The sequence below is a fragment of the Bacillus sp. FJAT-26390 genome (genome assembly GCF_001682865.1).
Lineage (GTDB): Bacteria > Bacillota > Bacilli > Paenibacillales > Paenibacillaceae > Pristimantibacillus.
Map to the genome: position 1 here is coordinate 1 of NZ_MAQX01000004.1, position 57,671 is coordinate 57,671.

Annotated in this window: 55 protein-coding genes, 2 tRNA genes, 3 pseudogenes and 1 riboswitch (1 of these 61 running past the window's edge); of the genes and pseudogenes, 31 read left to right on the plus strand and 29 right to left on the minus strand. The window is 48.6% G+C overall.

The annotated features are described in order from the left end of the window. Positions 1–76: 76 nt before the first annotated feature. From A7975_RS09765 to A7975_RS09810, 11 genes are all read left to right on the plus strand, one after another. On the plus strand, positions 77–1,270 hold the full coding sequence (locus A7975_RS09765; RefSeq protein WP_176707706.1) for a GNAT family N-acetyltransferase: 1,194 nt from the start codon (positions 77–79) through the stop codon (positions 1,268–1,270). Between the two features lie 145 nt (positions 1,271–1,415). Next, a complete protein-coding gene (gene guaB / locus A7975_RS09770) occupies positions 1,416–2,873 on the plus strand; it encodes an IMP dehydrogenase (protein WP_053373328.1) in 1,458 nt (485 codons plus the stop codon). 188 nt (positions 2,874–3,061) lie between these two features. Beyond that, positions 3,062–4,351, plus strand: a complete 1,290-nt coding sequence (locus A7975_RS09775) for a D-alanyl-D-alanine carboxypeptidase family protein (RefSeq protein WP_065385108.1) — start codon at positions 3,062–3,064, stop codon at positions 4,349–4,351. Between the two features lie 129 nt (positions 4,352–4,480). After that, positions 4,481–5,362: a pyridoxal 5'-phosphate synthase lyase subunit PdxS gene (gene pdxS / locus A7975_RS09780; RefSeq protein ID WP_053373327.1), complete on the plus strand. Its 882-nt coding sequence runs from the start codon at positions 4,481–4,483 to the stop codon at positions 5,360–5,362. A gap of 77 nt (positions 5,363–5,439) precedes the next feature. After that, positions 5,440–6,024 (plus strand): pyridoxal 5'-phosphate synthase glutaminase subunit PdxT, encoded by a 585-nt coding sequence (gene pdxT / locus A7975_RS09785; RefSeq protein ID WP_065385075.1) that lies wholly within the window; start codon positions 5,440–5,442, stop codon positions 6,022–6,024. A gap of 49 nt (positions 6,025–6,073) precedes the next feature. Further along, entirely contained in the window at positions 6,074–7,360 is a 1,287-nt protein-coding gene (gene serS, locus A7975_RS09790) for a serine--tRNA ligase (protein ID WP_065385076.1), read from the plus strand. Between the two features lie 83 nt (positions 7,361–7,443). Continuing rightward, positions 7,444–7,532, plus strand: a tRNA-Ser gene (locus A7975_RS09795). A 125-nt stretch (positions 7,533–7,657) separates the two neighbouring features. Further along, positions 7,658–8,005, plus strand: a complete 348-nt coding sequence (locus A7975_RS09800) for a hypothetical protein (protein WP_053373324.1) — start codon at positions 7,658–7,660, stop codon at positions 8,003–8,005. Between the two features lie 15 nt (positions 8,006–8,020). After that, on the plus strand, positions 8,021–8,194 hold the full coding sequence (locus A7975_RS34105; RefSeq protein ID WP_176707707.1) for a hypothetical protein: 174 nt from the start codon (positions 8,021–8,023) through the stop codon (positions 8,192–8,194). A gap of 27 nt (positions 8,195–8,221) precedes the next feature. Continuing rightward, on the plus strand, positions 8,222–8,371 hold the full coding sequence (locus tag A7975_RS09805; protein ID WP_053373323.1) for a small acid-soluble spore protein P: 150 nt from the start codon (positions 8,222–8,224) through the stop codon (positions 8,369–8,371). Between the two features lie 146 nt (positions 8,372–8,517). After that, positions 8,518–9,579 carry a hypothetical protein gene (locus tag A7975_RS09810; RefSeq protein ID WP_065385077.1) on the plus strand — a complete coding sequence of 354 codons (1,062 nt, stop codon included), beginning with the start codon at positions 8,518–8,520 and terminating at the stop codon, positions 9,577–9,579. A gap of 169 nt (positions 9,580–9,748) precedes the next feature. On the opposite strand, the gene A7975_RS09815 is transcribed toward A7975_RS09810, so the two are convergent. Genes A7975_RS09815 through A7975_RS09830 form a run of 4 tightly spaced genes read right to left on the minus strand, consistent with a single transcriptional unit; the run spans position 9,749 to position 14,066 of the window. Beyond that, positions 9,749–10,507 (minus strand): PHP domain-containing protein, encoded by a 759-nt coding sequence (locus tag A7975_RS09815; RefSeq protein WP_255314253.1) that lies wholly within the window; start codon positions 10,505–10,507, stop codon positions 9,749–9,751. 31 nt (positions 10,508–10,538) lie between these two features. Next, positions 10,539–11,366, minus strand: a complete 828-nt coding sequence (locus A7975_RS09820) for an energy-coupling factor transporter transmembrane component T family protein (RefSeq protein ID WP_231637341.1) — start codon at positions 11,364–11,366, stop codon at positions 10,539–10,541. Then, a complete protein-coding gene (locus A7975_RS09825; RefSeq protein WP_369688916.1) occupies positions 11,353–13,188 on the minus strand; it encodes an ABC transporter ATP-binding protein in 1,836 nt (611 codons plus the stop codon). The genes A7975_RS09820 and A7975_RS09825 overlap by 14 nt, the downstream gene beginning before the upstream one ends. Further along, the gene (locus A7975_RS09830; protein ID WP_065385078.1) at positions 13,185–14,066 is read right to left on the minus strand and encodes a DUF8171 family membrane protein; all 882 of its coding nucleotides are present in this window, start codon (positions 14,064–14,066) and stop codon (positions 13,185–13,187) included. The genes A7975_RS09825 and A7975_RS09830 overlap by 4 nt, the downstream gene beginning before the upstream one ends. Positions 14,067–14,317: 251 nt before the next feature. Between A7975_RS09830 and A7975_RS09835 the strand changes: the two genes are divergently transcribed. Continuing rightward, entirely contained in the window at positions 14,318–15,163 is an 846-nt protein-coding gene (locus tag A7975_RS09835) for a MurR/RpiR family transcriptional regulator (protein WP_065385079.1), read from the plus strand. A gap of 41 nt (positions 15,164–15,204) precedes the next feature. On the opposite strand, the gene A7975_RS09840 is transcribed toward A7975_RS09835, so the two are convergent. Beyond that, complete coding sequence (locus A7975_RS09840; protein WP_053373319.1) at positions 15,205–15,561, minus strand: DUF4870 domain-containing protein; 357 nt, start codon at positions 15,559–15,561, stop codon at positions 15,205–15,207. A gap of 212 nt (positions 15,562–15,773) precedes the next feature. Here A7975_RS09840 and A7975_RS09845 point away from each other — a divergent pair, with 212 nt between their 5' ends. Then, positions 15,774–16,106, plus strand: coding sequence for a PadR family transcriptional regulator (locus tag A7975_RS09845; protein WP_053373318.1), 333 nt, complete (start codon positions 15,774–15,776; stop codon positions 16,104–16,106). Next, positions 16,103–17,464 carry an FtsW/RodA/SpoVE family cell cycle protein gene (locus A7975_RS09850; protein ID WP_065385080.1) on the plus strand — a complete coding sequence of 454 codons (1,362 nt, stop codon included), beginning with the start codon at positions 16,103–16,105 and terminating at the stop codon, positions 17,462–17,464. The genes A7975_RS09845 and A7975_RS09850 overlap by 4 nt, the downstream gene beginning before the upstream one ends. A gap of 60 nt (positions 17,465–17,524) precedes the next feature. Here A7975_RS09850 and A7975_RS09855 read toward each other — a convergent pair whose 3' ends face one another. From A7975_RS09855 to A7975_RS09875, 5 genes and pseudogenes are all read right to left on the minus strand, one after another. Next, on the minus strand, positions 17,525–17,854 hold the full coding sequence (locus A7975_RS09855) for a hypothetical protein (protein ID WP_053373316.1): 330 nt from the start codon (positions 17,852–17,854) through the stop codon (positions 17,525–17,527). Positions 17,855–18,061: 207 nt separating this feature from the next. Continuing rightward, positions 18,062–18,877: an AIM24 family protein gene (locus tag A7975_RS09860; protein WP_053373315.1), complete on the minus strand. Its 816-nt coding sequence runs from the start codon at positions 18,875–18,877 to the stop codon at positions 18,062–18,064. A 57-nt stretch (positions 18,878–18,934) separates the two neighbouring features. After that, a pseudogene (locus tag A7975_RS33000) lies at positions 18,935–19,495 on the minus strand (TerD family protein); the annotation flags it as partial. Between the two features lie 510 nt (positions 19,496–20,005). Then, positions 20,006–20,440 carry a YhjD family protein gene (locus A7975_RS09870; RefSeq protein ID WP_065385081.1) on the minus strand — a complete coding sequence of 145 codons (435 nt, stop codon included), beginning with the start codon at positions 20,438–20,440 and terminating at the stop codon, positions 20,006–20,008. A 125-nt stretch (positions 20,441–20,565) separates the two neighbouring features. Continuing rightward, positions 20,566–20,642: transfer RNA gene (locus A7975_RS09875), tRNA-Arg, on the minus strand. 178 nt (positions 20,643–20,820) lie between these two features. On the opposite strand from A7975_RS09875, the gene A7975_RS09880 reads away from it, so the two are divergent. The 5 genes and pseudogenes from A7975_RS09880 to A7975_RS09905 all read left to right on the plus strand — a co-directional run bounded on the left by A7975_RS09880 (position 20,821) and on the right by A7975_RS09905 (position 28,051). Next, positions 20,821–21,972: an HD domain-containing phosphohydrolase gene (locus tag A7975_RS09880; RefSeq protein ID WP_065385082.1), complete on the plus strand. Its 1,152-nt coding sequence runs from the start codon at positions 20,821–20,823 to the stop codon at positions 21,970–21,972. Positions 21,973–22,844: 872 nt separating this feature from the next. After that, positions 22,845–25,657, plus strand: a pseudogene (locus A7975_RS35635) (collagen-like protein); the annotation flags it as partial. A 1-nt stretch (position 25,658) separates the two neighbouring features. Continuing rightward, positions 25,659–26,151 (plus strand): annotated as a pseudogene (locus A7975_RS34845) (BclA C-terminal domain-containing protein); the annotation flags it as partial. 72 nt (positions 26,152–26,223) lie between these two features. Next, positions 26,224–27,303 (plus strand): tetratricopeptide repeat-containing glycosyltransferase family 2 protein, encoded by a 1,080-nt coding sequence (locus tag A7975_RS09900; protein WP_065385086.1) that lies wholly within the window; start codon positions 26,224–26,226, stop codon positions 27,301–27,303. A 334-nt stretch (positions 27,304–27,637) separates the two neighbouring features. Further along, positions 27,638–28,051, plus strand: a complete 414-nt coding sequence (locus A7975_RS09905; protein ID WP_053373309.1) for an organic hydroperoxide resistance protein — start codon at positions 27,638–27,640, stop codon at positions 28,049–28,051. Positions 28,052–28,133: 82 nt separating this feature from the next. Here the strand turns inward: A7975_RS09905 and A7975_RS09910 are convergent, their stop codons facing one another. The 7 genes from A7975_RS09910 to A7975_RS09940 form a co-directional block, all read right to left on the minus strand. Next, positions 28,134–28,334, minus strand: a complete 201-nt coding sequence (locus A7975_RS09910; RefSeq protein WP_053373308.1) for a hypothetical protein — start codon at positions 28,332–28,334, stop codon at positions 28,134–28,136. 26 nt (positions 28,335–28,360) lie between these two features. Further along, positions 28,361–29,074, minus strand: coding sequence for an aspartate/glutamate racemase family protein (locus A7975_RS09915; protein WP_053373307.1), 714 nt, complete (start codon positions 29,072–29,074; stop codon positions 28,361–28,363). A gap of 41 nt (positions 29,075–29,115) precedes the next feature. Continuing rightward, the gene (locus A7975_RS09920) at positions 29,116–30,183 is read right to left on the minus strand and encodes a C39 family peptidase (protein WP_065385087.1); all 1,068 of its coding nucleotides are present in this window, start codon (positions 30,181–30,183) and stop codon (positions 29,116–29,118) included. A gap of 78 nt (positions 30,184–30,261) precedes the next feature. Further along, positions 30,262–32,109, minus strand: a complete 1,848-nt coding sequence (gene asnB, locus A7975_RS09925; protein WP_065385088.1) for an asparagine synthase (glutamine-hydrolyzing) — start codon at positions 32,107–32,109, stop codon at positions 30,262–30,264. Positions 32,110–32,147: 38 nt separating this feature from the next. Further along, on the minus strand, positions 32,148–33,617 hold the full coding sequence (locus A7975_RS09930; protein ID WP_065385089.1) for a UDP-N-acetylmuramoyl-L-alanyl-D-glutamate--2,6-diaminopimelate ligase: 1,470 nt from the start codon (positions 33,615–33,617) through the stop codon (positions 32,148–32,150). Positions 33,618–33,659: 42 nt separating this feature from the next. After that, positions 33,660–34,847, minus strand: a complete 1,188-nt coding sequence (locus tag A7975_RS09935) for a carboxylate--amine ligase (protein WP_065385090.1) — start codon at positions 34,845–34,847, stop codon at positions 33,660–33,662. Between the two features lie 321 nt (positions 34,848–35,168). Continuing rightward, positions 35,169–36,050, minus strand: a complete 882-nt coding sequence (locus A7975_RS09940) for a LysR family transcriptional regulator (protein ID WP_065385091.1) — start codon at positions 36,048–36,050, stop codon at positions 35,169–35,171. 313 nt (positions 36,051–36,363) lie between these two features. Here A7975_RS09940 and A7975_RS09945 point away from each other — a divergent pair, with 313 nt between their 5' ends. Then, positions 36,364–36,555: an aspartyl-phosphate phosphatase Spo0E family protein gene (locus A7975_RS09945; RefSeq protein ID WP_053373301.1), complete on the plus strand. Its 192-nt coding sequence runs from the start codon at positions 36,364–36,366 to the stop codon at positions 36,553–36,555. A 9-nt stretch (positions 36,556–36,564) separates the two neighbouring features. Here A7975_RS09945 and tadA read toward each other — a convergent pair whose 3' ends face one another. Continuing rightward, on the minus strand, positions 36,565–37,029 hold the full coding sequence (tadA, locus tag A7975_RS09950) for a tRNA adenosine(34) deaminase TadA (RefSeq protein WP_053373300.1): 465 nt from the start codon (positions 37,027–37,029) through the stop codon (positions 36,565–36,567). A gap of 199 nt (positions 37,030–37,228) precedes the next feature. Between tadA and A7975_RS09955 the strand changes: the two genes are divergently transcribed. From A7975_RS09955 to rluF, 3 genes are read left to right on the plus strand one after another with little or no spacing between them, the layout of a single operon-like run. Further along, on the plus strand, positions 37,229–39,052 hold the full coding sequence (locus A7975_RS09955) for an ATP-binding protein (RefSeq protein ID WP_065385092.1): 1,824 nt from the start codon (positions 37,229–37,231) through the stop codon (positions 39,050–39,052). A 44-nt stretch (positions 39,053–39,096) separates the two neighbouring features. Next, complete coding sequence (locus A7975_RS09960) at positions 39,097–39,882, plus strand: NAD(P)H-binding protein (protein WP_255314254.1); 786 nt, start codon at positions 39,097–39,099, stop codon at positions 39,880–39,882. A gap of 7 nt (positions 39,883–39,889) precedes the next feature. Then, positions 39,890–40,591, plus strand: a complete 702-nt coding sequence (rluF, locus tag A7975_RS09965) for a 23S rRNA pseudouridine(2604) synthase RluF (RefSeq protein ID WP_053373298.1) — start codon at positions 39,890–39,892, stop codon at positions 40,589–40,591. Between the two features lie 76 nt (positions 40,592–40,667). On the opposite strand, the gene A7975_RS09970 is transcribed toward rluF, so the two are convergent. Then, entirely contained in the window at positions 40,668–41,495 is an 828-nt protein-coding gene (locus A7975_RS09970; protein WP_053373297.1) for a flagellar motor protein MotB, read from the minus strand. Beyond that, a complete protein-coding gene (motA, locus tag A7975_RS09975; protein WP_053377534.1) occupies positions 41,479–42,279 on the minus strand; it encodes a flagellar motor stator protein MotA in 801 nt (266 codons plus the stop codon). Before motA ends, A7975_RS09970 begins: the two co-directional genes overlap by 17 nt. A gap of 182 nt (positions 42,280–42,461) precedes the next feature. On the opposite strand from motA, the gene A7975_RS09980 reads away from it, so the two are divergent. Then, entirely contained in the window at positions 42,462–42,755 is a 294-nt protein-coding gene (locus tag A7975_RS09980; RefSeq protein ID WP_053373296.1) for a hypothetical protein, read from the plus strand. 128 nt (positions 42,756–42,883) lie between these two features. After that, positions 42,884–44,125, plus strand: coding sequence for an EAL domain-containing protein (locus A7975_RS09985; protein ID WP_082198125.1), 1,242 nt, complete (start codon positions 42,884–42,886; stop codon positions 44,123–44,125). Here A7975_RS09985 and A7975_RS09990 read toward each other — a convergent pair. After that, positions 44,122–44,646, minus strand: a complete 525-nt coding sequence (locus A7975_RS09990; protein ID WP_053373294.1) for a GNAT family N-acetyltransferase — start codon at positions 44,644–44,646, stop codon at positions 44,122–44,124. The genes A7975_RS09985 and A7975_RS09990 overlap by 4 nt on opposite strands. Before the next feature lie 112 nt (positions 44,647–44,758). On the opposite strand from A7975_RS09990, the gene A7975_RS09995 reads away from it, so the two are divergent. Then, the gene (locus A7975_RS09995; RefSeq protein WP_065385093.1) at positions 44,759–45,991 is read left to right on the plus strand and encodes an MFS transporter; all 1,233 of its coding nucleotides are present in this window, start codon (positions 44,759–44,761) and stop codon (positions 45,989–45,991) included. 140 nt (positions 45,992–46,131) lie between these two features. Here the strand turns inward: A7975_RS09995 and A7975_RS10000 are convergent, their stop codons facing one another. The 5 genes from A7975_RS10000 to A7975_RS10020 all read right to left on the minus strand — a co-directional run bounded on the left by A7975_RS10000 (position 46,132) and on the right by A7975_RS10020 (position 52,209). Then, the gene (locus A7975_RS10000) at positions 46,132–47,478 is read right to left on the minus strand and encodes a cryptochrome/photolyase family protein (protein WP_065385094.1); all 1,347 of its coding nucleotides are present in this window, start codon (positions 47,476–47,478) and stop codon (positions 46,132–46,134) included. A 135-nt stretch (positions 47,479–47,613) separates the two neighbouring features. Next, positions 47,614–48,090 (minus strand): C40 family peptidase, encoded by a 477-nt coding sequence (locus tag A7975_RS10005; protein WP_053373291.1) that lies wholly within the window; start codon positions 48,088–48,090, stop codon positions 47,614–47,616. Positions 48,091–48,093: 3 nt separating this feature from the next. Then, positions 48,094–48,246, minus strand: a riboswitch (cyclic di-AMP (ydaO/yuaA leader). Between the two features lie 387 nt (positions 48,247–48,633). Continuing rightward, positions 48,634–49,218 carry a hypothetical protein gene (locus A7975_RS10010; protein ID WP_053373290.1) on the minus strand — a complete coding sequence of 195 codons (585 nt, stop codon included), beginning with the start codon at positions 49,216–49,218 and terminating at the stop codon, positions 48,634–48,636. 132 nt (positions 49,219–49,350) lie between these two features. Then, positions 49,351–50,166: a hypothetical protein gene (locus A7975_RS10015; RefSeq protein WP_065385095.1), complete on the minus strand. Its 816-nt coding sequence runs from the start codon at positions 50,164–50,166 to the stop codon at positions 49,351–49,353. 27 nt (positions 50,167–50,193) lie between these two features. Further along, the gene (locus tag A7975_RS10020) at positions 50,194–52,209 is read right to left on the minus strand and encodes a M1 family metallopeptidase (protein ID WP_053373288.1); all 2,016 of its coding nucleotides are present in this window, start codon (positions 52,207–52,209) and stop codon (positions 50,194–50,196) included. A gap of 106 nt (positions 52,210–52,315) precedes the next feature. Between A7975_RS10020 and A7975_RS10025 the strand changes: the two genes are divergently transcribed. The 5 genes from A7975_RS10025 to A7975_RS10045 all read left to right on the plus strand — a co-directional run bounded on the left by A7975_RS10025 (position 52,316) and on the right by A7975_RS10045 (position 56,033). Continuing rightward, complete coding sequence (locus A7975_RS10025) at positions 52,316–52,840, plus strand: YwhD family protein (protein WP_065385096.1); 525 nt, start codon at positions 52,316–52,318, stop codon at positions 52,838–52,840. A 169-nt stretch (positions 52,841–53,009) separates the two neighbouring features. Continuing rightward, on the plus strand, positions 53,010–53,591 hold the full coding sequence (locus A7975_RS10030; RefSeq protein ID WP_255314255.1) for an RNA polymerase sigma factor: 582 nt from the start codon (positions 53,010–53,012) through the stop codon (positions 53,589–53,591). Continuing rightward, positions 53,588–54,142, plus strand: a complete 555-nt coding sequence (locus A7975_RS10035) for a zf-HC2 domain-containing protein (protein ID WP_065385097.1) — start codon at positions 53,588–53,590, stop codon at positions 54,140–54,142. The genes A7975_RS10030 and A7975_RS10035 overlap by 4 nt, the downstream gene beginning before the upstream one ends. A gap of 35 nt (positions 54,143–54,177) precedes the next feature. Beyond that, positions 54,178–55,353 (plus strand): hypothetical protein, encoded by a 1,176-nt coding sequence (locus A7975_RS10040; RefSeq protein WP_053373285.1) that lies wholly within the window; start codon positions 54,178–54,180, stop codon positions 55,351–55,353. Continuing rightward, positions 55,350–56,033: a hypothetical protein gene (locus tag A7975_RS10045; protein WP_053373284.1), complete on the plus strand. Its 684-nt coding sequence runs from the start codon at positions 55,350–55,352 to the stop codon at positions 56,031–56,033. Before A7975_RS10040 ends, A7975_RS10045 begins: the two co-directional genes overlap by 4 nt. A gap of 69 nt (positions 56,034–56,102) precedes the next feature. Here A7975_RS10045 and A7975_RS10050 read toward each other — a convergent pair whose 3' ends face one another. From A7975_RS10050 to cyoC, 3 genes are all read right to left on the minus strand, one after another. Beyond that, positions 56,103–57,110, minus strand: a complete 1,008-nt coding sequence (locus A7975_RS10050; RefSeq protein ID WP_065385098.1) for a GNAT family N-acetyltransferase — start codon at positions 57,108–57,110, stop codon at positions 56,103–56,105. A gap of 166 nt (positions 57,111–57,276) precedes the next feature. Beyond that, positions 57,277–57,606 (minus strand): cytochrome o ubiquinol oxidase subunit IV, encoded by a 330-nt coding sequence (gene cyoD, locus A7975_RS10055; protein WP_053373282.1) that lies wholly within the window; start codon positions 57,604–57,606, stop codon positions 57,277–57,279. A gap of 1 nt (position 57,607) precedes the next feature. Further along, positions 57,608–57,671, minus strand: partial view of a cytochrome o ubiquinol oxidase subunit III gene (gene cyoC, locus A7975_RS10060; RefSeq protein WP_053373281.1) — the final stretch only. It continues 578 nt past the right edge of the window; 64 of the gene's 642 nt are visible here — the last part of the coding sequence; the start codon falls outside the window, past its right edge — the gene reads right to left on this strand; its stop codon occupies positions 57,608–57,610.

A 57,671-nucleotide genomic window follows, 5' to 3' on the forward strand; every position in this document is an offset into this window, starting at 1 on the left:
TCGCATGTAATGCGATAGGTTTTTTTGTTGTTTTTACGGTATGATAAGGAGATCAAGCAAAAGGAGGGTTTTGAAAGTGGAAAAAGCAATTGAAATTAAGCGTATGGGTGCAGAGCAATTTAACGATTGCATGGCATTGGTGCAATTTGCTTTCCAATATGAGTATTCTGCTGAAGCGCTTGAGCAGTCAAGAATGAGCTTTATGGATGAGCCAGCCGCTTATTATGCCGCTTTTGTTGATCAGAAATTTGCTGCGCAGACTATGGTCCTTGATTTGCAAACCTATATCGGAGGAAAAGCATTTCCAATGGGCGGCGTTGCCGGAGTTGCGACTTGGCCGGAGTATAGAAGGCAGGGCTTAGTTTCAAAGTTGCTAGTGTTATCTTTAAAGGATATGAAGGATAAGGGGCAGCTTATTTCCATGCTCAGCCCATTCGCTTTTGGCTTTTACCGGAAATTCGGCTGGGAGATCTATACGGAACATAAAGCCTATACCATAAAGACGGAGCTGCTGCCGGCAAGAATAGCGTATGAAGGCCAAATGGAGCGCTTTAGCGGGGATTACAATCGACTTAGTGAAGTTTATGAAGCCTATGCATCAAAATATAACGGTACATTGAAGCGTACGGAGCTATGGTGGAAGGGTCGAATTAGCAAGAGAAAGCCAGGCCAAATCGCTCTCTATCACGATAAGAGCGGTGCGCCGAAGGGTTATGTCATCTATGAAGTGAAGAACAAACGGCTAACCGTTCATGAGTTTATCTATTTAAATGAGGAATCGAGGGCAGCCTTGTGGTCATTTATTGCCCAGCATGATTCGATGATAAATGAAGTTACGATAACGGTACCGTCGGATGATATGCTTCCATATCTACTGAATAATCCAAGAATCCAACAGGAAGTTATCCCTTATTTCATGGCCCGTATAGTAGATGCAGAGGGGTTCGTTAGCCGCTATGATTTTGAAACCGCTGCGAGTCAAGATGCCATCCCTATTGAGATTACCGATGAGCATGCGCCATGGAATAAAGGGTACTATTTACTTGAAATAGATCAATCTGGAACGGCAAATCTTCGTCGAATAGAAGATAATCAAAGAATAGATGGTGCAATTAAAGTCGATATTGGCACTTTTACCTCCTTGCTGTTAGGGTACCTCAAACCACTGCAATTGTCCGAATTAGGACGTATTGAAGGAGATATAGCTTGGATTAAACGCTTACACGATCGTATTCCCGAACGAATAACGTATTTACCTGATTTTTTCTAAAGAAATAGCATGCTTTGCATGTCCCAAATACAGTATAAAGTGGTTATAACAAAGCTATTTATCAGCCTTGACAGCCTATACCCCCTCTGCTAATATTGCAATAATATATGTGAGACGTACTTAAAATTAAGGGAGGAACATACTCGTGTGGGAAACGAAATTCGCCAAAGAAGGGCTAACGTTTGACGACGTCCTGCTTATTCCGCGCAAATCAGAAGTGCTGCCTAGAGAAGTTGACATCTCGATTCGATTAAGCGAGAACATTAAGCTAAACATTCCGCTCATTAGCGCAGGTATGGACACCGTTACAGAAGCCGCATTGGCGATTGCAATAGCGCGTGAGGGTGGTATTGGCATTATCCATAAGAACATGTCGATTGCACAGCAAGCGGAGGAAGTAGACCGTGTAAAACGTTCGGAGAGCGGTGTTATTACGAATCCGTTTTCGCTTACCCCTGATCACCATGTTTATGACGCAGAAGAGCTAATGGGCAAATACCGCATTTCCGGTGTACCGATTGTGGACCAAGACAAGAAGCTTGTTGGTATTTTGACAAACCGTGATTTGCGTTTCGTACATGATTATTCGATTAAAATAAATGAAGTCATGACTCGCGACAATCTCGTAACGGCACCTGTAGGCACGACGCTGCAGGAAGCGGAAGTGCTTCTACAGAAGCATAAGATTGAGAAGCTGCCGCTTATCGATGAGTCTAATACGCTTAAAGGCCTAATTACGATTAAAGATATCGAGAAAGCCATTCAGTTCCCGAATGCAGCGAAAGACCAACACGGACGTTTGCTTTGCGGAGCAGCAGTTGGTATTTCGAAGGACACGATGGACCGTGCAGAAGCACTTGTACAATCGGGTATTGACGTTCTTGTTGTCGATTCGGCACACGGACATCACATTAACATTTTGGATGCGGTTCGTAAGCTTCGTGCTACTTACCCGGATCTAACGATTATTGCAGGAAACGTTGCTACTGGCGACGCTACACGCGATCTCATTGAAGCAGGCGCATCTGTTGTTAAAGTAGGTATCGGACCTGGCTCAATCTGTACGACTCGTGTTATCGCGGGTATCGGCGTTCCACAAATTACTGCGATCTACGATTGCGCGACGGTTGCTCGCGAATACAATATTCCGGTTATTGCAGACGGCGGCATTAAGTATTCCGGTGACATTACGAAGGCAATCGCATCTGGCGCAAGCGCGATTATGATCGGCAGCTTGTTCGCAGGTACGGCTGAGAGCCCGGGCGAAACGGAAATTTTCCAAGGGCGCAGCTTTAAAGTATACCGCGGTATGGGCTCGCTTGGCGCGATGAAGGAAGGAAGCAAGGATCGTTACTTCCAAGAGAACGAGAACAAGCTTGTTCCGGAAGGCATCGAAGGCCGTGTTCCTTACAAAGGACCGCTTGCTGACACCGTTCATCAACTGCTTGGCGGCTTGCGTTCAGGTATGGGCTATTGCGGCACTTCTTCACTGGACGAGCTTAAGAACGATACACAATTTGTTCGTATTACGGGATCAGGACTTCGTGAAAGCCATCCGCATGATGTGCAAATCACGAAAGAAGCTCCTAACTACTCTCTATAAGATTAGATGAAATAAACTTTTCCAAACCAGACAGGAAGCGGCGATTTATCCGCTAATCTTGTCTGGTTTTTTTATGAAGGATTACTCATTCTTTGAGCGCCTGCAAGAGGTTTAATTGTTGGGGTTTGATATGTTACAATTAACAACGGACAAACCAAGTGGGAAAAGGGGAGACGACGTTGAAGGAAATGGTAAGACCGGTTCGATTAAAGTCGGTCATCGCTGCAAGTTTGGCGGTTTGGTTGGTAATGCTGTCGCTTGGTTCTGCGGTGGCTATGGCAAAGGGATACGAAGGAAGACCCAGCACGGAAAACTCTTTAGGTTTACAGGTTAAAGCGGCTATTTTAATTGATGCAGATTCAGGTCAAGTCTTGTATGAGGTTAACGCAGAGGAACCGCTTCCTGCAGCAAGCATGACCAAGTTAATGACGGAATTTATCGTTCTTGAAGAAATATCGAATAATCGTCTATCATGGGATGATGTTATTACGACTAGCGCAGAAGCAGCTTCTACTCCCCCGGATGGATCATCCGTATTTCTAGCTCAAGGCGATCAACATACGGTTAGAGATTTATATAAAGCTATGGCAGTAGGTTCAGCTAATGATGCTACGATCGCGCTTGCCTCAAAGATTGCGGGAAGCGAAGCAGGCTTTGTTACGAAAATGAATGAAGTAGCCGACCAGCTCGGCCTTAAGACAGCTATTTTTACAAGCGCAACAGGCCTATCGGAGACAACAGTCATTTCTGCATCCGATATGGGCAAGCTGGCACAAATTATTTTGAGCAGGCATCCTGAGTTTTTGGAATACTCCAAGCTGCAGGAATACAAATTCCGTGAGCGTGACAAGGATCCGATCGTCAACATCAACTGGATGCTTGGAACGAACACGAATCAGACTGGCCTTAAGCATTTAGCTTATCCAGGCGTTGACGGCATGAAAACAGGCTTTATTAACGCGGCAGGCTACAACTTCACAGGCACTGTGAAGCAAGGCGAGCAACGTTTTATTAGCGTCGTTATGGATACCGCGACTAAGTCCGCTCGTTTTAACGAAACGGCAAAGATGTACAACTATGGTTTTAGCACGTTTGAGAAAAAGACGGTGCTTCCGCCAAAATCCGTGGTAGAAACGGTCAAAACGGTTAAGATTAAGAAGGGTAAGAAGAAAACCCTGCCTGTTGTAACGGAAAAAGATATAACGTTTATGGTTAAGAAGGGCGTAGAGCCTAAGATTGAGGTTGTAGCGAATACGGTGAAACCAGAGGCTGAGCTTGTAGCTCCTATTCCGGTAGGTACGATCGTGGGTACGGTAACGTACAAGTACACGGATGCAGAGACGAAGCAAGAGCTTAAGAAAACCGTTAACCTCGTTACGACAGAAGATGGGCAGAAGGCCGGCTGGTTCCGCTTGATGTTCCGCGCAATCGGCGATTTTTTCGCAGGTTTATTTAATGGAATCGTCAATTTGTTCTAATCCGAGCAGGAAACAAGGAAATAAAGTAAATCAAGGCTTGTCGATTAATCTTGGTTCCTGTAAAATCAATGGTTAGAACAACTTCGGTAATATACATTTATAATGGATGACAATAGGAGGATTTGTAACATGGAAACAGGTACATCGCGCGTAAAACGCGGCATGGCAGAAATGCAAAAGGGCGGCGTCATTATGGACGTTATGAGCGCCGAGCAAGCGAAGGTAGCAGAAGCAGCAGGAGCAACAGCGGTAATGGCGCTTGAGCGCGTTCCTTCTGAAATTCGTGCAGCAGGCGGAGTAGCTCGTATGGCTGATCCGACTATTGTAGAAGAAGTAATGAAAGTTGTTTCGATCCCAGTAATGGCAAAGGCTCGTATCGGCCACTATGTAGAAGCAAAAGTACTCGAATCAATGGGTGTTGATTATATCGACGAGAGCGAAGTACTTACGCCAGCTGATGAAGTGTTCCATATTAGCAAGCAAGAATTTACAATTCCGTTCGTTTGCGGAGCAAAAGATCTTGGCGAAGCGTTGCGTCGTATTCAAGAGGGAGCAGCAATGCTTCGTACGAAGGGTGAGCCCGGAACAGGCAACATCGTTGAAGCGGTACGTCACCTTCGCTTGATTAACGGACAAATTCGCAAAATCCAAGGCTTGTCGAAGGACGAGCTTTACCACGAGGCTAAGATCCTTGGCGTAGCTTACGATTTGCTTCTTGGCGTTCATGAGACAGGCAAGCTTCCGGTCGTTAACTTCGCAGCAGGCGGAGTAGCAACACCTTCCGATGCAGCTTTGATGATGCATCTTGGCGCAGACGGCGTGTTCGTTGGTTCGGGTATTTTCACATCGGAGAACCCTGAGAAATTCGCCCGCGCAATCGTTGAAGCAACTACACACTACCAGGATTACAAGCTTATTGCAGAAGTATCGAAAAACTTGGGAGCACCGATGAAAGGTATCGAAATTTCCAAGCTTAACTCTGCTGAGCGTATGCAGGACCGCGGTATCTAATAGATGTAATATGCAGGTGCCGGCTTAGCGCGTATAGCGCTGCCGGCCCTTGCCCGTAAAGGAAGGCGAGTAGAACGATGAAGATAGGTGTTCTTGCGCTTCAAGGCGCAGTGGCAGAGCATTTACGAAGCTTAGAAGCGGCGGGCGCAGAGGCGGTCGCCGTTAAGCGGGTTGAGCAGCTTGATGAGCTGCAAGGGCTTGTTATCCCTGGCGGCGAGAGCACGACAATCGGCAAGCTTATGCGGAAATACGGTTTTATGGAAGCAATCGCAGATTTCTCTGCGCAAGGCAAGCCATTGTTCGGCACTTGTGCGGGCCTTATCGTGCTGGCAGATGAAATCGAAGGCCAAGAGGACGCGCATTTGCGCCTTATGGACATGACGGTTGCGCGCAATGCGTTCGGCCGCCAGCAGGAAAGCTTCGAGACGGATTTATCGGTAAAGGGTATTGATGAGCCCGTTCGGGCTGTCTTTATTCGTGCGCCTTTAATTAAGAAGGTCGGTTCGGACGTAGACGTACTGTCTACTTACAGGGATGAGATCGTAACGGCAAGACAAGGACATCTTCTTGCGGTTTCTTATCACCCGGAGCTAACGGATGACTTCAGGCTGCATGCTTACTTCGTCGATATGGTGAAGGAAGCAGCCGCAGGCAAGGAATAGAGCTTTTACAATAATAAAATTACTCCCTTCAGAGAGGGGCTTTTGAAACGTGCTGGATGTGAAGTTGTTAAGAAACGAGTTTGAGAAGGTTGAGACAGCGCTGACTAACCGCGGAGCTTCGCTTGACCTTATTGCCAAATTTCCTGAGCTCGATACGAGGCGCCGTGATCTTATTCAAGAGACGGAAAACCTGAAAAGCCGCCGCAATACGGTTTCGCAGGAAGTAGCTAAGCTCAAGAGAACAGGCGAGGACGCAGAATCGCTCATCATCGAGATGAGAGAAGTAGGCGACCGCATTAAAGAGCTCGACGATGAGCTTCGTGAACTAGATGTTCAAGTAATTGAGCTAACGCAAGCGATTCCGAACATTCCTAGCGATAGCGTGCCAATCGGCAAGTCGGAGGAAGATAATGTAGAGCTTCGCAAACACGGCGAGGTGCCAAGCTTTGCATTTGAGCCTAAGCCGCATTGGGAGCTTGCTCAGTCGCTTGGCATTTTGGACTTCGAACGCGCCGCGAAGGTGACGGGCTCGCGCTTTACCTTCTATCGCGGCTTGGGTGCGCGTCTTGAGCGTGCGCTCATTAGCTTTATGATGGACTTGCATAGCGATAAGCACGGCTACGAAGAAATTTTGCCGCCGTATATCGTTAATCGCGATAGCTTGGTTGGTACGGGACAGCTTCCGAAGTTCGAAGAGGATTTGTTCAAAATCTCTGATTCGGATTACTTCCTTATTCCAACGGCAGAGGTTCCGGTTACGAACCTGCATCGCGAAGAGATTTTGCCGGCGGACGAGCTTCCTAAGTACTTTGTGGCTTACAGCTCATGCTTCCGTTCGGAGGCGGGCTCCGCTGGACGCGATACGCGCGGCTTGATTCGTCAGCATCAATTCAACAAGGTTGAGCTGATCAAATTGACGAAGCCAGAGGATTCCTACGATGAGCTTGAGAAAATGACCGCTAACGCCGAGAAGGTTTTGCAGCTGTTAGGCTTGCCTTACCGTGTTCTGACGCTTTGTACGGGCGATATGGGCTTTACAGCGGCTAAAACGTATGACCTTGAGGTGTGGCTGCCAAGCGCAGGCACGTACCGCGAAATCTCGTCATGCTCGAATGTAGAGGATTTCCAAGCGCGCCGTGCGGGCATTCGTTTCCGCAGAGACTTGAAGAGCAAGCCGGAGTTTGTGCATACGCTAAACGGATCTGGACTTGCGGTGGGCCGTACTTTTGCGGCAATTATCGAAAATTTCCAGCAAGCTGACGGCTCGGTAACGATTCCGGAAGTATTGCGTCCGTATATGGGTGGAATCAGCTCGATCGAAGCGGTTAAGCTTTAAAAATTATTTTGCCATATGGCCAAAATAGGGTTGCATCTTTATTTTGGCCTGTGGTACAATATTTCTTGTGACAATTGAATGATGGAGAGATACCGAAGCGGTCATAACGGGGCAGTCTTGAAAACTGTTAGAGCGCAAGCTCACGTGGGTTCGAGTCCCACTCTCTCCTCCATATTTTTACCAGATGCATATGAACAAGCCCGGACGCCTAGCGTTTGGGCTTTTTTTGTTATTTCTCATCTCGTATAAAATGATGTCGTGCTTCGCATGTTATACGGTGTGGAGGTGCTTTAACTAATGGGCAAATCAGATGAGCTGCAAATGAATCAGGAAAACTTAGCAGATGCTTGGCGTCAAACCTTGCCGGAGACGCTGAATAGCGCTGATCGATGCAAGGTGCTGCCGGATGAGGCCGATTCGAAATCGTTGCGCGTGACGATTGATACGGCTGGCCATCAGATGTATTCGTTTGATTTTAAAGTTACTTATGTAGACAGCCGCGAAGTGAAGGTCGAGTTTATTGACGTGGAGAAGGATAAGGTTTCTGTCGATGAACGAGGAGACGTCATTCAGGAGCTAATACAGGATTACACCAGACATCTGCATGAATGTGCACAAGCGCTGCAACGCTTGACGCATGTATAGAGGAGACCATCACTTATGACGAAAGCAAAAGGAACCGCCGATAAAAATTTATCGAATGTCGTGGAAGCCCTCGAAACAGAGCCGGTTAACAGCCATCAGGCGCAGCAGCTGCAGCAGGATAAAAACGATAGGCGCAATCAGGACGCCATGAACCATGATGCGCCGGTGGATATGGAGCATCAGAGGTAAGGAAATAACGCGAAGGAGGAATTTCGAATGTCAAAGCCAGACAGCGTGCCAGTGCCGGACAGCAATCCTCAGAGCAATCGGTCTAAGCAGGACAACGGCGGGCAGCAGGAGCCGTTATCCGGCTCTAAAAAAACGAAGCAGCGTAATCATGTGGATCATCATAACCCACAGGGATAATCATCAAACGAAAGTCCCTGAATTGTATAGATCAAACGTCCCGTTTCAGTATGCTGAAACGGGATTTTTTGGAGATAACTTCTAAAAGGGGCTTTTATAGTATAGAATGGAGGTGCTTATAAAAAGATAGGGGAGGAACATTTTACATGAAGAAGGTACAGAAAATAGCGGTACTTTTGTTAGCCGTTATTTTAGTCGTAATTGCAGGCTGCAGCTCGGGAAAACCGCCGAAGGAAGCTGTGCAATCGGCTATGACTAAAATCGCAGAAGCGGACTCATACGCAGTTAAAATGTCATTTGGGTTAGATGAGCTGGAAATTCCACAAGATGCAGCAATGCAGGGAGACGCAGCTGCAACTGCTGCAATTGTCGGTATGATTAAAGATGCGACGATAACCGTCGATGCTGTTTATCAGAAGAAGCCGCTACGCACCGATATGAACATGGAAATCGTACTGCCAGGCGACATGGAAATGAAGCTGACGGTACCGATGATTTTGACAGAAGAAACGCTATATGTGAAAATACCGCAAATTCCGATGCTGCCGCTGCCGGAGACGATAACGGGCAAGTTCATCAAGATTGATCTTAAGGAGCTTGCAGAGCAGCAAGGCGCAGCTGGAGCGCTTGATCTTGCAAAGCAGCAGAAGCTGGGCAAAGAAATTAGCGAAGTGCTGCTTAAGCATTTTGACGAGAAAACCTATTTTAGCGAGCCAAAAGCAGAAGAGGCCGGTTTGCCTGCCGATTTGAAGCCGGACCAAATCATTTCTTTTGAAATTAACGAAGCCAATTACCCGGCAACGGTCGACACGATCGTTAAACAAGTGCTGCCCGAGGTGCTTGACGTTCTCCTTAAAAACGAAGCATCTTTGAAATCGCTGAACTTGGAGAAGGCTGACGTTGAGAAAATGAAGAAAGACCTTGAGACAAACAAAGCGGATATACTAAATACGCTCAAAAATGATGTCAAAGCGAAGTCGCTGAAAGTAACTGCTGCGATTACCGATGGATATCTTTCTTACCAAGCAGGCAAAATCAGTGTAGAAGCATCGGATAAAGAGAGCGGACAAAATATGAAGCTTGGCCTTCATTATGATGTTGCTTACTCGAATATCAATAAAGCGCCGAGCTTCGCAAACGAAATTCCGACTGACGCGATTACGCTTGATGAGCTGACACAAATGTTCCAAACGCCGGCTGGGCTGTAAATCGTCCAACGCTGCATTTTAAAAAAAGGGCCCTTAGAAGCATTAAAGCTTCTACGGGCTTGTTTCATGTTTAGGGAAAAGAGAATCTATAACAATACAAGTGTGGGCATCGCGCCCTGTGAGTTACCGCTAATCGTACGCCTGATGAATGGTTGCTAATGCCGGTACGCTAAGCGACTACCATCGATTTTTTGAGAAGCTCCTTCATCATTTGGGCTGCTTTTACCTTAACGTTCAAGCAGGCGGATATTTCGAGCTGGTAATTACCGGTAAGTAATTCGCTGCGCAGCTGCTCGGCCGTATCGCAATTGTTGTCCAGCCGGTTCAATACGCTGCCGAACTGGAGAGGCTGGTGGGAGTCGCTCCCCGCAATGGCAGGCAGGCCTAGCTGATCTGCAAATTGCCGAACTTCATCCGCCATGCCGAAGCCGTATTGGAACAAATCCTTCGCGTTCACGTCAAGCGCGTCGAGGCGCTGCAGCGTGTCGGCAGCATGATGCGTGAGCGGCGTGCTCTCTCTCATTGGATGTGCGCCAATACGTAGCACTGGATAACCATCCGTACGGTTAAGCAGCTCTTCTAGCTGCATGAAGCTGTCCTTTGCCGTATGCGGTTCAAGCTGCTGGCGCAGATCCCGTATCATAACGCGATTCCCAATGATCAAAATATGGCCTTTATTCGCTACATCCACCTCCATGCCGGAAAAAACCTTAAGCCCTTCCACCATATAATAATCATGCTGATAGTCAAAATGCTGATCCAGCTGATCCAGCATATCGGTAAAATTCAGCGTGTTAAAATGCTCGGTCAGCGCTACGGCATGCAGTCCGTTTTCCTTCGCCTCGCGAGCCATGGAAAGAAAGTATTCCATTGAAAAATGTGTTTTTTTCGAGAGCTTGCCATGCGTATGCAAATCGATGTTCATCATCGTGTTATCCCCATTCAAAAAGTGATTGTTTTTAGAGAGAAATGAATCGTCCGAGACTGCCTAGCGCGACCATGTACAGCACGGAGCAGCCTAGAAAGACGAAGTCGAGCGGCCGAACCCGCATATGCGACAGCTTAAGCTTCTTTGCCTCGGGGCTGACCAACGCGTAAGTAAATCCTCGTACCTCTAACGCCTCAACCGTCGTCCTCGTTCGCTTAGCTGTATTCAGAATAAGCGGGTAAAAAGCGCGTACGCCGATTTTAGCCATATAGATGAGTGAGTAGATGTGCAGGAAACCTTTCCTCCGGGGCGCCCGTCCGCGCAATCTGAAGGAGTGGATCAGATTATGGTACTCCTCGATCAGGATCGGAAGCATCCGGTAGCCATAGGAGACGCCAAAGCTGAATTGCCCCGGCATGCCCATACTAAGCAGCGCATCGCTCAGCTTCTCGGGGTCCATGCTGGAGAAAACCGCGATGCTGGCTAGCGAGATGAGCAATATTTTTAACGTTAGCGTCAGGAGCGGCCATACAGCGGCAAGGCTTCCGCCGAAGAAGAGCGATCCGAAGAAAATATAGCTGATCTCACTGACAAGTCCGATGCCCATAATGATTAAGACGAGCGGGCTTACCTTAGACGATAGCGTAAGGCCGATCATCGGAATCAGCATGCCTAGCAGAACCACTTTATTATGAATAAACCATGGCGCTACGGCGAAGAAGGAATACCAAATGATAAGGATGCGCGGATCAAAACGTGACAGCAAGGTCGATTGCCTGCCGAATGCGGTACGCATCAGCTCAATCTTTATCTGCTCCACGCTCAGCTTGTCGATCACGCTTTGCTTAAGTGCTTCCAATCGTAAAACCCTCCTTGCTCCATTGGCTTTTATTTGAGGATGATATCTGGCCGCCGGTGAAACGCTCTGTGAATTCTGCCACGGAAAGGCATGGCGGCTCCAAGCCGAGTTTTTGGCTAAGCAGCGTAATTTGCGGTGCAATGAGCCCTGCTTGCTCTAGGACGGCAACGTGACGGAATAAGGAGCGTTGGTCGGTATCCAGCGCAACCTGCCCTTGATGCATGACGATGACCCGATTCGCCCATTCGGCGACCAGCTGCATATCATGCGTGGCAATGATCGTCGTCTTTACGTGATCATGCAGCTGCGCAAGCATGTCGGTCATTTCACGGCGGCTTGCTGCATCAAGGCTTGCCGTCGGCTCATCGAGCAGCATGACGGTTGGGCGCATCGCAAGGCCGATAGCGAGCGTCGCTCTGCGCTGCTGCCCGCCGCTTAGCAGCCTGCCATCGCGATCCTGCAACGGGGTAAGCCGCAGCCGTTCGATAATCTCATCGACAAAGGGGCGGTAATCGGCATTGCCGCGCGCTTTTAAAAAATATTCAACATCCTTGCGGATGGAATCTTCAATAAACATCTCCTCGGGATTCTGATAAATATAGGAAACAAAATCGGAAAGCAGCTCGGGCGAAGCCTGCTTGGTGAGATGCCCGCAGACTTCCAAAAGTCCGGCATTCGGACGCCTAATGCCCGATATAAGCTTAAGCAGCGTTGATTTGCCTGCGCCATTGTTGCCGACAAGCGCGATGCGATCCCCTTCATGGAAGGTGATCGTCATGTTCCGGATGACGGGATGAATCTCTCTTGTAATCGTTTTGTAGCCGTAGGACACGTTGGAGAAGGCAACGAGCGGCTTCTGAGAAGGCGATGTTTCGGCATTTCCTTCAACGCTATCGCATGGAGCGTCTGTAAGGATCGCGGGCGTTGCGCTTCTGCTCTCAAAATAACGGACAGCCTCATCAATCGTAATGGGATATAGACGGTTATCCGGCTGCTCAACCATCATCGCGGCTTCCGCATCACGTACGGCGAGCGTAACCTGCGGCGGCAAAATATGGCGGGCAGCAAGCTCATCAATCGACGATAATGCTTCTTGGACGGGCTTGATCCACCGAATCGTACCGCTATCCATGAGCACGACCTTATGGCAGTAGTCGGCAATAAACTCGGTATGATGCTCGATGACGATAATGGTCTTGCCATATTGTTTATTTAGCATGTTGAGCTTGTCATAGATGAGCCTAGCGTGGAACGGGTCTAGCTGTGCTACCGGTTCATCGACAATAATAATTTCCGGATCGAGCGAGAGTGCGCCAGCCAGCGCAGTCAGATGTTTCTGTCCGCCGCTTAGCTGCCAGATCCATTGCTCCTTCAAATGCTCAATGCCAAGCATGGCGAGTGCGCGCAGCCCGCGCTCACGATAATCGGCGTAGCCGTAATTAAGCGGGGCAAAGGAGGCTTCGTCGAAGACGGTTGGCCGCACGAGCTGATTCTCAAAATCCTGGAACACATAGGCTACCTTCCGCGACAAAGAAGAAACGGTTTCATTAGCAGCTTGAAGGCCGGCTATCTCGACGGAGCCGCTTAAATCGCCGACATAGTAGTTTGGTATAAGGCCGTTTAAGCATTTGCATAGCGTGGACTTCCCGCTGCCGTTAGTGCCGGCTATGGCTATGAATTCGCCGGGCTGAACGGTGAGATGGACGTTGTGAAGCGCCATGCTTTCCGCACCGGGATATTGAAACGCAACATTTTGCAGCGAAATGATCGGAGCCGCTTCGCGCGGCTCCTTCTGGGTCAACTGATCAAGTGTGGTTGTCAAAGCTTAATGTCCCCCGATGCAGCTGCTGCTTTGGATTTGGCGCGGAATGCGGCGAATAACGTGATGATGACGACGAGCGCCGCAGCCGTGACGCTAACCCACATGAAGCCGCTGCCGTATTGCTCGATAAACTCCGGCTCCCAGACCGCAAAGTTAATGTCGGATTCAGCTAGAAACTCTGCGATTACGGCGATAAAGACGAATACAATCGCGGTAATCAGCAGGCGCGGCGTCATGAGCTGGCCGAATGAAACAGAAACGCGGCTGTCGCGCGGCTTGATGCCGAGAAGCGGTTCGATTTTGCCATAGAGGCGCGGTACAAGAAATAAGGTAGGCAGCAAGGAGAAAAATATGCCGGTTATTAGCATCGCATTCAGGAAGCCTACGCCCTCAATGAGCAGGAGGCTCTCTGGAATGCCGGGAACAGCCTTAAGCTCCTCGATGCCAAACCACACTTTACCGATGTCGACGATGGCGCCAAGCATTTGGTCAATGCCTACGGCAACAAATGAGGCGAGCGCGAGCTGTTTGCGATTACGGGGATCACTGACGAGCAGGCCGGCTATGTACATCGCAAGCGTAAACTCAATAAATTTCTCCAGCTCGCCGAGCCCGCCGAATTGTCCAAGCAGCAGCTCGCCAAAAATGACCTCGCCGAAGGAAGCGCCAAGAGCCGCGTATAACGGGTTAAACAAAATGCATAAGGTTAGCGGAATAAAAGCGAAGTACTCGACTTTCAGTTCAATGGGGCCGAGCTTGAGCTCAGGGATAAGCTCGGAGAACATGTTGGAAATGCCGTACAAGGACATCGATAGTATGAATACCATTAGCTTCTGAGATTGCGTTAATTCATAACGGCGCTTAGGCGCTGCTACCATTGTGATTCCTCCTATACATGTTTTGTGTGGCGGAGCTCGTTTTGAAAGCCTCGATTCAAAGCCTATTTTCAAAGCGAATTCTTTTAAAATATAGAGTTAAAATGTTATCGCTTGATCAACAAATTATTTGGTTTATGTAAAATAAAATACAAAAAATAAATTATGAAATAAAATTATCATTTGTTTGCAAAAAGGTGATATACTCCTTTTAGAAAAATAATTAGCGGGGATGGATAGGGAGGCAGCTAAGTATGACAGCTTTTCATTTGCAAATGGATTTGGATCAAATGTCTAAGAGTCAGCAATCGATTGCTAACTACGTGGTAGGAGCGCTGCAGCAAATTCCATATTGCACGGAGGAGGATATCGCTCAGGCGGTGGGCGTGAGTACAGCTACGGTGTCACGGTTTTGGCGGACGATCGGATTCGCTAATTTAAAAGCTTTCAAAAAACAGCTGCTGCAAAGCGAGCACGCGACGCCAGCACACAAGATGAAGCAAATTTTGAATAAGGTAGACCATGAAGAGGCGGATGTCGTTCAGGAAATGCTCGAAATGGCGTCAGCCAATATAGAGGTTACCTCGAAGCGGGTGGAGCGGGAGCAGTTCCATCAAGCCGTAGAGCTTATTCATCGTGCAAGGAAGGTCTATGTATTTGGAACAGGCGCGTCAATTAGCTTAATTGAGCTTATACGCTTTCGGTTGAACCGCGTAGGCGTGCAAATAGAAGGAATGGCGGGCAGCGGCAGCGAGCTGCTGGAATCGCTTGTACATGCGGGGCCGGAGGATGTGGTAATTATGTTCGGCTTTGTGAGGCGCTCGCCTGAATTAACGGTACTGCTTGAGCATGCTCAAACAGCGGGTTACTCGGCGGTGCTCATTACGGATTTGCTCGTATCGGATATGCTGGAGCAATGCGATCTGGTGCTGCAGGTGGATCGAGGAGAGCTTGAGGGCTTTCATTCGATGGCCGCCCCGGTAGCGCTTATTGACGCCTTATCGGTGGCCTTAACGAAGCGGCGCGGGAATCAGGCGCTGGATAAGCTTGATCGCTTGCACGCGCTGCGAAAAAAGTATGCTTCACAGCTTCCCAAATGAGAAAGGCGCTGGAACCCGTTGGTTCCAGCGCCTTTTTGCTATTATTTGAGAAAACGAATCGTGAGCGGGTAACGGTAGCCGTTCCCTTCGGATGCCCGAATGGAGCCGATGATCGTAAACACGATCCAGAGAATAAACAAAATCGGGGTGGTAATAAAACCGATGAGTACAAACATAAGCAAGCTGGAAACGATGGTGTAAATCGCATTGCTGATCTGAAAATTGAGTGATTCCTTGCCGTGCATATCCACATAGCTGGATTGGTCCTTCTTCATGAGCCAAACGATAAGTGGACCAAGTATGTTGCCAAACGGAATGATGAAGCCGCTGAAAGCGAGCAAATGGCAGAGCATGCCGTACGTTCTTTCCTCTTTATGAAGCCCAAATGGTTGATTCATTATATATTGCCTCCCTTTTATAGAACACAGCTCATTAAAACAACTTATGTTCTTATACGTTAACTGGACCAAAAGATATGCATAAATATATCAACGAATCGTTCAAATGGCAATCATTACCCATAAATGGGTTGTAATCGGCAAGCGACAATTATATACTTATACATAGATATTCGATGCATAGGAAATCGATACTAATAAAGGAGGAAGCCATGAAGATTAATAAAGAGCTTATGAAGGGAAGCACCGTTATTTTAATTTTGACGCTGCTTGAGCGCAAGGAGATGTATGGCTATGAAATGACCAAAGAAATCGAGAGAAGCTCAAGCGGCGTATTTACCTTCAAGGAAGGAACGCTTTATCCGATCTTACATACGCTCGAGGTGGAGCGGCTCGTTGAATCGTATTGGAACGAGGAAGGCGGCCGAAAGCGCAAATATTATCGCATTACAGAGCGCGGCAAAGGACAGCTGGAGGAGAAAAAGCAGGAGTGGACGCTTTTTCGAACGACGGTGGACCGCGTGATCGGGGAGGGCCATGCATGAGCAAGGACGGCATTCGGCATGAGTCATTAAAGCAATACGTTAAGCGTGTGTGCGGGCATGTGAAAGCTAAAGATGTGCATCCCGATATTGAGCTTGAGATTACAAGCCATCTGGACGAGCTGGTGGAGGATAAGCTCAGCGAGGGGCTGCCCGTAGAAGAAGCTGCGCGCCAGGCTTTGGAGCAGATGGGTGATCCTGACCAAATCGGCAAGCAGCTGCATGCCGCGCATAAGCCGGCGGCGGAATGGGGCTTAGCCGCCTTAGTCGCTATTATGGTTGGCATTGGTCTGCTTGCTATGTATGCGGTGCAGATTGCTTTTAGTGAGCATAGTTCATACCGCGACGTTCATTTCTTTTTTAATAAATCATTTTACACAGCGATTGGCGTAATTCTGGTCATTGTGATTTGGTTTTTGGATTATCGCAAACTGCGGAAGTATTCTTGGCATATTTATAGCGGTACTGTATTGCTGATGGCAGCCTGTTTGGAAATCGGTAGCATGGTCAATGGTGCGAGGAGCTGGATCGTTGTTGGTGGGTTCACATTTGATATTTTCGGGATATCTCCTTATTTGTTCATGATTGCTTTGGCGGGGACGCTGATGAACAGGCAGGCGGAGAAGGGGACACAGGGCCGTTATTTTAAGGCGTTGCAGCTTGGTAAAATGGTTCTTTTTTATATTTTGGTGCCCATGTACCTGTATATCAAAGCGAATTCGCTTCACGATTTTTTTCTATATGGGATCGGTCTGATGATTATGCTGCTGTTTGTAGCAAAAGCATACAAATTTGTTATGGCTAGCCTGGCTTCATTTATCGCTGTGGGTGCAGTGCTTATAACCTTAAATCCTTATCGTTATAAAAATGCGTGGGAGCGGTACACGACGTTCCTAAATCCAGCGAATGCGGATATTGGCTATGCTGCTAAGCGCTCCATGGAGGCCATTCGTTCAGGCGGCATGTGGGGACAAGGGTTCGGAGCACAGATTAACACACTTCCATATATACAAAGCGAAATGCTGTTTACCTATTTGATTTATAGCCTTGGATGGGTATTTGGCGGAGCAATTATACTGGTTACGCTGCTATTTATCGTCAGGACGATTCGGTTAATTAGAGAATTGAAGGATTCCTATGCGAGAGGAATGGTTACAGGGATTTTTTCAATTATCGGGTTTAATTTAATATGGAGCATACTTATGTCGTTCGGGCTGCTGCCGATCAATGCAACGAATATGCCATTCGTCTCTTATGGCGGAACAAACGGCATTATCGAATTAATGGCGATGGGATTGATCCTGAGCGTACACCGGAGAAGGCATATGATCAGCCAGATAGATAGCAAGGTTCACGCTTAAACGAGAGAGAGGGCTATTTTACCGTAGAAAAAACTACGGCAGAATAGCCCTCTTTGGTCATTAGAAGCTGCCCGGAGCGGGCGGGAATGGCGGATTGACGTGCTGATCTTTTTTGGAAACAGCAATGAATAGAAATACGGCCGTCGTAATGTGCATAATCATTCCGAGGATTGGAATCCAAGCCAGCACGGATGTGACAATGCCTAAAATGCTGCCTACGATCGGCTTGTTATGCTGCGAGCAAAGCACCAATGTTACGATGTGGAGAACAAGCGTTGCGAACAACAAGGTGTAGCCCGAAAAAATAACCAACGTGCCCCCCAGTACGGGAAAGCCTAAAACAGCTTCAATTATGGCAGTTACTAATAGCAGCGTGCCTGCAGCCTTCATATTTATTCCTCCTAATTAGGTGACTAGCGAAAATCATACCAGCGTATGTCAAAACAGTCTATTGTTTGCTTTTAGGGTTTTACGAATCTATTAAGATGAAGGTCGCATATTTTTGAAAAGCAAGCATGCTCCAAATGAATGTGCTCCTGAAAAAAAGCCCTGCCATTAGGCAAGGCTGAAATCTATCAAAACCAAGCGGATCATCTTTTACTTTAAAAATTTACCGATAATGCCGCCAAGACCGCCACCGCTATCCTGATTTTGCAATTGTCCATGACCTTGGCCTTGATTGCCGCCAAACGTGTTGGCAAATGCGCTGCTTTGCTCCTGTGGCTGGTATCGCTTATCATCCATACCGAATTTTACGCCGCTTTCGCGCTCGAATGGTTGAATGATAACGATCTGATTAGGATCAGTGAATTCGTACATGTACGATTCCCCTGAAGTTTGGCCGATTAACGTTTTCCAGTTCACATCAATTTTGACCTTTGGAGAAGGACCTGTCCATGCAACGATCGCGTCGGGGTCTACTCGGCAAGGACCTTGCAGGACAAGCGGGTTTCCGTTTGTCTTAACCGCTACCTGTGCGCCTTGGCCGTTGTAGGAGAGCTTGGAAGTAAATAGACCGCGCTGGGAGAGTACGCCTGTCCCAATAATCGTAACGCCATAATGACAAGTTTCCGTGAATGCAAGCAAATCCTCGCTTTCAACGCTCACGCTTTGCCAAGGGCCGCCTTGCTCCAAATTAATGATCGTAATATGTGAGTTCTGATCAGCCAGATAGACTGTTCCTTGCCCCTCAACTTCCATAATCTCAAGGTTTTCTCCTGAAATCTTGCGCATGCCATGATTGATGACTTGGCCGACAATATTGCCTGAGTTCGTTCCTAGCAGACGTTTGGAATATTTGAATTTACTGTTATAGGCTTGGTCTGCTACCATAGAACCTTTTTTGGCGAAAAATTGGCCTTGTCCTTCTGCTTTTAGGAACAACTCGCGTTCTACTTGAAATTGAAATGGCATAACGGGAAACCTCCGATTATAGATGAATAAAATGCTATTTTCTTAATGATAAATTTGTTACATTGCACCGTAATGCGCGCAGATGCCTGCTAGATCAAGCGTCAAGCCGGTGCCGATTGCATTAAATTTCCACTCGTTTCCGTGGCGGTACACCTCGCCTGCCAGGATAGAGATAGAGGTTGAATAGTCCTCAGACAGATCGAATCTGCAAATCTCTGCTCCGTTTGCTTGGTTTACAACACGGATATAGGCATTGGACACTTGTCCAAAGTTTTGGTTTTTGCGAATAGCTTCGTCGATGGTTACCGTAAACACGATTTTTTGAATATCAAGGGATACTCTTGATAATTGAATCTCAACCGATTCGTCATCGCCTGCTCCTTGACCGTCGCGGTTATCGCCTTTGTAGCGCGTAGAGCCATCCGGACTTACTAGATTGTTATAAAATACGATATGGCTGGATGTAGGCACTGTATTCGTCTGTCCCAGCAAAAATACTTCCGCGTCCAAATCGTAGCTTTGGCCCTGCAGGTTGTTGGTGTCCCAGCCAAGGCCGATTTTCAGAAAATCAAGTCCGGCATTGTTTTTGGTGAGGTCCAGCTTCTGTCCTTTAGTGAGGACAAGACCGCCGCCAGGGCTAGCTTGTGGAGCGGGTGCTGAGCCGAAAGCGTTGTTAGGCGCACCGCCTTGAAAGCCTCCTTGCTGGAAACCGCCTTGTTGAATGCCGCCTTGCTGGATACCGCCCTGTTGAATGCCACCTTGCTGGATACCGCCCTGTTGGATACCGCCCTGTTGGATACCGCCTTGCTGGATACCACCTTGTTGAATGCCGCCCTGCTGAATGCCTCCTTGGCCTCCAAGAACGTTTGATTGACCACCTGATGAATTAAAATTAATGCCCATGCTAACTGCCTCCTCAAAACGTGATAAAAATCAATTTTTTTGTCAATTAATGTTGGGGGAATTTGTATCTTTTGTAGAAGTATATGAAACTATTTGTAGTATAGCAGATTGAAATAAAAGATGTTACTTGATTATTTCGTCTATTTTGTCGAAAGACGAGGTATGGGCTTGGGCAACAAAAAAGCCCCGCTGATTTACGAGACTTTATGAGGGACTGAATGCCGATTATATGCGGTTTATGATAGAGCGAGCAGAAGCATCCTTAATAAAAATATCAGCGTTATAGGCTGATATCCGTCTATTTATTTCATTGCGTATGTATTCGTGTGAGAAGGCTGCTGCTGCTTCGAATCCACGGCAATTATAGCGATAGCTCACATTGCCGCTGGAGCTGTTGTCTAAACAAACGGTAATGCCTTTGCGGATCAGTACCTTCGTGTTCGTCGTCAAATCAGCTTTAATTTGCAACATGACAATAGCTGCTGCTTTAGCGAAGATAGAACGTAGTGCTCGTGCTTTACGATCCAGCTCGCGCCTATTGCGTTCTACGACGACGAGTGTTAACGGAAGGATTATGGCATCGTGTATAAGTTGGATCTCCTCGCTTGCAGGTGGACGGTGTAGAGCTGAATCGTTTATCTCGATTAACGGCATGGCCATATGTAAATCACCTCATGCACATTATATGCGAACAAACGTTCTGTAGTCAACAGATCGAACCTATCATTTTTATAACCAAAAAACCTCCTACAATAAATTGTAGAAGGTTGTGTGAAAGTATGATATGGCGCGCCCGAGAGGGCTCGAACCTCCCACCTAACGTTTAGGAAACGTTTGCTCTATCCGGATGAGCTACGGACGCGCAGCAATAATTATTATAGCATGTGCGCTTTTAAGTAAGCAACATTCCATATGCGGATGATGATTTTGCATTTTTTGTCGAAAAACTTCTTGAATTTGGCATGAATAGAAGGATTAAAGGCGATAAAGGCGAATAATTGTAGTGGTATTGAGCTCGAACGGCTGGAGGAGTGCTCTGCATGCATCAAAACTTCAATGAACCCCACTCTTATAAATTAGACTTATCGCCTGAGCAAATGCTCAAGGTGATCTTCGAATATACAGCAAAAATTGCTAATGAGAAAAAATTGGAGTCTGTGCTTGTTTTGATGGCGAATATGGGAAGAGAAATGGTTGTTGCCGACCGCTGCACCGTATGGCTTATTGATAATACGCGAAGCGAGCTGTTTACGGTAGTCGCCCATGGTGTTGGCGAAATCCGCATTCCTTTTGGAAGCGGGCTTGTGGGAAGCTCGATTAGCATGGGGCAGCCTATTTTTATCGATGATGCATACGAGGACCCCAGACATAATCCGGATAATGACCGGAAGACCGGTTATCGGACAAAGTCCATCATGACGATTCCTTTCCGCAACAATCAAGGTGAGGTTATCGGCGCTTATCAGGCCATTAATAAACTGACAGAGAAACAGGTCTTCTCGACGCAGGATATGGATTATTTATCGCTTGCGGCATCGTATTCAGGCAAATCTTTGGAATCGATCATGCTTCATGATGAAATCATTGAGACGCAAAAAGAGATTATTCTTGCGATGGGCAAAATTGGCGAGGGCCGCTCGAAGGAAACGGGAAATCATGTTAAGCGCGTCGCTCATTATTCCTATCTATTGGCGTTAGGTCTAGGGATGAGCGAGTCGGAGGCAGACATGCTGCGCAATGCTTCGCCGATGCATGATATCGGTAAAGTAGCGATACCTGATTCTATTTTACAAAAACCGGGTAAGCTGACTGATGACGAGTTCGAGCAGATGAAGCAGCATTCAGATATCGGCTTTCGGCTTCTGCGAAACTCCAAACGGCAGCTGCTTCAGGCTGCGGCAATCGTAGCTTTGCAGCATCATGAGAAATGGGACGGATCGGGTTACCCGCAGGCTCTTAAGGGTGAAGAAATACATATATATGGGCGGATTACGGCGCTTGCAGATGTTTTTGATGCATTAGGCAGCTCACGTATCTACAAATCGGCTTGGGCGCTGGATCGAATATTAGCGCTAATTGCAGATGAGCGCGGCCGCCATTTTGACCCAAAGGTGGTTGATGTGTTCTTTGAGCAGCTGCCGCGTATTCTGGAAGTGAGGGATCGTGAAGCCGATATTCCCGAAATCGATTAGATGAAGTTGGCAAGGCCTCGTTGGAGAAATCCTTCGGGGTCTTTTTTTATGCCCAAAATATGAATGGAAGGGCGACATCCCTCACCAGCTCTCCATGTTTAACCTAGAACCAAGCTGTGCCTGGCTCTAGGCTCGATATTATATAAAATGAAATATTTTTGATATTGGCTTCATGATTTAAGCGGTGCTGCTTGTACTTTACTCTTATGACTAGGTATACACCGTGTTCAAAAAATGTTTTAGACATAGACTGATCTAGCTATTGCAAGGAGTTACCAGATAATAGCTGATTTTAACAATTAATGCGGAGGCGAGGCAACGTTCATGAACAAAAAGATACAGACGCGAAGATTGAATGATGCGATTCTGAAGCTCCAATCAGCGAAAAGCCTTATTAAAACAAAACGTTTCGTACATGCCAAGCAACAAATACATGAGGCAGTTTCTTCATGCGGCTGCATCGTTCAAAACAAACAGAGAAAAAGGCCTAAACTAGGCTCTAACGGAGGTGTGTAGGAGTGGCCAATTTTCGGGCGGGTTGCCTGCGAAAGTTAAATTTAGCAATTGTTGAATTGCGTAAGGCAAAACGCTTAACGCGCAAAAATAAAATCAAACGCGCTCAAAACGATGTGAAGGACTCCATACACATTCTCCATAAAGCATTAAATTGCTTGGATGGACCAAATCCGCATCCCAAGCCAAAACCAAAGCCAAAACCAAAACCGCATCATCATGGAAAAAAAGGATCGAGAGGCCCACGGGGATATAGAGGGTATAGAGGACCGAGAGGTTTTAGGGGTTACCAGGGAGCGAATGGCGAAGCAGGGGCGCAAGGTGTACGTGGGGCCACTGGAGCAGCAGGCGCACAAGGGCTGGCAGGAGCAACGGGAGCAACAGGCTTACAAGGGCTGGTAGGAGCAACAGGAGCAACAGGAATACAAGGGTTGGTAGGAGCAACAGGGGCAACAGGCGCAACAGGTGTAGGGCTAGTTGGTAGTGTAGCATTTGATCCTGCGGCTGAATCAGGGTATCTAGTGGGCCAAGTGGTGACATTCGAAGGCAGTACGTATGTCGTGAATGCAGCGCCGCCAATCGGAGATCCCAGTGTATCGCCATACTACACAATGCTTGCGGGAAGAGGCGCAACGGGCGCAACAGGTGCTGGCTTAGATGGCTCAGTTTCTTTTGATCCGCTTGCCGCACCAGGCTATCAAGTGGGCCAAGTGGTTACTTTTGCCGGCAGTACGTATATTGTAAATACAACTTCTCCTACGGGAACACCGGGCACTTCTTTGGATTACACGCTGCTTGCTGCAGCCGGGGCAAGAGGAGCAACGGGAGCACCAGGGCCAACAGGAGCAACGGGCGTAGGCTTGACTGGCATTGTTGCCTTTGACCCATTGGCAGCACCAGGCTATCCACTCGGCCAAGTGGTCACGTTTAACGGCAGCACCTACGTTGTAAATTCATTACCGCCGACAGGCACGCCGGATACATCCCCGACATACACGCTGCTTGCAGCAAGCGGAGCGACTGGGGCAACGGGTACGACAGGTTTGACAGGAGCAACAGGAGTTGGTGCAACCGGAGCAACAGGAGTAGGTCTGGGCGGCGTCGTTGCCTTTGATCCACTAGCAGCGCCTGGTTATCCAGTTGGTCAAGTGGTTACGTTTAACGGAAGCACCTATATCGTAAATGCAGCACCGCCGACTGGTACGCCGGGTACATCCCCGACATATACGCTGCTTGCAGCTAGCGGAGCGACTGGGGCAACAGGTACGACAGGTTTGACAGGAGCAACAGGAGTTGGTGCAACAGGAGCAACAGGAGCAACAGGAGTAGGTCTGGGCGGCGTCGTTGCCTTTGATCCACTAGCAGCGCCTGGTTATCCAGTTGGTCAAGTGGTTACGTTTAACGGAAGCACCTATATCGTAAATGCAGCACCGCCGACTGGTACGCCGGGTACATCCCCGACATATACGCTGCTTGCAGCTAGCGGAGCGACTGGGGCAACAGGTACGACAGGTTTGACAGGAGCAACAGGAGTTGGTGCAACAGGAGCAACAGGAGCAACAGGAGTAGGTCTGGGCGGCGTCGTTGCCTTTGATCCACTAGCAGCGCCTGGTTATCCAGTTGGTCAAGTGGTTACGTTTAACGGAAGCACCTATATCGTAAATGCAGCACCGCCGACTGGTACGCCGGGTACATCCCCGACATATACGCTGCTTGCAGCTAGCGGAGCGACTGGGGCAACCGGTGCAACAGGGGCAGGAGCTACCGGTGCAACAGGCGAAACGGGAGCAACGGGAGCAACGGGAGTAGCGGGTGTGACTGGAGCGACAGGTGAAACGGGTGCAACAGGAGCGGGTGTGACCGGAGCGACAGGTGAAACGGGAGCAATCGGAGCAACGGGAGTAGCGGGTGTGACAGGAGCGACAGGTGTAACAGGAGCAGGCGCGACTGGAGCGACAGGTGAAACGGGTGCAACCGGGGCAACGGGAGTAGCAGGAGCGACTGGAGCGACAGGTGAAACGGGAGCAACCGGTGCAACGGGAGTAGCGGGTGTGACTGGAGCGACAGGTGGAACGGGTGCAACAGGAACAGGCGTAACCGGAGCGACAGGCGAAACGGGAGCAACCGGTGCAACGGGAGTAGCGGGAGCGACTGGAGCGACAGGTGAAACGGGTGCAACAGGAGCGGGTGTGACCGGGGCAACAGGTGAAACGGGAGCAACGGGAGTAGCGGGTGTGACTGGGGCGACAGGCGCAACAGGAGCAGGCGCGACCGGAGCGACAGGCGAAACGGGAGCAACTGGTGCAACGGGAGTAGCGGGTGTGACTGGGGCGACAGGTGAAACGGGAGCAACCGGTGCAACGGGAGTAGCGGGTGTGACTGGAGCGACAGGTGAAACGGGTGCAACAGGAGCGGGTGTGACCGGGGCGACAGGCGAAACGGGAGCAACTGGTGCAACGGGAGTAACGGGTGTGACTGGAGCGACAGGTGCAACAGGAGCAGGCGTAACCGGAGCGACAGGCGAAACGGGAGCAACTGGGGCAACGGGAGTAACGGGTGTGACTGGAGCGACAGGTGCAACGGGTGCAACAGGAGCGGGGGCGACCGGAGCAACAGGTGAAACGGGAGCAACCGGTGCAACGGGAGTAGCGGGAGCGACTGGAGCGACAGGTGCAACAGGAGCAGGCACGACCGGAGCAACAGGAGCAACAGGCGAAACGGGAGCAGCAGGAGCGACAGGAGCAACAGGAACAGGCGTAACCGGAGCGACAGGCGAAACGGGAGCAACCGGAGCAACGGGAGCAGCAGGAGCGACCGGAGCAACAGGAGCGGGAGCGACCGGAGCAACAGGTGAAACGGGAGCAACCGGTGCAACGGGTGCAACAGGAGCAGGCGCGACCGGAGCGACAGGCGAAACGGGAGCAACCGGAGCAACGGGAGTAGCGGGAGTGACTGGAGCGACAGGTGGAACGGGCGCAACAGGAGCAGGCGCGACCGGAGCGACAGGCGAAACCGGAGCAACGGGAGTAGCAGGAGCGACTGGAGCGACAGGTGGAACGGGAGCAACGGGAGTAGCAGGAGCAACCGGCGTAACAGGCGCGACCGGAGCAACAGGAGCTACAGGAACAACCGGGGCGACAGGTGTAACGGGAGCGACTGGAGGAACTGGCGCNTACAGGAACAACCGGGGCGACAGGTGTAACGGGAGCGACTGGAGGAACTGGCGCCACAGGAGGAACTGGAGCAACAGGCACCAGCCTCACGGCTGATTCTGGATTTGCTGCGAATACGTCAGGCGCAATTATCGCTGTTGTCTTGGGAGGAACGAATGTACCGCTTCCGAACTCGCAAAATCTAAGCCCAGACGTTACCGTTAACGGAGCCAATGATACCTTTACGGTTGTGAACGCAGGCAGATACTATATCACCTATCAAATTAGCACTACCGCAGCTTTGCTTCTTAGCACTCGTTTACTCATTAATGGTGTAGCCAACACAGCTTCTACAGTCGCGCCAGTTCTAAGTCTTTCAAACTTTAATAACGATGTTATCGTTACTTTAACTGCCGGCAGTACAATTACGCTGCAGATGTTTGGATTATTAGGCTCAGCAACTTTGTTAGGATCTGGCGCCGGTGCCGCCTTAACGATTATCCGTTTGAGTTAATGCCTAAGTAACAGGACAATTACACAGGAATATGATGAATCAATCTAATCGACTCTCGGGAGTGTGGTTTTGTTGATTTCCATAAGCTTGTGCTTAATTGTCAAAAATGAAGAAAAAACACTCGGGCGATGTCTTTCTTCGATGAAAGACATCGCAGACGAGATTATTATTGTCGACACAGGCTCCACAGATTCGACAGAGCAAGTTGCGCGCGAGTTCACCGATCGCATTGAACATTTTACTTGGATCGATGATTTTGCAGCAGCTCGCAACTTTGCTTTCTCGTTGGCTACCCAATCGCATATCATGTGGCTGGATGCTGATGATGTCTTGAAGGAAGCCGATCGTCAGAAGCTAATAAGCTTGAAAAAGCGTTTGGACCCAGACGTGGATTCGGTTTCGATGGAGTATCATCTGGCATTCGATGAATTCGGAAATGTCACCACTAAATTGAGACGCAATCGAATTGTGAAGCGGGAGCGGGCGTTTAAATGGATTGGCCCGGTACATGAATACCTCGAGGTATATGGCAACATTTTGCATAGTGAAGTGGCGGTAACCCATAGCAGCATTCACCATGACAGTGATCGCAATTTGAACATCTATGAGCAGCGCTTAAGCAAAGGGGAAATCTTTTCTCCGCGCGATTTGTTTTATTACGCCAACGAGCTGAAGGACCATGGGAAGTTTGAGGCTGCTGTCCGGTATTACAATAAATTTCTTGCTACGGAAAAAGGTTGGATCGAGGATAACGTAGCTGCTTGCAGCAGGCTGGCGGATTGTTATAGCGAGCTTAATGAGACGCACAATATGGTCGATTCCATCTTTCGTTCCTTTCACTATGATAAGCCGAGAGCGGAGTTTTGTTGCCGGTTAGGCTATCATTTCCTGCAAAAGAATGAACCGAAGCTGGCTATTTATTGGTATAAGCTTGCGCTCAGCACGGAGAAGCCGCAGGAGAGCTGGGGCTTTGAAAACATTGCCTGCTCCACGTGGCTGCCGAATTTGCAGCTATGCGTCTGTTATGACACCATTGGCGAATATAAAAAAGCGTATGAGCATAACGAGAAAGCAGCACGTTTTAGGCCAACAGATGAACGTATTTTAGCTAACCGATCATATTTGAAAAAGCGTCTTGGCAAAAAAAACTGATTCGCAAGCCGCTCTAACCGCTAAAAAATACGCAAAACGGGCGACCGTCTCCGAAATGAACAGGAGATGGCCGCTTTTTTTGTCTGTCGTTTTGAAAACAAGAGCTATTGACAATCATAAACTAGGCGTGTATATTATATTTTATAAAACTTAATTGTATCAAATTTAATAATCACTCCTGAGTTTGTTAAAAGGAATAGAACAAGCGGATTTAGGCAATAAGAAAGCATGATGTCATCGTACATGACGGAGTTAACCTTTCCTTGACTGGATCTTTTGCAGCTATTCGGAAGACAGGAAGCAAAAAAAACATACCTACATTGGAGGAATTAACATGCAAAAATTATACACAGCGACAGTAACAGCAACAGGTGGAAGAGACGGAAAGCTTGTATCGAGCGATAATATTTTGAATCTGGACGTAAGAGCTCCGAAGGAGCTAGGAGGAGTAGGCGGGGCAACGAATCCCGAGCAGCTTTTTGCAGGAGGATATGCCGCTTGTTTCGAGAGCGCGCTTAACGTAGTGAGCCGGATGAAGAAGATTAAAGTAGAGAAAACGGAAGTCACCGCCCATGTTACGCTTGGCAAGGATGATGGCGGCGGTTATGAGCTGGAAGCGAAGCTGGATATTTCAATCGTGGGCGTCGAGCCGGATGTGGCCAAAGAGCTGGTCGAAGCGGCACATCAGGTATGCCCTTATTCGAGAGCGACGCGCGGCAACATTAAAGTAGAGCTTAATCTGGTTTAATACAATAGCATAAAAGCACATGCCAAAAAAACTCCGAAGAGCCATCTCCGGAGTTTTCTTGGCATGTGCATGCTGGTCCATTTTACCCGCGCAACGAAACCTCAAACCAAAGCTTGCCATCGGCATATTCTCTGGTTACCACTGGCTTCACTACCGCATTTGGGTGGTATTCCGCTATATATTCGAGTTCAGCAGCAGACAGCCGCAATTCTCTAAGAGGCAAACCTTCTGCAAAGGATGCCATAAAAAAAGCATGGAATGCTTTCATTTGAGCAGCTGTCATGCGAAGTCCCCTTTAACGCTTAGCTTTTATTTCGTGATGGACTGCTTGCCGGATAGCTCAATAGACTTCTGAACAAGCACGGCCATAGCATCTACGCAATGCTTTGCGACTTCACTCTGAATGGGTATGCAGGATAGCTCCGTGCATGCGATGATGACGCATTGACATTGATCGATCTCCAACAGATGTTGGATAATGCCTTCAAACTCGGAAGGCTCAACCGGCAGGTTGCGCTTAACCTTGTTATAGATAATATCCATCACATGCTCTTGAACCTCTTCGCTTGGCTCATGGAGCTGCATATTGTACTGATCGCAGCCTTTGCGATATACGCCGCTGCTTACGGTCCCATTCGTTGCTAAAATACCGACTTTGCAGTGCTCGCCATAAGCCTCGTAGATCACTTTCAGCGTCTCGTCCACCATGTTGATGATATTGATGCTGGTCATCTTCTGCATATCGTCGTAGAAATAATGAGACGTATTGCAAGGAATTGCGATATTGGATACGCCGGACGCTTCAAGAAGCTTCAAATCCTTCGCAACCGCTTCGAGAAACAACTCGCCTCTGTTGCCCAATATGACAGCTGTACGATCGGGTAAAGTGGCATGGTTAAGGATAATCATATTGATATGGTCCTGATCGCGGTCAGCGGCGGTTTGTTCGATCACATGGTCGAAAAATACCGATGTTGCTTTTGGGCCCATCCCGCCTATGACACCTAAGCTTTTAGCTTCCATAGTTCAACCTACTTTTAATGAAGTGTTTAAAGGATAAAATTTTAGTTACCGACAATCATAGCATGGCTTCCCATTTCCTCATAGCTATTAAAGAAAGTGTCCGCATCGTAGGTTACTTGTCCCTTTAACGGGTTCATAACATGCACGATGCCATCATCGTAGCCGTTCAGCACGACAACATGCAAATTAACCGGAGCCGAGTGATATACATCTGTATCATTGTAGTACCAGCCATAATTCATTTTTGGCGGCGTGAGATCAAGCGTGATCCAAGTGACAACGGGAATGCCTTTATTAAGCTTATCTATCATTTCTTCCCGCGAGCTTCCGCTTATATCGGTTGTACTGCTGCTGCGGCCAACGACGTCAAAATATAAATTAGCCGCTTCTACGATAGGAGGAGCAAAGCTGAAAAAACCGCCCTTGAGCTCTCTAGGATCGCCAGCGTATGCTTGATATGGATCTGGTCCATATAGTTTTTTATTTTTAGTAGAGAAGGGCTGCTTCGGCAAATAATTGTCTGCCATCTCTGTCTTGGTAACGTCATAGCCATAATAATTGAGTACGGCTGTTAAGGAAGTAATCTCGCAGCCATTAGGCAGCTCAGGCTTTTGCATAACGGTATCAACATCAATATATACCTTTTTAATCTTAATTTCACCATCGGGCGTTGTCTCAAAATCCTTCACATGCTCCAGCACGCGATTGGTAAACGAAAGCTGTTGCTCGGGTGCATTTACAGCGAGCTGCTGCTCTTCCTTTGACAATTGATAAGGAACGTTGATCTTCTGCTGCTTAATGGTATAGCTTGTCCCGTAATCAAGCAAACTAGACGTTGCCTCGCCAGAGGCATCCGTCGTTACGGTATCGATGACGTTGGTGCTGCCCGCGGTTGTAATCGTAAATACGGCGCCTTTGACCGGCTGGTCACTTGTTTCATCCGTGTTGACGATCGTAATGGTTCCTTGCTCGATCTTTGATGTAGGAGCAGATGTTGGCAGCTGTGCCACCGTCTCCTTGGCTACGTTTCTAGCATCTTCTTTATTAAACATCGTATAAATGAAAAAAATAATGCCCAGCAATACTAGCAGTTTTACGATTCTCTTCATGTTGGAGTTCCCCTATCGCTGTAATAGATGCTACAGTGCGCAGCGGGCCGAGGCACCCTTGAAAGGCGCCAGCCGCGCTTACGCTTGCTCGAAGAACGTTTTGTGCCATATAAGGAATACGTACACCGTCCAAATATATCTAGCATAATTCTGTTTGCCTGAGTAATGTGCGTCCAAATACTTCAGCAGCTCATCGGTATGAAAGAAAAGCTTAGCCCGGTCAGAGACGAACATTTCCTTTACAAGCGTATAATATTTTTCTTGTCTGAGCCAGTGTCTGATCGGTACAGGGAACCCGACCTTCGGCCTGTTCGCCCATTCATCAGGCAGCACTTCCTTTGCCGCCACGCGCAAAGCGTGCTTCGTATTGCTCGGATGGACGCGAAGCTCTGCAGGCAGCTTGACCGCGAGGTCCATGACCATTTTATCTAAAAAGGGAACCCTCAGCTCAATGGAGTGCGCAAGGCTCATTTTATCTGCCTTTAGAAGAATGTCGCCGGGAAGCCAAAGCTTCAGATCGACATATTGCATCTTCGTAATGTCGTCCTTGCCGCGCACATGCTCATAAACGCTTTTCGTAATGTCGTGTACAGAAGGACCCTTCTTAAAGTCATCCTTCAATACCGCTAACGCGTCAGCTTCATCAAACACATGGGCTTGTCCGATAAAACGCTCCTCAACCCGCTGTCCGCCTTTGACCACAAAGGAGGTGATTCTGTTCTTGGGCAGCTTGCTTCCGAGCAGGGACAGCGGCCGCCGGACCGCAAATGGCAGCCTTTTATATTTTTTCATGGCTGGTGTCGTATCGTACCAATCATAGCCGCCAAAAATTTCGTCCGCCCCTTCGCCCGACAGGACAACAGTCACATGCTTGCTCGCGAGCTCCGCCAAGAAATAAAGCGGCACGGAAGAGGGATTGGACTGCGGTTCATCCATATGATACTGAATCGTTGGCAGCAGATCGAAGCACTCGTCGGCCGTAACCAGCTTTTTATGATTTTCGATGTCCAAAATATCGGATAGTTCCTTGGCAAGATTCGTCTCGTTAAAATTGCCCTCGTAATCCTGAAAGCCGACGGAAAACGTTTTGTTTGGCTTAAGCAGAGCGGTAATATAACTGGAATCTATGCCTCCAGACAAAAATGAGCCGACTTTAACATCGCTAATCTGGTGATAATCGACCGATTCCTTCATCGTGCTTTTAATTTCGTCCACATAATAGGCAAGACTATTTTGTTCTTCGGCAAAGCTTGCGTCCCAATAAGGCTTGATCTCAAGCGTACCTTTATCATAAATCATATAATGTCCAGGCTTCAGCTTATAAACGCCTTTGAAAAACGTCTCATCCATAACCGAATATTGAAAGGTGAGATACGGTTTAAGAGCATCCTTATTCATCTGTTTATTGAATGCAGGCTGCTTCAAAAAAGCTTTGATCTCTGAGCCAAAAAGAAAGGATTGGTCCGATGTGTTTTGTGTATAGTAAAGCGGCTTGATGCCAAAAAAATCTCGAGCAAGGAACATCGTTTCCTTATTCGTATCCCAGATCGCAAAAGCAAACATGCCCCGAAGCTTCTGCAGCAGCTGCACGCCATATTCTTCATAGGCGTGAATGATAACCTCGCTGTCCGTATGGCTTACAAAGGTATGCCCTTTGAGAAGCAATTCTTCCCGAAGCTCCTGGTAGTTGTAGATTTCCCCGTTAAAGACAAGAACGCAGCTCTTGTCCTCATTATACATCGGCTGGCTAGCTTCTTCAGACATATCTATAATTTTCAGGCGCCGAAATCCTAATGTTACCTCTTCATCCGAATAGATGCCGCCACTGTCGGGGCCTCTATGAACGATAGTATCCATCATTTCCCTAATGATGGATACCTGATCAACGTCTGGACGACTGTCTGCAAAACCTACAAAACCGCACATAAGTGACACCTTTCATTACCTTTATTTTTGTTGCGCCATCAGTTTGCTCTTTGTTTGATTTCCTTCACGATTTCCGCTTCATTAAAAGGAATTTCAGTTTTGCCGATAATTTGTGTCGTTTCATGGCCTTTGCCGGCGATTAGAATCACATCGTCTTTTTTGCTGATTTCAATTGCAAAAGCAATCGCATCCCGGCGGTCAATAATGGCCTCATAAGCACCATTATGCGCTTCTATGCCTTCAATTATTTCCCGGATAATAAGTGTGTTGTCCTGCTCCTTCGGATTATCCGAAGTAATGACGGAGAAATCCGCGAACGTCGCGGCAACCTTGGCCATCGCTCTGCGCTTATCCGTGCCGGATTCTCCATCAGACGCATATACGCCGAATACGAGAATGATTCTGCCCTTGGCAAACGGCCGAATTGTCGTCAAAGCCTTCTCGAGACTATCCTCCGTATGCGCAAAATCGACAATAATTTTCGTGTCTTCATCCTGATAAACGACCTCAAGCCGTCCTTTGATGCCCTCGACTGCCGCAATTCCGTCTGCAATTTGCTGCAGGCTGAACTGATTGCAATAAGCGGTTGCGATTGCGGCTAAGCTATTGTATACGTAGATCGCTCCAGGAAGATTCACCTTAATGGCGACGCTGCCTTTTGGCGTATTCACCGTGTAAGTCGTATAGTCGGCAAAATAGTGAATATCCGACGGGTAAATGTCCGCATCCTGCTCGATGCCGTAAGTAAGCAGCTTCGGACTCTTGCTCTTCAAGCGATCGATAAGAATCCTGCCATAAGGATCATCCGCATTGATGATATTGAAGTCTGTCGTCATGGCGAATAATTTGGCCTTCGCTTCAAAATACTCCTCCATCGTATGGTGGAGCTCCAGATGATCCGGCGTCAGGTTGGTAAAGATGCCCGTATTGAAGCTGGAATGGGCGACGCGGTTCAAATTAAGCGCATGCGAAGAAACCTCCATGACGCAGTGCTTCGTATGGGAGTCGATCATATCAGCGAAGATGCGCTGCAAGTTCAGAGACTCCGGCGTCGTATTTTTATTTTGGAACACCTTGTCTCCGATTACTGTGCCGATTGTGCCGATAATACCGAGAGAGGTCCCCGCCTGCTCGAAAATGGATTTGAGAAAGTAAGTCGTCGACGTCTTTCCGTTTGTCCCTGTAATGCCTAGAAGATTCATTTGCTCCGTTGGACGCTGATAGTAGTTAGCGGCTATCCGGGCAAGCGCTTCGCGCGTATTGGCCACCTGAAGCACCGTCACATCGGCCTCGATAAGGACATCCTTCTCGACAACGATTGTGCTCGCGCCAAGCGCGATCGCTTTATCGATGAACTTGTGCCCATCTACGGAAAAGCCGGAAATCGCAACAAATACGCCATTAGCCTGAGTCTCTCTGGAATCATAGGCTATGGAGCTTACTTCTATATGTACATCGCCTTTTACGAGCGTGTAATCAAGTTCTTTCAATAAAGAGGTCAATAACATACGATCAGCTCCATTCTAGTGACCTATTTCTGTATTTGCGTATTATTTTCTTAGAAGCTTCTTCGTTAGTTTCCCGCCAATAATAGAAGCGTAGGAGATGGCTGGCTTAGGGTCCTTCCAATCCCAAATCGCATAAGCCTTAGGCTTAAATAACGATACGAATACTTGCTTCCATGTCAGCTGGCCCGTCTTGATATAGTCGCGAACGGCAAGCATGTCCTCATAGCCGTACCAGAATACGCGGTTCGTATTCTCTTTGACGGCTTTGGGAGGCACAATGTTGCCGCCAGTTAGTTCTTGATAGGTAATCCAAGGAATATTTACGCCTACCTTATACAGCAGGTTGTTTAAATTGGTGATCCGGCAGTTGACCTCGATCAAATAAAACTTGCCGGTCTCAGCATCTTTCTTGAACTCAATTTCCGCGAAGCCCTTCCATTTCATCTTCTCTAGAAACGGCGCGCCGATATCGAACAGCTCTTGCACGTACCTTTGTCCCGTATATACAGATGCGCCAAAGTTTATCGGATATTGGCGGAATTTCTGGCAGGTTACCCAGTGCGTTACCTTGGATTCCTGATTCAAATAAGCGTCAAAAGTATACATATGGTCATCAAAGCCTGGAATGATGCGCTGCACGATGACTTCCAAATGCGCTTCCTTTGCTTTGGCGAGCGCATCCTCAAGCTCCGCGCGGTTATGCACCTTGAATAGCTTCCTTCTGAATTTCGCAACGAAGGAAGGCGAATCGGTTGGTTTGACGATACAAGGAAACTTGATAATCTCGTCGATTTTTTCGAAAAAGCGGTCTTCATCCACTCTAACCGTTTCCGGTACGGCAACGCCGTTTTCAAGCGAGAGACGCTGTAGTACTTCTTTATTCATCATATCTGAATATATGCCTGGAACGTCTTGCGGAATAAGATAATGCTCCCTTAGCTCCTCCAAATGCTCATCGATCACTTCTAGATAGGAGTCGTGGCACGGAATAAGAACCGGGGGAGCGCTTTGCTTGCTTGCATAATCTTTCAAGAAACGAATGAATGCTGCCGTATCCTCTTTATAGTGAGGAGAGATTAATCGCTCAGACGTATATTTTGAATCCGCGCCATAGGTATCCTTAGTCGAATAATCAACGGCAACCGTATGAACGCCGTTAATTCCTAAGCAACGAATCGTACTTAAACCAATATAATAATTACAACCCAAAATAACTGCTTTATTATTCACAAAGGCACATCCCGACATCCAAATTTATGTTCATTTTTTATGCAATACTACTTATGTTTTAAATAATTTTACTTCATACTTTCTTATAATACAAATGGATTTATCCTCATAATAGTGGACATTAAGCGGATTTTTCCTCGCGTTGGGTGGGATAGAAAGACAAGAGCAGACGCATGAGATGCGCCTGCTCAGTTTGGATTAATGGTTGTTATACAAGCGGGTCGGAATGCTTATGTATGTTAAATAATGGATATTTTGCATAAGAAGTGAAGAGATGTGCGGCAGGCCAGGACGGGTCTTCAGTAAAAGGGGAAACTTCAATTAAAATGATTGCTTGACATAGGTGTAGAAAATTTGCTCTAACGCAGTCAGCTTTGTGTTTCTGCGCAGGACGAAGCCATTGCTTCGCTTGATTTGCAAGCCGGCTACAGGACGAGTAATAAGCTCGCCGCTTGTTATGCTCTTGTTCACGGCATAATACGGGAGGAAAGCAAGGGTATCGCCCCCTCTGACCTCTTCCTTGATCGCCTCGATGCTGCGCTTGTATTCAATATTCACTTTTACATGGGTACGCTTAAGCGCTTGATGCAAGCTGGATTGAATAAAATCGTTCTCAGGGACGAGCAGCCGATTGAAATTTAAGTCTCTTGTATACAGCATCTTGCGCTTGCTCCATGGATGTCCGGGAGAGATGACAAGCAGCAGATCCTCAACAAATAATGGCTCGACATCGTAGCCGGTTTGAATATAATCATCGGTTTCATATAGCGGCATTATGGAAAAATTTGTTCGATTCTGCAGCAAATTTTTCTGTAATTCGACATAGTCGCAGGTGTGTAGCTGGAGCGATTCTTCGGGATATTTGTCGTTAAAGCGTTTAACGATATCAGGCAGCACATAGGTGCCCAAATAATGACTGACATAGACGTTCAAAATTTGTGGAGCATCCTGCTGGAGACGTGCAGCCGCCTCCTCATAAAGGGATGTAATCTTTAGGGCGTATTCATACAAAATTTTTCCCTTTGGCGTTAGGACGACACTCTTTCCGGAACGGTTAAATAAAGCCGCCCCGTACTGATTTTCGAGCTGCTGTATGTGATTGCTGACTGTAGGCTGGGAGGTGTAAAGCTTCTTTGCCGTCTCGGTAAAAGAATGGCAATCAGCGAGCGTCAGAAAGGTTTGAAGCTTATCGGCAGAACTCATTTGGCAAACACTCCACTATAAATAAGTCATTCAGTTAATTATATATTAAATGATTATGATTATCAATATCATTTAAAGTATGCGCATATTTAACTAGTCTTATAATAGCTGGAAGAATCATTTTCCAAATTATGAACGATTTTATTAGTAAAAAAGAACTATAAAATGGAACAAATAACTTCATTTTGTCGAATAATGCCCGAAAATTGTCTGCGTTCGTCGACAAGTTTTTACAAACTCCTTATTACACTCAGAGTATAATAGATCCAATAACACACGAGTGCTAGATAAGGAGCGTGCCCCGAAGCGAGCTATGGACAAAAAACACTTGCTTATACAATTGCAGTCGCTGCGGCTAAAGCTTCATGAAATAGCCGAAGCACGCGGCAGTTTGACAGATCCGGATGTTCTGGCGATAAGCGAAGAGGCCGATCAACTTATTGTTGCGTTACAGCAAATACAAAGAAACGAGCTAACCCATATTACAATACGCCGCGACAATTAGCGGAGGACGCTATCTCTCCCGCAGTCGCCGGAAAAATTGAGTTAACAAAGACGCGCATTCTGGCTGCAAAATACCACTTGTGAGCTCCGTTTCATGGTTGAAACGGGGCTCTTGCAGTAAATTCATAAGCGTGCCGGCACAACCTGCCTTCGGGTCAGTCGTGCCGTATACAACACGTTTTACCCGGGACTGAACGATAGCGCCCGCACACATTGGACAAGGCTCTAGCGTGACATACAAGGTACAATCCAATAATCTCCAGGCGCCAATGCGATCGCAGGCGTCTCGAATGGCGACCATTTCAGCATGCGCGGTCGGATCAAACCGGGTTTCGCGCAGATTGTAGCCTCTTCCGATAATCTCATTGTTTCTAACAATAACGGCACCAATAGGCACCTCACCGATTTGCTCAGCTTTATTGGCTTCTGCTATGGCTTCCAGCATCCAATTTTGGTCTTCCAGCTCTCTATTCATGACCGATAACCCCTTTACAAAAGATCATTATACAACGAACAAATATTCTGTTGTTAACATGTGGTGGATAAGATTGTGGATAACCCATACGATATGCACATAAATACTCACATTTTATTCAGTGCTGTGCACAATAACTGTTGATAATGTGTATAAGTTGTTAATAAAAACGTTTTTGTGCAAAAGGATGTGTAAATCATTGTCAATTAAGATGAAATTCTCTGTCTTGATTACGCTTATTGTAGTGACGTTTTTCATTTGCCATCACTTTTTAAGCGAATATTCGATGATTCGCGACATGCGGGAGCAAGCGCGCCGATCCATGCATGATACCTCTATGCATGTGGCGGACTCCTTCTCCTCCTACGAGAATCAGTCAGGCACATACTCGCCTGAGAATGGAGACCGCTCAGGTCCTGAGCGAATCTTTGACATCGTAAAATCATTAAATCCAAATATAAAGGAAATTACGGTATTTGAGCAAGACTCGTTAGCCGTTTCTTATGGTGCCTACACGTATCTGGATTCAAAGAGCGACACTTCTATTATAGCCGATGTCAAAAACAGCGGCTTTGCGCTGCGCAAAATGCAAATAAACGGGAAAAATTATTACCGGAGCTTTTATTACAGCAAACAGACCAGTGATTACGTAATAAGCGTCGTCTATGACGGCGAAGAAATCAAGCAGCGTATCATCAAGAAACGAAATGATACTTTTATTTATACAGGCGTAACCATGGTGCTCGTCCTTATTATCAGCTACTGGCTGGTAGGCGTCATGATCAGGCCCCTTAAGGATATTTTGTGGAAGGTAAATGAAGTCTCTTCAGCGCGCTTTCAGCAGCCTATTCGCATTAAGCGAAAGGATGAGTTTGGGCTGCTCGCGCTTAAGGTTAATGCCATGTCGCAAAATTTGAGCATTTATATGAACAAGCTGCGAAGAGCATTTGAAGAAAACAGGCGTATGAAGGAGCATTTGGAATCCTTTATCAATCATACCAGCGATGCCATTCATCTAAATGATCTGGACGGAAAAATCATTCAGGTGAACAGAGCGTTCGAGCTGCTCTTCGGTTATGAAGAGGAGGAGGCGATCGGGCTTATCTATCCAACGCTTCCGGAATCCCATCGCTCGGAGATGCGAAATATGCTGAACCAGCTGTTGGCAGGCAAGGCGCTGCCTGCGCAGGAGACGATGTGCGTTACCAAGTCAGGCGAGCTGATTCCGGTTAGCGTCACCATTTCGCCTATTCGTGATGCAGACGGAACGATTCGCGCCTTTGCCAGCATTTCAAGGGATATGCGCAGCCGCAACAAGATGGAGGAGCTGCTGCGCAGATCGGAGAAGCTGACGACTGTTGGGCAGCTCGCGGCCGGCGTCGCTCACGAAATTCGCAATCCGCTTACGACGCTGCGCGGATTCCTGCAGCTGCAGCAGGAGAGCAAGAAGCTCGCGCTATCACATGTGGCGCTAATGCTGTCGGAGCTGGACCGAATTAACTTGATTGTCGGGGAGTTTCTGATTTTGGCCAAGCCGCAAGCGACGAGATTCGTAACGAAGGACATTCGGGACGTGCTCCAAGATGTAATTGCATTAATGAACAGCGAAGCGCTGCTGCATAATATTGAGTTCCGCATATCGCTTACAGAGCACCCATGCTTGATTTCATGCGAGGAGAATCAGTTGAAGCAGGTATTTATCAATTTGCTGAAAAACGCGATTGAAGCGATGCCGAGCGGGGGAGAAATACATATCCAAATTACGCATAAGCGCGAGCATATTTCCATTAAGATTACGGATGAAGGAATGGGCATTCCAGAGGATATGATACCTAAGATCGGCGATCCTTTTTTTACGGGCAAAGAGACGGGAACCGGTCTTGGCATTATGGTGAGCCAGCGGATCATCAACAGCCACCGCGGAACGATGGATATCAAAAGCCAGGTGAGTGTCGGAACAACGATTCACGTCATGCTTCCAGCTTTGAAAGAAACGGCTGAGAACGGTATACTAGAACAATAAGAGCTGATCGGGCTTCTCACGGTTTGAGAAAGGAGGATGCCAAGTTGAAGCAGCGTTTTGGCACCGAACATTTAGACCTGCCTCATTCGCCTTTAAACGGGGAATCAGGCTATACCGCATTATTGGTGGGGGCAACCGGTCTTATTGGTTTTGCTTTACTAAAGCAGTTGATCCATGATCCGTTAGTTCGCGGCGTTACGGTTCTCGCAAGGCGACCGGTTGAGGCCGCGAAGTTAGGCAATGCATCCCAGCTCTCAAAGCTGAATGTAATCGTCGCTTCTCTGGATGAACTGGATCTAGCGCTCGATGAGGTTAGTGCCGACGTGGTGTTTTGTACGCTTGGTACGACGATCAAAATAGCGAAAACACAAGAAGCGTTCCGCAAGGTGGATTACGAATATCCGCTTGCATTGGCGCGCTTCGCCGAGCGAAGCAACACGGCTGTATTCTCTGTCGTTACGGCAATGGGAGCATCCGCAAGCTCAAGCGTTTTTTACAGCCGAGTGAAAGGTGAACTGCAGGATGCGCTTAGCGAGCTTCGGATTCCGCATATCCAAGTCTTTCAGCCCTCTCTTCTGCTGGGAGAGAGAGCATCAGCCCGTCTTGGCGAGTCTATCGGCGCTTGGGCTGCGAAGGGCTTGAAGTTCGCGATGGTCGGTCCCCTGCGCAAATATCGGCCGATTAAAGGCGAGGATGTCGCGCGCGCGATGAACCTTGCAGCAAGCAGGATCATGCAAAATAAAACGGCAAGCTCGGCGAATGAGGGAGCAGCAATACAATATTATCCATCGAACAAAATTGCCGATTTGGCAGTACATACAACGGGGTGAAACAGCAGTGAGGATCAATAAGTTTATTAGCGAGACGGGTTATTGCTCAAGACGCGAAGCGGATAAGCTGGTAGACAGCGGACGAGTGACCATTAATGGCGTTTTGGCGCAGCTTGGAAGCAAGGCAGAGCTGGGTGATGATGTGCGAGTTGACGGCAGCCGAATTGGCGAGCAGAAGCGCCATGTGTACATAGCGCTCAATAAGCCTGTTGGCATAACAAGTACGACAGAGCTTCATATTAAAGGCAATATAGTCGACTTTGTCGGCCACACGGAGCGTATTTTCCCGATTGGCAGGCTGGATAAGGACTCGGAGGGCTTGATTCTTCTGACGAACGATGGAGATATCGTAAATCCGATTCTTCGCTCGGAAGGCAAGCATGAGAAGGAATATTTGGTCACGGTGGATAAGCCGTGCACGGAAGCTTTTTTGCAAGGCATGGCCAGCGGCGTTCATATTTTGGGAAGCATGACGCTGCCTTGCGTCGTTACGCGAGTGACGGACCGCGTATTCCGAATCATTTTGACGGAGGGGCGCAATCGTCAAATTCGCAGAATGTGCGAAGCGTTCGGCTATCATGTGAGAAGGCTCCAGCGCCAGCGGATCATGAACATTCATCTCGGCGGGCTGCAGGTTGGCAAGTGGAGAGATTTGACGGAATCCGAGAAGGCCGCGCTATTTGAAACGCTAAGCTATGAACCGGTATAGAGCCCAGCGAAGATAAGCGAAAACCCCCTGAATCACACGCTTCAAGCGAGTGGACTCAGGGGGTTCTTTTGTTTGCTTATTTCACGGTTAGGTTTTGTGCGTTTGTGGCGTCCGTGTAGGTGTGGATAATCGAAACCTCGACACGGCGGTTTTTGGCTTTGCCGGCTGTCGTTTTGTTATCGGCTACCGGGCGATATTCGCCATAGCCGATAGCGCTGAAGCGCTCTGGCTTCAATTGTTTGTTTTCGAGCAAAATATCCATGAAACGAATGGCCCGCATCGAGCTTAGATCCCAGTTCGATTTGAAGAATACAGTCGAGATGGGAGTTGTGTCCGTATGACCGGAGACGATGACCTCGTAATCTGGATACTGCTGCAGCATTTTGCCGATTGCGATGGCGAGCTCCTTCGATTCGGGCTTAACGGTTGCTTGCGCCGGGGCAAACAACGCGTTGTCGCTAATCGTGATCATGAGCTGGGACAGATTAAGCTTCGTCTCAAGATCGGTCGTAAGGCCGTTTTTCTCGATATAAGCATCAACCTTCTTCTTGAGATCCTCAAGATCCTTCTGCTCCTGCTTCATAAGCTCTTCGCGAGCCTTCTCTTCGTCAGTCTGATCTTTGCTTTTATCCTTGTTATCGATCATGCCGCCTTTTTCATCCTGCTTCTTGCCGTCATCCTCGCCGCTCTTGACGATGGCCGTTTCGGTTAGAATGCCGCTGCCTGTGCTGAGCGCAACGCTAAACGCCTTGGACATTTCTTCAAATTTCTTCACGTCTACGGAGTTCATGGAATACAACACTATAAAGAGCGCTAGCAGCAGGGTGAGCAAATCGGCGTAAGGAATGAGCCAGGATTCATCAACATGCTCCTCGTGTTCTTCGTGTCTATGCTTTCTGCTCAACGGCGCCTTCCTCCTTCTCCCTCATCTTCAATCTTTCTGTAGGTGTAAGGAAAACAGACAGCTTCTGATTAATCGCGATGGTCGAAACGCCGGATTGAATGGATAGAAGGCCTTCAACCATCATAAGGCGGATTTGAATTTCTTTCTTAGACATGCGCTTCAGCTTGTTGGAAATCGGATGCCAGAGCACGTAACCGGTGAAGATACCTAGCAGGGTAGCGATAAATGCGCCGGCAATCGCGTGAGCCAGCTTCCCCATATCACTCATATCCGCAAGTGCGGCGATCAAGCCGACAACCGCGCCTAGCACCCCAAGAGTAGGAGCATAAGTACCAGCTTGCGTGAAAATAAGCGCACCGGCTTTGTGCCGATCCTCGGTCGCAGCGATATCCTCAAGCAATACGTCGCGTACAAAGTCTTGGTCGTTGCCGTCAATAATCATGCGCATGCCGTTGCGAAGGAACGTATCTTCAATTTCATCGACCTTAGCTTCAAGCGCAAGCAAGCCTTCGCGGCGTGTAATCGAAGCCCATTCCATGAAACGCTGAATCAATTCATCGCGCTGCGGAAGCTTTTGCTCCGTGAATACCATTTTGAACAGCTTGCCGACCTTGGAGAGCTCGGACATGGGAAAGGCTATCATAACAGAGGCTACCGTTCCCAAAATAATGATCATATAAGCAGCAGGATTCAAAAGTGATGACAGGTGTGCTCCTTTTAAGACCATCCCTCCGAGTACAGCGACTAAACCTAGAATAAGACCGATAATTGTTGAATTTTTCATCATACACCCCGTCCAAATCATTTTCGACATTTCTCTACTTCTACTATTATCGTCAAATGGGTATTCTGAAGTTAGAGTAAAAGGAAGGATTTGAAGGCGAACCCGTTAAAATTTGATAAAATGCGGTAGAATAGTAGAGAGATGTGTACAAAAATTGACTATGACAAAGGTGGTATATCCAAATGGGCGTTAGACATGCAAGAGAATACGCAGATATATTGAAGGATTTGACAACAGCGGTGGCTGAAATTGAAGGAAGCTATACTTTTTTTGAAATGGAGCCGGATGAATGGGCAGTGCTGCCTGTCGAGGATCGGCTGGAGGTAATGGAAGCGTTAGCTGACGATGTTTTCTTTGGACTCGGGGAGGACCCTGTTATCGAGGTAGGCAGCGGTGTCATTACGTACAATAACAAACATCACATTATTGAAGTGTCGCAGGATGATAAAGTCACTCAAATTATTAGATTGATATAAAATTCGACACTTTACCGCTTGGTGGGCAGAGTCGCTGTCGGATCTTTACAATTTATGTCGATTACATTACAATATTATTCAGTGCATGACAGATAATTTAACGTATAGTTGACATAGAGGAGACCGCTATGAGTGAGTGCCCATCATCGTTGCAGCTTCCGGAAGCGCTTTGCTTGAACGGTGAAACGCTTACCGCTTTCTATCAGCCCATTATAGCGATGGATACAAGGCGAATTATAGGTTATGAGGTGCTGGGCCGCGCAGTTGCAGTTATGGGCGATTCCGTACGCAGCCTCGGGCCTTTTTTCTGCGATGAGCAGGTGCCGGAAGACGACCATATCGTTGTGGACCGGCTGCTGCGCGAGCAGGCATTCGTTAAGCTTTCGGCGATGGACGAACAGCCGATGCTGTTCATTAATTTGAAGCCGTCTTGGATTTATCGCTATGAGGAGAAGGGCGAGCTTTATACGCTTTCGCTGCTTGATAAATACGGCATTGATCCGAAGCGCATTGTAATTGAAATCACCGAGGAAAGCTTTCACGGCTCGATGGAGAGGCTGCGTGAAGTTGTGGATATCTACCGCGCGCGAGGCTGCTTAATCGCAATCGATGATGTAGGCAGCGGCTTCAGCAGCACCGACCGCATTGCGCATATTCAGCCTAATCTGCTCAAGATCGACATCCATATGATCAAGAAAAGCGCGACGCATGACGGTTATTTTGGCGTACTGCGCTCCTTCTCCGATCTGGCGGAGCAAATCGGGGCGTCGCTGCTCGTCGAAGGAGTAGAGACACGCGAGGATTTGGCTCGATCGATTCAGGCCGGCGCTCGATATGTGCAGGGCTTTATGTTCGCAAGAGCAGAGCCGGAGTTCCGCGAGCCTACATGCTTTGCGACAATTATTGAAGCGGAGCTTGAGCAGCATTTGCTGCATTACGTAGGGGCCGAGCGATATTGGCTGCGAAAGTCCGAGCAACTCGCGGAACAGCTGGTTGAGCTTGTGAATAAAGCAAATGTGCCCGAACAGAAGGATGAATGGATCGAGCTGCTTTTGCATGAGCTTTATGACCATTGCATTCGCGTTTATTTGTGCAATGAGGACGGGATTCAGCTGTCCTCCAATTATTACCGCGATCCAGACAAGGGTTGGCGGCGGGAGGAGCAGTACCGCGGCGCGAATTGGAGCTGGCGGCCTTACTTTGTTCCTAATCTCGTTCAGCTGAACGAGAAACGTCGTGCGATCGTGTCCCGCGCGTATACAGATCTGGATTCTCATGCTTGGATTCGAACCGTTTCGGTGCTCGTTGCGCCCGGACTTATTTTATTTATGGATTTGAAGGATACGGAGCGGGGAGCCCAGAAGCTTTAGTCGTCTATAGGCTCGCCCAGCACCATGCAATGGCATTCCGCAAAGCCTGTAGGCGTCGAACGTGAATAAGTATCCGTAATGCGGAAGCCGGCGCGTTCGTAAGCTCTTGCTGCGCGGGTGTTCCAAGCAAGCACCTCTAGGTCAATTTCATTTTGCGGAGCGCGCCGCCGTGCTTCTGAGACGATCAGTCTCGTGAAGCCCGGTCCAAGGCCATGGCCGCAGAGGTCGGGCCGCAGGCCGAGCCCAAGCCGCGTAACCCCTGTTAGAGGGAAGAACTGAGCAAAACCAATCAGCTTCTGCTGACTGTTGAGAACTGCCGCATATTGCGCTGTACGAAGGACGGGATCGCCAAATTCGATTCCGTCTTTTTTCATTTGCTCCCAGGATGGCCAATTATAAATATCGTATGGCGCTTCATAAATCCAGCTGCATATCTCTTCGGCATGATTCGTTTCGAGCGGGCGTATGGTCATTTCAAGTGGATCTCGTTTATAATGAATGGAGCTTTGTTTATTCGTCATAGGGTTGTCGCCTCCGATCGAGAAATTCGCTTAAAGATAAGAATGAATGAAACAAATTTATTATAGCAGATCGACGCAGCGTGAACGTGCGTATATAAGGAGAACCATAAGCATGAAGAAGTTACTTTGGCTTGGCTGCTTGTCGTATTTAATTATTGGCGTTGCCCATGTCGTGGGCGGGACTATTTTGGAACAGCTCATCGCTCATTATGGCTTAACCTATAAAGACGGCGGGCAATGGATCATGAATCAATTTCTTGGATTTCTGGTCGGTGTGCTGCTCGCGCCGTCCATCACGACCAGAATCGGGAAAAGGGGCGCTGTACTGCTCGCAATCGGTATATTGACCCTTAGCGAGGCGGCTTACAGCCTCTTGCTTCCTTGGGGGTGGATGCTCGCGATTGCTCCGTTTGCAGGCGTTGGCTTCGGTATGACGGAGGCTGTAGTGGGTGCGATGATTATCGACCTGGCTAAGAACGGCAAAGCCTCTGCCATGAGCCGGCTGGAAACCTTTTTTGGCGTAGGTGCGCTGTTGATTCCGATGGCGGCCGCTTACTTGATTCAGCAGCATGTATGGCAGATTTCCTTCCCTATATTAGCTGCGATGGCGGGCATCACATTTGTTCTGTGGCTGACCATGTCGTTCGGAGAGCTGGATGATCAGCTAGCCTATAACCCGCGAACGACGCCTGCGGCAGGGGATACGAACGATGCTGCAAATTCGGTTGCTGCGGCTTCAGAATCATCTGCTTTTTTTGGTTATCCGCGCAAAGCGCTTCCGTTTCTGCTGTTATCAGCGTTGTTTTTTATGATTTATGTCGGGATGGAGATGAGCTTCTCCAACTATTTGCCATCGATTCTAATCGTCCGCTCAGATGTAGGAGAATCCAGTGCCGCCGCCGCGCTCAGCCTGTTCTGGGGAACGATGGTGCTTGGCCGCCTATTTGCGGGCGTGCTGGCCGATCGTATGGGATACTCGCGTTATCTGCTTATCGCTACGCTGGGAGCATCGGTTGTTTTTGTGTTTATGGCGATCATGGGACAGCTCAGCTGGATGCTGGCTTTAGTCGCGCTAAGCGGCCTGTTCTTCTCCGGCATCTTCGGCATCGCGCTTGTGTATGCCAATGAGCTCATTCCGGGAATGACCGAGCGGACAACAAGCTTGCTGGTCGCATGCGGCGGGCTTGGCGGGGCTATTTTTCCGAGAGTGACAGGCTGGTTTATGGATCAGTTTAACGTCCAGTCCACGCTTTGGTATATAAGCATTCTGGTTTTGTTGATGCTGCTTCTGCTCACGGCAATGCTCGTACTGGGAAGAAGAGAGGCGCAGCGCGCAGTTCGTTAATTTATCCTTTAAAAATATAAAAAAGCCTCCACGTTCGCTGTTTCAAAGCGGCGGTGGAGGTTTATTTATTGTTACATACAGAAAAAGGAAGGCTTAGCCGCATTCCTAACGGAACCTGAATCGGATAGATCAAGCGCCAGCTATTTGAGGATAGTCTTGTACACTTCAATGGCCCGCGCGCGCGACGCTTTTAGATCCACGATAGCGCCGCTTTGCGGCTGATGGATCTCCTTGTCCGATAGATGGGCGAGGTGAGGGAGCCAGCGCCGGATATAGCTGCCGCTGGGATCATGGGTGCGCGACTGCGTCTCGGGATTCATGATGCGGAAGTAAGGCGCTGCATCATAGCCGAGCGAAGAGCACCACAGCCAGCCCCCGCGGTTAAGCGTATTGTCATAATCGCTTAAGTGAAGACGGAAGTACTGCTCCCCGAGCGTGAACGGGCACAGCAGGTTTTTCGTTAAAAACATAGCTGTCACCATTCGAAGCCGATTGGGCAGCTCTCCCGTGCGGTTCAGCTGCGTCATGGCTGCGTCGATGATCGGGATGCCGGTGGCAGCCGTAGACCAAGCTTCCAGATGGGCATCCGACAACGGGGACAAATCCACCAACTGCTCGTAACGGAAAAAATCTTCGTGGTACATGGCTTGGTACAAGTAGAAATCACGCCATGCAAGCTGGCGGATCCATGCCTCGGCGCCGGGCAGGCCCTGCGTCAGCTCGTACGACTGCCGTGCTGAGATGGCGCCGGTGTTCAAGAAGCGAGCGAGCCTGCTTGTATGCTCCTCAGCGTAAAGGTCACGGCTATCTGCATAGGAGGCAAGGCGCTCGCGTATAAATCGGTCCAGCTTGGCCGATGATTTCTGCGTGCCTTCAACCTTGGTGCCGCCAAGCGCATGGGAAATGGATTCCGGCAGCGCGAATCGCTGAGCGACCATGCTGTTTATTTCACTTAAGGTCGAGAGCTCCTCAATCGTCGTCTCGCCCATCGGGCTGTAGTGCTGAAGCATATAGCTGCACCACATCCGATAGAAGGGCGTAAATACCTTGTAAGGCTCTTCTAAACGCCGAGCAAACGAAGGAAATGCTTCCAAATCGGCAAGCGGTGCGTCAGCAATCGGCATCCAGCGGCGGTCTAAGCCGCGGACAGTCCGCTGAAGCCGTTCATCTCGCTGCCGGGAGTATGGCGTATAGTCGGCATGGACGATGACCTCATCTATCGGATGCGCTTCTAGGAGCGCTTCGGTAATCAGAGCGGGATCGCCATGCAGCACATGCAGCTCCTTCCCCGCTTTTGAATAGCTGTGGAGCAGGGAGGCGGCTTGCGCCATGAAATTACGGCCGCTGTGGCTGCTTAGCCTGCCGCCGTCCGTTAAAACAGGATCTATGATTAGCAAATGAATGCCCTGCGTGTCTTTTTTGCTCAAATAATCAAATGCGCGCAAATCTTCCGTGCGCAAATCCTTGCGATGAATAAACAAATACATATGAGACTGCTCCTTTCCTATTGCGGCGGAATAACAGCAAAGCCGCAGGTCATTTGTCGCTTGAGGACAAACAACTGCGGCTTTGCTGAATGAGCCTACCCTGCAACTCTCGAAAACGAGAGGGATTAGGTTACTCTATTGTCCGTCGGCATATGCCTGGAAAGAATCCGCATCCATGACACGACGAGCAGTTACAAAACGATTTTCATAATAAGAGGAGTTAAGTTTGTCTGTCACAACGCCTCTGCTAGAAGACGAATGCGCGAACTTGCCATCTCCTATGTAAATGCCAACGTGGGATACCGTGCTGTTGTTTCCGCCGACAGTGTCGAAGAATACAAGGTCTCCCGGAATAAGGTCCTCTTTAGCAACCTTTTCTCCCGCTTTTGCTTGCGAACCGGATGTGCGTGGAAGCTCGATGCCCATTTTTTCGAACACATAGCTCGTAAAGCCGGAGCAATCAAAGCCTTTCGACGACGTTCCGCCGCTTTTGTACGGAGTACCAATAAGATCATTGATGAAGCCGTTTAGTTTTGAGTCTGCGAAAGCGCTCCCAGCCTGGAAAGCGAGTACGAGAACGAGACCCAGTAGTAATGCGGTAACCTTTTTCAATTGTGAAACTCCTTCCAATGCCGACGAGGTTAGCTGTGGGGTTCGGTTGAAGGCTCCCTATGACTCCTCAGGCGCTGACAAAATGTCAGACGTCGGAATCAATTCACCCAGAGTGGTTCCCCCGTTTTCCAATAGGAAATTAGGCCGTTTTTTATTGCTCTTGAGAATTATTCGATTATTTTCATTGATCTCCTGCCTTTACTGACTATTTCTAATAATTCTCATGTAACCTTTTGACTATTTGATTCGTTTAACCGTTTTTTGTGTAATATAAACGCTCATTAGTAGTTCTTTTTAACTAAATGCAAGGACTCAATTTCATTAATTATGTGGATGGCGCGTAAAATATACCGATTTGTCCCCTTGGTATCATGGCTTTTAGACTAGTGAAAGGGCAAAAAAACGGCGGTGCAGCAGTATTTTGCGAACGAATATTAAAAAACTCTCATGTAGGCAAATTACGATTTGCGAAAAGAAAAATAGGAGCCGTCCTCCAAGATGTGCAATCTTGAAAGACGACTCCTTCTATATAAGGACGTGCTATTATTTTGCGGTAATGATTTTTTCGGAGATCAGCTGTGCGTCCTCGTTCTTTTGCTCCATCCAGAACCGCAGCTTGTATTTGCCTGCGAATTTAAAGTCATAGGAGACAAGCTTCGAGCTGAACCAGAACGTATCCTTTTCGACGAATTCCTTGAAATCATCATCGGACTGGCTTCGGCCGTCAATGGTTGTTTCTTTATCATTCGGATCAACGATAGTGACCTTGAATTCAGAGATGGCAACGTTTAAATTATCGATTTGCGCTTGCACCAAAAATTTCTGAACCGTCCCTTTGTCCACCTGTCCGAACATCGTGCGCTTCTCATTCATCAAAAACATATGTACGTTAGGCTTCTGGATAACCAGCTTCTTCTCGCTGCCCTTCCACTGCGTAAAAGCCTGCAGGGAATCGCTTAGCGCGCGAATATTGATATACACCTTATCATCAACTAATAAACCGTCTTCTATGGTTTGCTTATTATTAAAAAGCAGCGTTACTTTTTGAAACAATTTGTCGGCTGCAACCAATGAACCGCCCGATAAGAGCAATACCATGGACAATAAAATCAGTTTTTTACGCATCATTTATGTGTATCCCCCATTGTTCATTTACTTTCATTTATATATACAGAAATACCATGATTTAGTTGCGGTCTATTTCGAAATAAAAAAGCCTTCGCATCCACAACGGCTTGTGGATGCGAAGGCTTCTTCACGTTAGGTTTGTTTCGTCTGCAGATAATCGTACTGCGCCGCTATGGTCCATACCTTCATTAGTGTTTTGATAAGGTAATAGCCTTGGTGAAGGATCAAGGCGAACAAGCCTGCCCATACCATCGATATGCTGGTAACCACAAGCCCGGCGGCGGCTCCAATTCCCCACATGATGAGTGAGATGGCTGCGTAGGAGAGAAAGTTGCGGAGAGCCTTCCATAAGGACCGGAAGACGCCTTCGCCTGATGTGGCGCCGATTTGCATGGCTAGAAACAGCAGATGCAGCACCGTACCCCACAGCAGCCATAGCCCGGCGCCAGGAAGCACCGTTCCAAGCAGGTCTGGAATGGAGCTGCTCTGCAGCAGCGCATCGAGTCCGCGCGGGAGCAGCCACCATGCAGGAGCCAGCGATAAGACGCTTTCTACCCAGTAGAGCAGGACAACGGGCTTCCAGTTTTTGCGAATGCCTTCTAGAAACCGCGTTCCTCCGGCCAATCTTGTCTGATTCATCGAGTAGAACAATCCGGCGTTGAACAAGGGTGTAAGCAGCATTCTCAGGAGCATAAGGCTGCCGAGCGTCCATACGTACGGAGTAATCAGATCGGTTTTGAACAGCTGAAACTGGGCTTCAGTCAGGAAGAGATGGGCAGCGGCCTCAGAGGGATAGGCGCTCGGATATCGCCGCAGCAGCGGCGTTACGACCGAATCAATGAAGCGGTAGAGGAAAAACCCCCACAGCAGCTGATATAAGAATAATAAAATAACGAGATAGAAGTGCTTAACCGCGAGTTGCCAGCCTTGCTTCACATGTATCTTCATCGTTAATCGCTCCTTGAACGCAATTACTTACCAGCTTAGCGACCCGAGCAGCCCTTCGAGCAGTTTGACGACGCCAATGCTCCACCTCGTGCGCTTATCCTCCGGCAGCTGAGCCTGCATATAGTTGTTGATGAGTTTGTTGTCGAGAACGTTGCTGTGACCCGGATCGACCATCGCCCATTTGAGCGGCGCGGAATGCAGCTGCGTGTATTGGATGTGGGATTCCTCGGCATTCCAAAGCTTCACGATTTTGGTGCCGTCGGTGAACTGCAAAACGACCTTGATCTCGCCATTGCTGCCGCCGTTCTTTTTGACGAGCACGACAGACTCGTACATGTTGGCGCCATCTTGCTTAACCGGACGGACGTGAATCGATTCAACCGAGAAATCGGCCATCTGGTTGTCATATACATATTGGCTGAAATAATCATGCCATTTCGTCTTTGTCACCGACTCAACCACACGCTGGAAATCGGCTGAGGAGGGGTGCTTGAACTTGTATTTTTGAAAATAGGTCCTTAAAATCTTTTGCATCGTTCTGGAGCCCACTTGGTTCTCGATGCCGATAAGTACGAGCTTCGCTCTCATATATACGTTCTCGGCGTATTGCGTATGGCTGCCGTATGCCCAGGACGGCTGTTTGAGCGGCGCGGGGTTGGTCATATAGCTGGACTCAACGGGCAGGTTCGCTTCCACGCCGTACGCGGTCTCCATCACCTTGTCCTCGGCGTACGATGTAAAGCCCTCGTCCAGCCAAGCCTCCTCAAATTCATTGGAGGCCACCATGCCGTACCAATATTGGTGACCAATCTCGTGCACGACCGTTCGCTCCAGATCGTAGCCGGGATTTTCGCTCTCGGCTGAAAATGCGGTCACGAGCGTAGGATACTCCATGCCGCCGGCGCCATTTGCCCCTTTTGGAGGCACGACGATCGACAGCGTGCTGTAAGGGTATTCCCCATACCATTTGGCGTAGCTTGCGAGTGCGGATTTGGCGGCATGCATGTAGCGATCCTTCAGGGCGGCATGGGATGGATCGAGATAAAGCTTAATCCGAACACCGGGAATGCCCGTATCGGAGTAGGCGGTTTCCTCATAGACGAAGTCCGGCGACGCCGACCAAGCAAAGTCATGAACGTCATCGGCATAAAATTGGTAGATTTTCATCTGGTCCTTGATCTCAATGGCCTTCGTCTGGAAGCCGGTTGCCGCAACCGTGTACGCTTCAGGCACTTTAATCCGGACGCTGTATATGCCAAAGTCGCTGTAAAATTCAGAGTTGCCATGGTACTGATGGACGTTCCAGCCTTCGGCTGTTCGCCCTCTTGTGCCGGCTGTTTCGTAAACGGCGATTTTCGGGAACCATTGCCCCGCCATTACAAAATTGCCGGAGTAGCCCATCCTTGCGAATACCTCTGGCAGCTTCACCTCATACCCCATGCGCAGCGTAACGGATTTGCCCGGGGCAACCGGCTCCGGCAGACGTATTTTGGCGAGGGTAAAATCGTTCGCGTTGCCGTCGTCGGGCTGTACGTATTGCAGACGCGGCAGGAGGCTCTCGCCGTTAAGCGTTTCTAGCGTAAGCAGCTTCATATAGCCTTGGCTGTTCGTGGTTGCTTTGTCCTGGCGCAGCTTGCCGCCGGATTCCTTCATAAACGTAGATTTGTCTGAGTTGAAGGCGTTCGGGTAAAGATTGAAATAGAGCTCGGACACTGTTTTTTTGCCGGGATTGGTCCAGGTAACCGTCTGGTCGCCATTTAAACCTTTTGCATCATCAAGCAAATGAACGTTGATATGGTACTCAACGACACGTTTGCTGAGCGCTTCCGGTTTAGGTGTCATGACCGTATTTGGCTCCTGTACAAGCGGCGGCTTGGCCGAATTTTGAACAGGGGCTTGTGCTTGCTTGGCTATGGCGGCGGGGGCGAAAGCATAAGTATATTGGGATTGCCAAGCAGTCCCGAAGCCTTGCTGCACAGACAAGCCGAGCAGCACAGCTGCGAGTATTACGAATAAAATTTGTTTGAAATAGCGTGGAGTCATTGAACGTTTCCCTCCCGTTGACAAGCATCTACAGCATGTATATGTTTGCTTTTCAAGGATTATTAGCTAAAATGGAATTATTGTATTGGGGAAGGTGTGAATCCGTATGACGGAAGAACAAGGGCAACCGGTCGAACCGGAAAAGAAGGAAAAGAAATCACTGTCGCTCAACGTAGTGAGCAGCAAAAAACATAAAGGTTTTGGAGCAGGCACGATCGATTTGAGCGCGGTAGCTTGCGTAATTATTGACGATGGCGTCGCTTATATCGATGTTGGCGCCATGCATGCGAAGAGCAAAGTAGAACGCGGCATTAAGTTTACGCCGAATAAAGAGGATACGCCGAACGGACGCCAGTGCTGGATCGTATGGGTGGCGGTCGATCGCAATGAGGAAGGCTCTTATTATGCGGGCGCGACGGCATGTGAGATGCTGATCGACTCCGAGGCTCGCCGCGGGTGGAAGATCTTGCCTGATCACGTAAACAAGCTGGATCAAGCGCTTAAACGGAAATATAATTTGGGCGAGCTTGGCGATGTCGAGAAATCGGCGCTTCGCAAGCTGCTTGTAGAGCATAACCTGGAGTGGTGGGACCGTTCTCCGGAAGAGCTTAAGCAAGATTTGAACGCATAACGGCGGGCCTTGACGGCATTTGCATAGGCAAAAAATGGATGAGAACCTCATCGTTCGTAAAGCTACTCTTGCGAACCGTGAGGTTTTTCCGCGTTGTTAAAGGCAATCTAGAAATAAATAAAAGTTTTTTGGCAGCATGTGCAGGGTATGGGCGAGTGCCTAACGTCTATTGGTTTGGAAGGAGGGGAGCGACATTCAAGACGAGGATTGGATCAAAACGGTACAAAAGGGCGGGCCCGAGCATTATGGCCCTTTCGTGCAGGCATATGGTCCTTATATATATAGAACGGTCTTCGCAGTGCTTCATTCACCGCATGACGCGGAGGATGTAACGCAGGAAGTGCTGCTGCAAATTTATCGCTCCCTTCCTAGCTGTCGATTGGATGGGCTCAAGACATGGATTACCCGCATTGCCGTCAATCGAGCGATTGATTTCAGACGAAGCAAAGCTCGCAGGCCGGAAGAGCTGATTGATAGCGAAGAGATGTCGGACAAGCTGCAAGAGGACGCAGCTTCGGCGCCGGCTGCCGAGCAGCTCGCTATCGAGCAAGAGGATCGGCAGCAGGTTCGCGATCGGGTGGAGGAAATGCCGGACAATTATCGTGAGGTCGTAACCGCTTATTATATGGAAGACAAGTCCTATGAACAAATTGCGGCGGAGACTGGACTGGAGCTCAAAAGCGTAGAGTCGAGGCTTTACCGGGCAAGAAGCTGGATGAGGCGCCATTGGCGGAAGGAGGATTTCGAATGAGGATGGAGCATATATCGCCGGATCAAATGTTTTGCTATGTACATGACGCCCTGCAAGAGGATGAGCGGATGCAGGTGGAGCAGCATCTGACTGCTTGCGATTCTTGCTTGCAGCTATTTATAGCTATCATGGAATCAACCGAGAATGAAGCAATTCTTTCGCCGCCGGATATGGAGCTAATGGAGCAGCGCGTGGTGGCGCAGTTGGTAAACGAGCAATTGCTTCATAGCGATCAGACGGAACAATCGCCTAAGACGGGCGAGGAGAAGCGGAAGCCACGTCGACTTCATCACTGGCTTCAGCACCCGGCGACGCATTATACGATTGCGGCTTCGATTACGCTGCTGCTGCTCGCTAGCGGCACCTTTGCCTCCTTCTCTCAGAAGCTGGCGCAGCTGGACGTCAATTTGAATGTAAATATGGATGATCAGCCAGTCCAACCGCCGAAGCAGCCTGGCTCAAGGGATAAGCAATCGGAGTCCTGGTCGGACAAAATCGTCGATCAGACGGGCTTATGGCTGGATGGACTGCAAGCGACCCGTTATAAATAAGTTGAAATGATAATAAGGAAAGGAAGGAATCAGCAATGAGAAAAAGCCCCTTAACGGCGTTTTTACTTTCGTTTATACCCGGCGTAGGGCATGGCTATATTGGCCGTCCGATACGCGCCGTATTGTATGGAGGAGCGTTCTTCGGTCCTATAGGCTTGCTTCTTCTAATGGCGATTACAAACTCAGGCATAGATGACGGGTTTGGTTTTTTCCTGGTGTTTGTAGCGATTTTGAGCGGGATCATTAATATGATCGATATGATCTTCACTCTACTTCTCGGAAGAGGACCGCTGGGCGGCCAGCCAAGCCACCATACCCCTCCCTATGATCCTTATGCCGAGCATGTTGCTGGTTATGTGCAGGTGGATCTGGAATATCAGCGTGAGAAGACGCGCACGATTATACTCTCCTTTATTCCGGGTCTTGGACATATGAACATCGGGCTTATGCAGCGCGGCATTACGTTTATGATCTCGTTCATTGGCTGGTTTGCGATTATCGTCTTCTTGAGCATGATCACGCATAGAAGCGAGCTGCTTGTTTTTTTGCTGGCGCTGCCCGTTATATGGGTATACAGCATGTTTGACGCGATCGGCAAGCTGCATGCCAAGCAGCGCGGGGAAATTCTTGTTGACCGAGCGATATTCGAGGATATGGAATCGTATATCTCCTCCGGCCGCAAAAGCAAGGTGCTGGCTATTGCCTTGTCGATTTTTCCAGGCGCCGGCCATCTCTATTTGGGCTTGCAGAAGCGGGGGCTTCAGCTCATGGGCGGCTTCCTCATCGCCATTTATATTATGGACAATATGCGCTTGTCGCTTTTCTTCTTCCTTCTTCCGCTGTTCTGGTGCTTTGCGTTCTTTGATGCGCTGCAGCAGACGTCGCGCTACGAGCGCCAGACGCTCGTCGATGAGCCGGTGCTGACGCAGCTTGTGCCTTATCAGCGCTGGTTCGGCATTGCGCTGCTAGGCTTCGGCGTGTACTATTTGTTTGATCGTGTAGCTTTAGAGGTAACTTACCGCATTTCAGCGGAGATGTACTCGCATTACAAGCAGCTCAAATATATGGTTCCGACGGCTGTCGTTGCGTTCATCATGATTATAATCGGCCAGCGTCTAGCATTTGGAAGCAACAAACCGACTCATGCAGGCAAAGGCGCTCCGCCTGCAATTCCTACGTCTTTGAGCAAGCGAGAGGAGGAGTCGCGGTGAGCACGGCTAACCTAACCGAACACGCGGTTCAAGCGCCAGCTGGCATCCGTACTTGGCGCGTAGGCTCGTTGTCGATGGGCGTGACGTTGATGCTCATGGGCACTGCGCTGGCGGTCTCCCTGTGGCAGGACATCGAAACCTATGAAATGCTGATGTGGGTTGCGCCGATTGTTTTTATTATGCTGGGAGCGGAGCTGCTGCTCTATCTGAAATTTTCCAGCAGCGAGCGGGCAATCGTGCGTTATGACTGGATGAGCGTCTTTTTTGTTGGGGTGATCGGAGTAGCAAGCCTTGGGCTCTCCTTGCTGATGTCGTCAGGCTTGTTCGATGAGCTGCAGAGGGAATTGAAAATGACGCAGCGATCGGTTTTTGTTGATGTGAAAGCGGTAACCGTACCTGTGGAGATTAATAAGATCGTCGTGCATTCGCTTGGCAATATTGAGCTTGGAGAGACCGATACGCGTGAGGTGAAGCTGTTTGGACAGGTGCGTTACTGGTCTCCCGATAAGCTTGAGCGTTTGGATGACAACATGCTGCAAACCAATATCGTTGGCAAAACCATGTATGTAATGATCGGGTCTATTGATCGCCGGGAAGGCGGCTTCGCCTCTGACACGATTAACCCGGAGCTGACGCTGATCGTGCCCAAAGGCGTCGAGCTTGTGCAGCGGGAACGGTAACCATACGAATAAAGAGCAGCCTGAACCGAGAGTACCTCGGATTAGACTGCTCTTTCTGGTTTGCGGGGGTTATTTCGCGAAGGTATCCAATACCTGCGCAAGCGGGGCGATAATGCGGTAGGAGCCGCGAAGCGGGACGTAGCCAAGCTGGCGATTGATGTGAAGGATAGGCTCGTTAAGCGAATCATTGTCCGTCCGGATATAGGCAGCGCGGCGGAGCTTCGCAAGCTGTATCGCCTTAATCTTTAGGCCAAGCGCGATCTTCTTGCCGCGGTACGCTCTGCTGACACCGGTATATTCATGGTACATCCCGTTCGTATGCGGGTTGTGCAAAACGTTTGTAATGCCGACAAAATCATCGCCGTCCGCAGCGATAATGACTTGCTCTGGCGCAAAGCCATCCACCATCAAATTCCATTTTCGCCATTCTCCAAACTCCGGCACATCACCCATGAAGCCGGGAATATCCACTAGCGTTTCCTTGTAGATCGCATAAAGCTTTTGCTCGCTCTCCTCGCCCGGCTCCTCGGCCAGCGTAAGAAAGCGCAGTCCTGCTAACTCAGGCATAGCTGGAATACTCAGCTGTGGCTCGCCTTCATCGCTGTCTAGCTGCAGAAGCGATTGAAACGCGTGACGTTCGATAACGAAGGCATGCCGCTTTGCAAAACGTTGCGCTGATTCGTTGTCATCCCATACTTCCGTAACGAGCGTGGTTGCGCCGATCTTTTGAGCCCATTGCGAAACATGGTGAAGGAGCAGCTTTCCTATCCCGCGATTGCGGTACGCCTCATCTACAACGAGTGTGTTGCACAGATAACCCGGCTCTGTCCATGGCGCTCTCCAAGACCATGCGTAACCTACCATCTCTCCTGATTCCGTGACCGCAACCTGGCGCTCCCGATCGTATCCGGCAAGCAGCCCGTTCTCATCCATCCAGGTGTGCCCGACCTCATAGAGCTTCTGGTCAGCCTCAAGCAGATTCTCAGCTGTAGTCGGTTCCGACCAGACTTGATTCAATAATTCCGCTAACCGCTCGTAATCATTCGGCAGCTGCAGCGGACGAAGCGTAATGGACATCGTTGTTGCCTCGCTTTCGCTTTCATTTGATCAAACTTATAGTCTGATTATCACACGGGACGAACGGGCATCGAAAGGGAGAGTTTGGCTATAATCAAAAAGGCTGTGCCATCGCGAATGACGATGGCACAGCCTTTATTGGTGAATTTGCTGGGATTGCTGATGATCAGCCAACCGCATTGTAAGTCATGATCCAGACGGAGCCTGCGACGATCGTCATTAGGATGACGAGGCCGAATATAAGCGCCATGAGGTTGAAGCGCGGCTTCTCTTCATCGCGGATGTGCATGAAGAAGATGAGCTGAACAGCGAACTGTAGAATCGCCATGATCAGAATAAGCACGGTTGTAGCCGTTTTGCCTAGAAGATCATTCATTACAACAACGAGCGGAATGATCGTCAGAATGATGGAGAATAGAAAACCGATGACATAAGACTTCATCGACCCGCCGTGGGAGCCGTGCGCATCCTGCGCATGCGTGTTATGCTTTTCCACCCTACATCACCCCCATCAAGTAAACGATCGTGAATACGAAGATCCATACGACATCCAAGAAATGC

Excerpts from the sequence above, each read along its gene's own strand:
- A7975_RS09800 (WP_053373324.1), top strand. The coding sequence starts at position 7,658 with ATGGGCAAATCAGATGAGCTGCAAATGAATCAGGAAAACTTAGCAGAT.
- A7975_RS09980 (WP_053373296.1), top strand. The coding sequence starts at position 42,462 with ATGGGCGTTAGACATGCAAGAGAATACGCAGATATATTGAAGGATTTG.
- motA (WP_053377534.1), bottom strand. The coding sequence starts at position 42,279 with ATGAAAAATTCAACAATTATCGGTCTTATTCTAGGTTTAGTCGCTGTA.
- A7975_RS34105 (WP_176707707.1), top strand. The coding sequence starts at position 8,021 with ATGACGAAAGCAAAAGGAACCGCCGATAAAAATTTATCGAATGTCGTG.
- A7975_RS09940 (WP_065385091.1), bottom strand. The coding sequence starts at position 36,050 with ATGAGTTCTGCCGATAAGCTTCAAACCTTTCTGACGCTCGCTGATTGC.
- A7975_RS10040 (WP_053373285.1), top strand. The coding sequence starts at position 54,178 with ATGAGAAAAAGCCCCTTAACGGCGTTTTTACTTTCGTTTATACCCGGC.
- A7975_RS09860 (WP_053373315.1), bottom strand. The coding sequence starts at position 18,877 with ATGCCATTTCAATTTCAAGTAGAACGCGAGTTGTTCCTAAAAGCAGAA.
- asnB (WP_065385088.1), bottom strand. The coding sequence starts at position 32,109 with ATGTGCGGTTTTGTAGGTTTTGCAGACAGTCGTCCAGACGTTGATCAG.
- A7975_RS09845 (WP_053373318.1), top strand. The coding sequence starts at position 15,774 with ATGAAGATTAATAAAGAGCTTATGAAGGGAAGCACCGTTATTTTAATT.
- pdxS (WP_053373327.1), top strand. The coding sequence starts at position 4,481 with ATGGAAACAGGTACATCGCGCGTAAAACGCGGCATGGCAGAAATGCAA.
- A7975_RS10025 (WP_065385096.1), top strand. The coding sequence starts at position 52,316 with ATGACGGAAGAACAAGGGCAACCGGTCGAACCGGAAAAGAAGGAAAAG.
- A7975_RS10020 (WP_053373288.1), bottom strand. The coding sequence starts at position 52,209 with ATGACTCCACGCTATTTCAAACAAATTTTATTCGTAATACTCGCAGCT.
- A7975_RS09930 (WP_065385089.1), bottom strand. The coding sequence starts at position 33,617 with ATGTTATTGACCTCTTTATTGAAAGAACTTGATTACACGCTCGTAAAA.
- pdxT (WP_065385075.1), top strand. The coding sequence starts at position 5,440 with ATGAAGATAGGTGTTCTTGCGCTTCAAGGCGCAGTGGCAGAGCATTTA.
- A7975_RS09810 (WP_065385077.1), top strand. The coding sequence starts at position 8,518 with ATGAAGAAGGTACAGAAAATAGCGGTACTTTTGTTAGCCGTTATTTTA.
- A7975_RS10015 (WP_065385095.1), bottom strand. The coding sequence starts at position 50,166 with ATGAAGATACATGTGAAGCAAGGCTGGCAACTCGCGGTTAAGCACTTC.
- A7975_RS09870 (WP_065385081.1), bottom strand. The coding sequence starts at position 20,440 with ATGGCCATGCCGTTAATCGAGATAAACGATTCAGCTCTACACCGTCCA.
- A7975_RS10035 (WP_065385097.1), top strand. The coding sequence starts at position 53,588 with ATGAGGATGGAGCATATATCGCCGGATCAAATGTTTTGCTATGTACAT.
- A7975_RS09920 (WP_065385087.1), bottom strand. The coding sequence starts at position 30,183 with ATGAAGAGAATCGTAAAACTGCTAGTATTGCTGGGCATTATTTTTTTC.
- A7975_RS09855 (WP_053373316.1), bottom strand. The coding sequence starts at position 17,854 with ATGAAGGCTGCAGGCACGCTGCTATTAGTAACTGCCATAATTGAAGCT.
- A7975_RS10000 (WP_065385094.1), bottom strand. The coding sequence starts at position 47,478 with ATGTATTTGTTTATTCATCGCAAGGATTTGCGCACGGAAGATTTGCGC.
- A7975_RS10050 (WP_065385098.1), bottom strand. The coding sequence starts at position 57,110 with ATGTCCATTACGCTTCGTCCGCTGCAGCTGCCGAATGATTACGAGCGG.
- A7975_RS09805 (WP_053373323.1), top strand. The coding sequence starts at position 8,222 with ATGTCAAAGCCAGACAGCGTGCCAGTGCCGGACAGCAATCCTCAGAGC.
- A7975_RS09945 (WP_053373301.1), top strand. The coding sequence starts at position 36,364 with ATGGACAAAAAACACTTGCTTATACAATTGCAGTCGCTGCGGCTAAAG.
- A7975_RS09835 (WP_065385079.1), top strand. The coding sequence starts at position 14,318 with ATGACAGCTTTTCATTTGCAAATGGATTTGGATCAAATGTCTAAGAGT.
- A7975_RS09775 (WP_065385108.1), top strand. The coding sequence starts at position 3,062 with ATGGTAAGACCGGTTCGATTAAAGTCGGTCATCGCTGCAAGTTTGGCG.
- A7975_RS09990 (WP_053373294.1), bottom strand. The coding sequence starts at position 44,646 with ATGACGAATAAACAAAGCTCCATTCATTATAAACGAGATCCACTTGAA.
- A7975_RS09840 (WP_053373319.1), bottom strand. The coding sequence starts at position 15,561 with ATGAATCAACCATTTGGGCTTCATAAAGAGGAAAGAACGTACGGCATG.
- A7975_RS09880 (WP_065385082.1), top strand. The coding sequence starts at position 20,821 with ATGCATCAAAACTTCAATGAACCCCACTCTTATAAATTAGACTTATCG.
- A7975_RS09815 (WP_255314253.1), bottom strand. The coding sequence starts at position 10,507 with ATGATGAACATCGATTTGCATACGCATGGCAAGCTCTCGAAAAAAACA.
- A7975_RS09995 (WP_065385093.1), top strand. The coding sequence starts at position 44,759 with ATGAAGAAGTTACTTTGGCTTGGCTGCTTGTCGTATTTAATTATTGGC.
- A7975_RS09850 (WP_065385080.1), top strand. The coding sequence starts at position 16,103 with ATGAGCAAGGACGGCATTCGGCATGAGTCATTAAAGCAATACGTTAAG.
- A7975_RS09905 (WP_053373309.1), top strand. The coding sequence starts at position 27,638 with ATGCAAAAATTATACACAGCGACAGTAACAGCAACAGGTGGAAGAGAC.
- A7975_RS10010 (WP_053373290.1), bottom strand. The coding sequence starts at position 49,218 with ATGATGCGTAAAAAACTGATTTTATTGTCCATGGTATTGCTCTTATCG.
- A7975_RS09915 (WP_053373307.1), bottom strand. The coding sequence starts at position 29,074 with ATGGAAGCTAAAAGCTTAGGTGTCATAGGCGGGATGGGCCCAAAAGCA.
- tadA (WP_053373300.1), bottom strand. The coding sequence starts at position 37,029 with ATGAATAGAGAGCTGGAAGACCAAAATTGGATGCTGGAAGCCATAGCA.
- A7975_RS09910 (WP_053373308.1), bottom strand. The coding sequence starts at position 28,334 with ATGACAGCTGCTCAAATGAAAGCATTCCATGCTTTTTTTATGGCATCC.
- A7975_RS09830 (WP_065385078.1), bottom strand. The coding sequence starts at position 14,066 with ATGGTAGCAGCGCCTAAGCGCCGTTATGAATTAACGCAATCTCAGAAG.
- A7975_RS09985 (WP_082198125.1), top strand. The coding sequence starts at position 42,884 with ATGAGTGAGTGCCCATCATCGTTGCAGCTTCCGGAAGCGCTTTGCTTG.